Raw genomic sequence first — 55836 nt, forward strand, 5'->3', positions numbered from 1 at the left:
AGATCACGCTCGGCCGCCCCTGAGATAGACGGTGGTGGTGTGAGTGAAGAACTCTCGCGCCGCGTCGCCTTGTTCCTTGGGTCCGTATCCACTCCTCTTCGCGCCGCCGAAAGGTACGTGGGGATCAGCGCCCGCCGATTCCGAATTGACGTGCAGGATCCCCACGTCCAGATCGTCGATACCGGCCAGTGCACTGGTCAGGTCTTGCGTGAACAATGCTGCGGACAAACCGAATTCGCCCTCGTTCGCCAAGCGGAATGCGTCTGCGGTTGTTGCTGCCCGCTGCACCGCCAGCACCGGGCCGAAGAGTTCCTCGAACCACAGTTCGGTGCTCGACGGTAGTTCCAGCACTGTCGGTTGGACGTAGTAGCCCGACTGCGGCGCTTCGGCGGTGGCCACAACCCTGGCGCCGCCGTCGACGGCTCGATTGATCCCCTCGATGATCGACTGCTGCGCGTATGCGCTGACCACGGGACCTGTCGTGACGTCGGGATCGAGTGGATCTCCGACTCTCAGTTGCTTGACTTCAACGGTCAGCCTGGCCAGGAATTCCTCGGCGATGGATTCATGGAGCACCAGACGTGAAGTGGCCGTGCATTTCTGGCCGGTTGACCGAAATGCGCCCAGCATCACCTGCTCGACCGCAAGCTCGAGATCTGCGTCGGCAAGTACGACGGCTGCGTTCTTTCCACCCATTTCCGCCTGTACCGGAATTCCGCGCGCCGCAGCAGATCCCGCGATCTTTCGGCCGACGCCGGTGGAACCGGTGAAGGTGACGGCGTCGAGGTCCGGGTGATCGACCAGCGCTTCACCGGCCGCGCTGTCGGCGAGGATCATGTTCAGGACTCCGTCGGGTAGGCCCGCTTCGGTCAGTGCCTGCGCGAGACGGAAGGCCAGAAGGGGCACCGCGGCAGCCGGTTTCCAGACGACGGTGTTTCCGTACACCAAGGCAGGCGCAATCTTCCATGCCGGGATCGCGATCGGGAAGTTGAACGGCGTGACGACGCCTACCACGCCGAGAGGTTTGCGAGTGACGAGAATCTGCTCGCTGCTACGTGGGGAGGAATACACCGTTCCGGTCTCGCGGTCGGCGGCGTTGCCGTAGTAACGCAGAATCTGCGCTGCGCGGCGCACCTCTCCGATACCCTCGGCCAGCGTTTTCCCTTCTTCGCGGGTGAGTTCTTCGCCCCAGGCCTCAGCGTTGGATTCTATGATTTCCGCTGCACGAGTGAGGTATGCGCCGCGTGCGGACATCGGCAGGCGGGCCCAGTCGTTCGCGGCGATGCGGGCGACGCGAACACCGGTCGCCATTTCGGAGGCACCGGCGCGGCCTCCGGTGGCGACAACCTCGTCGGGACGGGCCGGGTTGGTGTCCGTCAGTGTGCCGTCGCTGCCCGTGACCCAAGCTCCGCCGATCAAGCTGCGCACTGCGACGCTCATCGGACTGCGGCCACAGCGTCGCGAAGAATACCGAGTCCTTCGGTCAGCAACTCGTCGGAGATGCTCAGCGGTGGGAGGAAACGGACGACGTTTCCATAGGTGCCGGCGGTGAGCATAAGGAGACCGTGCGCGTGGGCGTAGCTGACGATCTGGGCGACGGCCTCGCGATTCGGAGCCTTGTCCTCGTCGTGGACGAGTTCGATTGCAATCATGGCGCCGCGTCCGCGAATGTCGCCGATTATGTCTGTGTCCGAAGCGATTTCGGACAAACCTGTGGTCAGAATGTCGCCGATGTCCTTGGCGCGGTCGAGGAGCCCTTCCATCTCGATCGTCTCGAAAACTGCCAGGGCGGCCTCGCAGGCAACGGGATTGCCGCTGTACGTACCGCCGATACCACCGGGATGCGCGGCGTCCATGACGTCGGCACGGCCGGTCACGGCGGCGAGTGGCATTCCGCCGGCGAGACCTTTTGCGGTTGTGATGATGTCGGGGACGAAGTCCTCACTCTCGCTGGCGAACCAGGATCCGGTTCGTGCGATACCGGTCTGGACCTCGTCCGCGACGACGAGAATGCCGCGCTCACGGCAGAATTCCGAGATTCGCTTCAGGAATCCCGGAGCGGGAACGATGAAACCGCCCTCACCCTGAATCGGTTCCACGACCACAGCGGCTACCGATTCGGCGCCGATCTGAGTGTCGATCGCAAGACGGAACTGGGCGAATGCTTCGTCGGCCGCGTTTTCGGGGCCGCTCGGCCAACGGTAGGGGTATGCCATCGGAACCCGGTAGACCTCTGGTGCGAACGGGCCGAATGTGGCCTTGTACGGCTGGTTCTTGGCTGTCATCGTCATGGTCATCAACGTGCGACCGTGGAATGCGTGGTCGAAGACGACAACTGCCGGGCGACCGGTGGCGGCACGTGCGTATTTCACGGCGTTCTCGAGCGCTTCGCTGCCGGTGTTGAACAGCGCTGTTCGCTTCTCGTGATCTCCCGGGGTCAGGCGGTTGAGCGCTTCGCAGACCTCGAGGTACCCCTCATAGGGGTTTGCGAGGAAACACGTATGGGTGAACTGACCGAGCTGGCGCGTGGTGCGTTCGACCACGCGCGGCGCACTGTTTCCGACGGTGGTCACGGCGATGCCGCTGCCGAAGTCGATGAACGAGTTGTCGTCGACGTCGACGACAACTCCTCCGCCCGCTGCGGCAACGTAAATGCTGGATCCGCTGGTCAGCCCGGCCGGTAGTGCGGCGCTCCGGCGCTTTGCCAAAGCGCGCGAGTTGGGGCCGGGCACTTCGGTGACGAGGCGTCGTATCTGGGGAAGGGTCGGTCCACCGATGCACGTTTCCGTGCCGTGCTCGAGAATGGTCATCGCAGTGCCTCCAGTCGTTTTCCGAACTGTAGGACGGCGATGAATGATCCGGACATGGCCGGATTGTCGAGTGGCTTCTATCTCATAGGACGCCGCGTCCAGCAGGTTGTCCAGCAGGTTACTGTGCGAAACTGCCGAGGAATCGTTGCAACAGTGGGTTGTACACCTCAGGGGCTTCCCAGAACGCTGCATGCCCCACACCGGGAATCACGTGATACGTGCCCTCCCAGAGATTCGCGAAGGTCAACGACGCGACATACGACGTGTTCACGAACGGGTCCTCGGCGCCGTCGATCACCGCGAGAGGCACAGACGCCGTTGCAACCAGAGCCTTCTGATCCGATTCGCGGCCGGCGCCGAATGCGTCGAACATGATCTTGCGAGCGCGTCCGTCCGTGCGTATCGCGGCGTCGAGGGCAGCCTGCTCGAAGGGAACGGCGGTCATTCGTGCGTAGAGTTCGGCTTCTTGCGCGGTGATGACCTCGGTGCCGCCGATGGACAATCCGTCGCCGGCATTGAAGGCGTCGCCGAGCGTCTCGGGATTTGCCGGCGGCGTACCGGTGATGACGATTCCGGTGAGCCCGGGGAATTTCGCGATCAACTCGAGAGCGATGTGTCCGCCGAGCGACCAGCCGACGACAACGGCTCTTTCGACGCCGAGTTCGGTCAGAACATCGACGATGGCGTCGGCGTAACCGTTCTGCGTGTATGCGGTTTCGGGATCGCTCGCGTCCTCGGAGTCGCCGTGGCCGAGTAGGTCCAGAGTGATCATGCGGTAGTCGCCGGCCCAGTCGGCGTCGACCTGATGACGGAAGATGGAGCGGCTGGCCGAGTTCCCGTGAATGAAGACAACCGGAAAACCGTCGGTGGCACTGTCGTCGACTGCCATGACGCCATGCCGGGTTTCGATCTTGGTGGTTGTCATCGGAATCCTCATCGTTCGAAGTGCACGGTCAGCGGGTATCCACGCTACCGGGCGTATGCGGCATAGAGTTCACCCGTGGACTTCGCATTGCGCTCGTGCAGTTGGCACGGTCACGAGACCTACGCTCCGGACGAACCGGAACTGCGGGATCGACTACATGTGGATACTGCGGTGGGTCAGGCGTGGCGATGCCTACGTTGCGGCAACTTCGTCCCGGGAGCGCCCCGAGCATCGGGACCGGCGGACGCCGCCCCCGAGGTTCCGCGGGGGAGGCTGCTTCGCGACCGGTTGATCATGCGACTTCTCGCCACCGAGAGAATGTTCCGCGCTCTGGGTTTGGTTCTTCTGGCGATCGGTGTGTTCGAACTGAGATCGTCGAAGGGTCGCGCCGAGGACGCCTTCGAGAACGAATTGCCGTTGATCAGGCCACTTGCCCGTCAATTGGGCTGGAACATCGACGATTCCAAACTGGTCCATCACATCGAGCAGGCGTTTTCGTTGTCCGCTACGACGCTCACCTGGATCGCAGTCGGGCTGTTGGTCTACGCCGGCCTTCAAGTGATCGAGGCAGTCGGCCTGTGGATGGTCGAACGCTGGGGCGAGTACTTCGCGGTGGTGGCGACCAGCTTGTTCCTGCCCCTCGAAATCTACGAATTGACCGAGAAGATCACGTGGTTGAGGGCCGGGTTGCTGCTGGTGAACATCGCTGCCGTCGTATGGCTGATCTGGAGCAAGCGACTCTTCGGTGTCCGCGGCGGCGGCGCGGCGTATCACGCCGAACATTCGGAGGAGAGCTTGCTGACGGTGGAGAGGGCCGCGGTCAAGCAGGCTTCGTGAGACCAGCTTTCGACGCGGCAGCACCCGCCAGCGTTGCTGCACCGATCGTGATCATGGCGGCGAGGAGGATGGCTGCGGGTTCACCGTCGCCCATCACCCCCAATTGAGTGCCCACCGTAACTGCGGCAACCGGTACTCCCAGTTGTGCGGCGGACAGCACGCCGAGAGGGAGCGGGAGACCGAGGGCGCGTATCGCGGCGTGAACCACGAGAGTTGCTCCGCCCAAGACCAATCCGAGCCAGATGGCGGACGGATGGGTGACGAGGTCGCGCAGATTGATCGCCGCTCCCAACCAGACGAAGAAGAGGGGAGCGAAGAAGCCGTCGGTGATGGCGAAGAGCTGTTTGGCGAGGCGGCGGGGTTCACCGATCGCGGCAAGAACGAGCCCGAAGGCGAAGCCCGCGAGCATGATCGACACGTGAGTGCTCGACGCCAGCGCTGCCAGAGAAAAGAGGATCACCAGATTGATCCGGAGTTCGAGTGCAAACTTTCGTTTCTCCGAGAATTTGTGGAGCCTTCGCCAATGGCCGGACCGGTGGAAGGCTCGCAGTACGAAGAACAAGGCAACCGCACACGCCGCCACAGCCAGTGCGCCGACACCGGCACGAGGGGCATTGTCCGGATCGATCACCAAAGGCAGCGCAACAATGCAGACGGTGTCCGCGATCGCGACCTGGGCAGTCATCTGCAGAACCGAGGTTCCACCGAGCCCCAGCGAATCGACGATGGGGAGAATCAACGCCGCGGACGACGACGCGATCAGGACCGCGTACAGCGCGGCGTGACCGGTGCCGAATGCCGTCGCCGCACCGTAGCCGGCAACAACCGACAGAAGTCCGACGACAACCGAGCGAACGGCACCCTTGCCGATTGCCGCACGGACTGCCGGATCGCGGACCGGGACGTGTGAGCCGGCCACCATCATCGTGAGCGCGAATCCGATATCGGCCAGGAACGTGAAAGTCTGGTCCGAAGAGTCGAGCAGCCCGAAACCGGTGACACCGAAGACGACGCCCGCGGCAAGTTCGCCGACCACCACGGGGACATGCCAGCTGACGCGAGCGCCGAGCAGCGGGCCGAGAATGCCGGCCAGCGCGACGAGGGCAAGGATGCCGAAGGTCATCGACGACCTACGAGTTAACTGTCGAGGGTGCGATCTTCGCGGGGATGGCGGTGTTCTCGTCCACGTGGTAGCTCGCACAGACACGGTGGTAGCCGTCGGCGATCTGCGCCGGTACTCCGGCGCGGAAGTCTCCCTGCACCAGCAGGATCGGCGACAGCGCGATCCCCTTGCGGATCTTCAACAGGTCGGCAGCAACGTGTGGGTTGTCGACAGGCAGCAGGGGTAGCCCGGCAGCCCGCAGGATGTCTTTGGCCTTCTTCGAGACCAGCGTCGCCGTCTTGAGGGCGTACACGAGAGCTTGGACCTGAACCGGCGTCGCGCCCAACTGGAGGTAATCGCGGGCTGCCGGGTAGTCGTGCTCGTCCGGCAGGTCCTTCCAGAGAACGGCGGGAGCCTTCTCGGCTACCTTCGGCTCTGCTGTCTTGGGAGCCTTGGGCTGCGCTGCCTTCGACGCCTTCGGCTGGGCTGCCTTCGACGTTTTGCTCTTGGCCATCTGTGCTGTTTCCTTCAGTGTCGGTCCGCGAGTGGAGCTGGTGCAGAAATCGTGCACTATCAGCGCCGCAGGCACCACATCGGAGCTGTTTGGCCCCCTAGGCGGCGGGTAATCAGCAGACTGCGGGGGAACGAGCAGGAGGCGAAGCAATGAAGCGGATTCTCGCAGTGCTCGCAGCGCTGATCCTGGCGGTGTTCGCACTGACCGCGTGCAGTGACAACAACGATTCGTCGGACAACGATTCGGCCGATCACGACGGCATGGGGATGACCAGTATGCCGATGACCAGCATGCCGACCAGTATGTCGATGCCGAGCATGCCTCTGGGTATGTCGACGCCGGGAGCGTCGTCGATGGGAATCGTGATCAGCGGTTTCGAATATTCGACGCCGGAGTCGGTGATGCCCGGACAGGTACTGACCATTCAGAACAACGACACCGTCGAGCACTCGGTCACGTCCGATACCGCGGGGTTGTTCAACGAGGACATCGAAGCGGGTGAGACGGAAACCATCACGGTGCCGAACGAGCCTGGAACGTACACGTTCCACTGCACCTACCACCCGAGCATGCACGGCACCTTGACGGTCAAGTAGAGGTCGGCTCGGTCTGGCGTGACTTTCGCGAGAAAACGTTGGCGGCACGCGCCGGATTGAGCTGGTGGAGAACAGATCCGGGTGTACGGTTTTCAGGTGCGCCGGAGAACAGCGATCAGTGTCGTCACGCTCGTGGTTTGCGCCCTCGGCTTTTCGCCGCCGGCGCTCGCGGATTCACCGAACGGCTCGTATTCGTCACAGCTGCTGTACTTCTCGGTCGATGTCGGGCCTGAACTCTCGACGCCGTGCACCGTCGTCGGTGAACTCTTTGTTCCCGATGGCGTCGACGCTGACAACCCAGCTCCCGCGATCCTGACCACCAACGGGTTCGGCGGTTCGTACAAGGACCAGATTCCTGCCCTGCAGAACTTCGCCGAGAACGGGTATGTCGGACTGACGTATTCGGGATTGGGTTTCGGCGGCACGAGTTGCAAGATCACACTCGACTCGCCCGCATACGACGGTATCGCCGCTTCCCAGTTGGTCAGCTTCCTCGGCGGCCAAGAAGGGATTGCCTTCACGGATCAGGCTCTGACGCAGCCCTATCCGGCGCTCACCACGGTCGTTCAGGACTCCGTCGATCACACCGGTGCACCGTCGACGAACGACCCGCGGGTCGGAATGACGGGTGGCTCTTACGGCGGCGGGATTCAATTCGCCGCCGCGAGTGTCGATCCCCGTATCGACACGATCATCCCCATGATCACCTGGAACGATCTCTCGTATTCTCTGGCGCCCAACAGCACCGGGATCATCTCCGGAGTGTCGACTGCGGAGCCGGGAGCCGCGAAGGTGCTCTTTGCATCGCTGCTCTTCGGCGCGGGCATCGCGAATCCCGGTGTGGACGGTTACATCGCAGATCCCGCACGGCTACCCGGCTGCCCGAACTACGTCCCTTACATGTGCAACGCGATCGCCGAGGCGGTGGTGACCGGCGACATCGGACCGCAAGTAGTGAGTGAGCTCCGAGCGTCGTCGGTCTCGTCGTTCGTCGACCGGATCAACATTCCGGTACTGCTTGCTCAGGGGCAACAGGACACCCTGTTCGATCTGAACGAGGCAACCGCGACTTACGACGCGCTGAAGGATCGTGGCGTCGAAGCCAAGATGATCTGGCATTCGTGGGGGCACAGCCACTTGGCCGCTGCGCCGGGCGAGTTCAGCTTCTCCGCACCCGACGAGGATACCCAGTACGAGACCGGTCGCTTCATGGACTGGTTCGATCACTACCTCAAGGACGAGAACACGGAGACCGGCCCGGAATTCGCGTATTTCCGCAACTGGATCGACTACGAGGGAAACGCGGCACCGGCCTACGCGACGTCCGACACCGTCGATGTCGGGACCGCTCGCGCCTTCCATCTGTCCGCTGACGGGGGACTGCTACCGGACGGCACGCCGGTGATACCGGGTTCGAAGACGATCGTCACCGCACCGGCTGGGCTGCCGACGGGCGTAGAGCCACTCAATATCAATCCGGCCGGAAACATTCCGAATGCACAGATTCCGGGAACCGAGGCGCTCTGGACCACTGCGCCGATGACCGAGGCGATGGACGTGGTGGGAGCCCCCACTGTGACGCTGCGTGTTGCGGCGCCCGGACAGCCGGTGGTGTTCGCGAAACTCTACGACGTGGCTCCGGACGGAACTTCCTCGCTGATCAACGGACTCATCGCACCCATACGCATCAGTGATCCGTCGCAGCCGGTGCCTGTGACGATGCCGGCGATAGTGCATCGATTCGAGCCAGGGCATTCCGTGCGTCTCGCGATCACCGGTGGCGACATCAGTTTCCGTGGGGGACTGCAAGGTATGCCGGTGACGATCTTTGCCGACGGTTCCGGCCCCCTCGAACTTCCCGTCGTGGGCTGATACACCGTGGGCTGAATTTCAGCGGGTGATGGTTCGACTGTCGCCGCGGAACTCGGCCACGACGGCGTCGCCATTGCGAACGGTCACGTCGTAGATCCCACTTCGGCCGCCTCGAGCCTTCTCGGTGGCGACCGCGGTCAAGGTGTCGCCCAGACGGGTCGGACGCAGAAATCTGATGTCCGCGCGCACTGCAACGGCTGAATCCTCGTAGCCGTTGCAGGCGAGCGCAAACGCGGTGTCCGCGAGCAGGAAAACATAACCGCCGTGTGTGATTCCGTGACCGTTCACCATGGTTTCGCCCACGGTGACGGTCACGGTTGCGCTACCGGGCGCCAGCTCGGAAATCTCGATACCGAGTGCCTGCGATGCCTGGTCCGCGTCGAACATCTCTCTGGCGGTGATGCTTCCTGTACTCACGAGACAACTCCTGTGTGATCGGGAAATTGCAGGGGTCTAGAGGACCGAGACAACTTCCTGGACATACATGTCGACCGTGCCGGTGGCAAAGTTTGCGACATCTTTTCCAGCGGCGCCCATCTCCGGGGACTTCAGGCCGCTCTGCATAGTCTCGAGATCGGGAAACTCGAGGTTGGCGACGGCATAGAAGACTGGATCGGAGCCGTCCAGCGTCGAGCACTTGCTGAACGTGAAGTCCGAGAGCCCTGGCACTGCGCTGGCGAGCGGGACGTGGATCTCGTTGTAGTACTTGTCGAAAGCCTCCGGATCGGTGGGGCGTCCGTAACACACTGCTACTCGATAGGTCATGTGCTTTCAATTCCCTTCGGGGCGAGTCTTGGCTACCAGAGTCAGGACGTCGTATGTCGCGACCGGATCGTTGTCCTGGTTCGTCACCACGGCGTCCCAACGAACCTCACCGTAGTCGGCGCTGCTGCGAGGTGTGATGGTCTTGGCTGTGAGGGTGACCGTCAGGCTGTCTTCGGCTTTGACCGGAGTCAGGAACCTGAGGCTGTCCACGCCGAAGTTCGCGAGAACCGGGCCGGGAGCCGGGTCGACGAACAGGCCCGCAGCGAGTGAGACAACAAGATAGCCGTGCGCGACGATGCCGCCGAAGAGTGGATTCGCCGCAGCGGCCACCGGATCGGTGTGAGCGTAGAAGGTGTCACCGGTGAACTCTGCAAAATGATCGATGTCTGCGAGTGTGACCTGGCGCGGACCGCCGACAACAGTGTCACCGATCTTCAACTCGGCGAGACTCTTTCGGAATGGATGTTCGGATCCGGTCGTGCGCTGCGATCCGGTGAACCAGCGCTCGCCGACTGCGGTGAGGACGTCGGGTGTGCCCTGTACGGCGGTCCGCTGCATGTGGTGCAGAACTCCGCGGATGCCACCCAGCTCCTCACCGCCGCCGGCACGGCCGGGACCGCCGTGTACGAGGACTGGAAGGGGAGAGCCGTGGCCGGTGGATTCCTTGGCGTCGTCGCGGTTCAGCACGAGCACTCTGCCGTGAAAAGCTGCGAGACCCAGCACCAGTCGACGTGCGATGTCGGTGTCGGCAGTGACCACCGAGGCGACGAGGCTTCCCTCGCCACGGGCCGCGAGTTCGATCGCATGATCGATGCCGTCGTATCCGATGACGGTGCTGACGGGTCCGAAGGCCTCCAGTTCGTGTACCTCGTGCGCATTCTCTTCCGCCCGGAGAAGGACTGGGGAAAGGAAGGCTCCTGACTGGCCGTCGGCACCGACCACGTCGACGTTGTCCGGGTCTCCGAATACGATGGTTGCCGACTTCGTCAGACCGCGAATGGATTTCAAGACCTCGTCACGCTGTTCGATGCTGGCGAGAGCTCCCATAGTGACGCCATCAGCATCGGGGTGTCCCACGACCACTTTGTTCAGTCGCTCGGATGCGGCATCGACAACGGCGTCGACCAGCGAGACCGGGACCAGGGCGCGCCGGATCGCCGTGCACTTCTGACCAGCCTTGACTGTCATTTCGGTGACGAGTTGTTTGACGTACAAATCGAATTCGGGCGTTCCTGGTACGGCGTCCTCGCCAAGGATCGACGCGTTGAGTGAATCGGCCTCGGCATTGAAATGGACGCCCTTGCCGACGACGTTCGGGTGAGCACGCAGCGTTGCGGCGGTGTCGGCGGATCCGGTGAATGCCACTGAGTCCTGCCCGCCGAGGTGATCGAGGAGGCCCCGTGCACTACCGGAGAGCAGTTGGACGGAACCCTCCGGGAGCAAGCCTGATTCGATGATGCGCCGGAAGACGAGTTCGGTGAGATATGCCGTGGAACTGGCAGGTTTGACGATGGACGGCACCCCCGCGATGAATGCCGGTGCCAGCTTCTCCAGGAACCCCCACACCGGGAAATTGAAGGCGTTGATCTGCACGGCGACGCCGCGACGTGATGTATAGATGTGTTGCCCGAGGAAGGTTCCGCCTTTGCCGAGAGGCTCGACGTTTCCGTCCAGAAAGACTGTGCTGTCGGGCAATTCGCGCCGAGCCTTGCTCGCGTAGCTCAGCAGGGTCCCGAATCCGCCGTCGATGTCCACCCCGGAATCTCGCGTCGTCGCACCGGTGGCAGTGGAGAGTGTGTAGAACTCGGCTTTTCCTGCCATCAACGTGAGGGCGAGAGCCTTGAGCGCGCCGGCACGTTCGTGGAAGGTCATCGCGGACAGTGCAGGCCCGCCGACCTCGCGTGCGTACGTAACCATCTCGGCGAGGTCGACGCCGGTTGCGGAGATCCGGGCCACCTCCGATCCGTCCACTGCGCTCGGCAACGGGGTACCTGCGTCCGGTGCGGCGTACCACTGACCGGCCACATAGCTTTCCAACAGTCTGCTCACGACAACTCCATCTCACCGTACGTTCGGTCGGTAATTACGATCGCCCGGTAACGCCGCGTTGTCAAGGATTCGGCAGAACTGCCTGGAGTCAGGCCTTGCGAAGTCCGTCGAAAGTGACGGCGACGACCGCGTCGGCGATGTCGGAGACGGACTCACCCGCTCGGGGTTTGTACCACTCGATCAGTGAGTTGACGGTGCCGAACATCAGCTTGCTGGCGAGGGCTGGTTCGATGTCCGGGCGCAAGTCTCCCTCCGCTGCGGCGGACGCGACGAGACCTCCGACGAAGTTGTCGAATTCGCGTCGACGGGCGAGCGCGGCCCGCTCGACCGTCGTGTTGCCGCGGACGCGCAGGAGCAGGGTGACGTACGGAAGCTCTGCGACCAGCACCTCTACGCTGCGCCGGACCAGGTATTCGAGCCGGTCGATGTACGGACCGGTGGTGGCGCCTTCTTCGGTCGTGACCGCAAACAGGGCGTTGAGGGCACGCGAAAGTGCGAGTTCGAGAAGTTCCGACTTGCCGGACACGTGGTGGTAGATCGAGGACTTCGTGATGCCGAGTTTCTTGGCGAGCACCTCCATGCTTGCGCCGTCGTAGCCCTTGTCGTTGAACACCTTTACAGCCACGGCTAAGAGCGAATCGAGGTCGTAGCCGGGACGTCCGGGGAGGCCGGTGCGTCGAGTGGGGCGTGCCGTAGTCATGTCCCCATCTTCTCAGTTCGGGCAAAGCTGTGCACCATCCTCGTTCTCACCCTTGCCAAACGACCGAATGTTCGGTTACTAATGGAGAAGAGCGAGAAGGAGCGAATGTGAACACCCTGCACGTGGACGAGCGCGAGGATCGCGTCGTGGTCACCCTCGACAGGCCCGCGCAACGCAATGCGATCAACGCGGAAATGATCGACGAACTGCATCAGGTTTGTGGACGCCTCGAACGGGATCCGAAGCTGCTCCTGCTTGCGGGGCGCGGCGACCACTTCGCAGGCGGCGCTGACATCGCGGAGCTCCGAGAGCGCGGACGAGAGGAAGCGTTCGCGGGTATCAACCGCACGCTGTTCGACCGAATCGGAAAGCTCCCGCTTCCCACCGTGGCCGCCGTGAGCGGCTACGCGCTCGGCGGTGGGGCAGAGTTGACCTACGCCTGCGACATTCGCATCGCGACAACGACGGCGGTCTTCGGGAATCCGGAGCCCAATCTCGGCATAATGGCAGCCGCCGGCGCCAGCTATCGACTGCCGAAGCTCGTCGGCGTCTCGATCGCGAAGCAGGTGCTCCTCGGTGCCAGGAACCTCGACGCCGAGCAGGCGCTACGAGCGGGCCTGGTTGTCGAGGTAACCGAACCGAACTGCCACGTCGACGCAGCGCATCGGCTGCTCGACCGCATTTCCCGACTGTCCCCGCTGGCACTGCGATTGACCAAGATCATCGTCGATGCGCCGGGATCGCATCCGTTTGCCAACGACATCGCCCAGGCCGTCCTGTTCGAGAGTTCGGACAAGCGCGATCGCATGACGGCCTTCCTGGAGAAGAAATCATGACTGAAGCAGTTGCACCGAAGACCGTCGGAGTCATCGGCGGTGGACGCATGGGTGCGGGTATCGCCCAGGTGTTCGCCAGTCTCGGCGGGGCGGTCACCATCGCGGAGAGTGGCGACACCGCGGCCGCGTTGCAGCGTGTTTCCGCCGGCCTCGACAGAGCTCACGAGCGAGGGAAACTCGACGACCAGGACCCCGCGACGGTGCTGGCGCGCGTGAGCACCGTGGACGCAGTGACCTCGTTGCCACCGTCGCTCGACCTGATCGTCGAGGCGGTCCCGGAAATTGCGGCCCTCAAGGTCGAGGTGCTCGCCGCTGCGGAAACCGTTGCCGGAGAAAGCACCGTGATCGCCAGCAACACCAGTTCCATGTCGATCGCCGAACTCGGCGCAGCGCTGACGGATCCGGGCCGGTTCATCGGTATGCACTTCTTCAATCCAGTCCCGGCGTCGCTGTTGGTCGAGATCGTCCGGGCGCCTCAGACCCGCCCCGAGGTTGTCGACTCGGTACGAGCATGGGTGTCGATGCTCGGCAAAGCCGAGGTGCTCGTCAACGACTCACCTGGTTTTGCAACCAGCCGACTTGGTGTCGGTCTCGGGCTCGAAGCCATCCGCATGCTCGAAGAGGGTGTGGCGGACGCGGAATCGATCGACCGAGCAATGGAATTGGGGTATCGGCATCCGATGGGCCCGCTGCGTTCGACAGATCTGGTCGGGTTGGATGTGCGCCTGGCGATCGCCGAACACCTCGCGAGCACGCTCGGTGATCGATTTGCACCTCCAGCACTGCTGCGAGAGAAGGTGGCTCGCGGCGAGTTGGGGCGCAAGACGGGACAGGGTCTTCACACATGGAGCTGAACCGAACTGCCTGCGAAAGGAACATCGATGACTGACGTGATTCGCTTGGAGATCGAGCGAGGTTTGGCGACAATCACTCTCGACCGACCCAAGGCCGCCAATGCCGTCAACGGCGAAATGAAGTCTCAGCTGCTCGAAGCGTTGCTGCAGGTTCACGCGGACGCAGAGGTTCGAGCGGTGTTGATTCTCGCCGAAGGCAAGAACTTCTGCGTCGGTCAGGATCTGGGCGAGCACGCCGCAGCGTTGGATGCTGATCCGGCGCACGCGATGGATACCGTCGAGGCGCACTACAACCCCATCGTCACGGCGCTGTCGACGCTCTCTGTCCCGGTGGTGGTGGGTATCGGCGGAGCCTGCGTCGGGGCCGGGTTGGGAATCGCGTTGGCCGGAGACATCCGTGTCGTGGGGGCTCGCGCGAGCTTTGCGACGGCATTCACCGGCATCGGTCTGGCCAGTGACTCCGGGCTCAGTCATGCGCTCGTGCACGCGCTCGGACCTAGCCGCGCCAGTGGCCTGATGTTGCTCGGCGACAAGTTCGACGCGCAGAGCGCGCTGGAGTGGGGCTTGGTTCATCGCGTGGTGGCCGACGAGGACGTCGCAGCTGAGGCTCGGGTACTCGCGCGTCGGCTTGCCGACGGACCCACCGCGGCCTTCGCCCACGTGAAATCGCTGATCCGTGCCGTTGCTCCTGGGCTTTCCCAGACGCTGGCGGCCGAGGCGAACGCACAGGTGGAGCTGGGTTCCACGGCAGATCATCGAGGCGCAGTCACGGCTTTCCTGTCGAAGCAGAAGCCGGTTTTCGAGGGTCGCTGATTTCTGGTGCGGCGAAAGATTCTCTTGTGTGCTGGGACACCTCGGTGCATACTAGTTACCAACCGATCATTCGGTAATAAAAGGTAGGTACGATGACCAACGTGGAAGCTCCACAAGACCTGCAGAACCTGTTCGACGAGACGATCGCGGCAGACCAGCGCATCGAGCCTCGCGACTGGATGCCGGACGGCTACCGCAAGACTCTGATCCGCCAGGTCGCCCAGCATGCGCATTCCGAGATCATCGGAATGCAGCCCGAGGGAAACTGGCTCACCCGTGCGCCTTCGTTGCGACGCAAGGCGATCCTGATGGCGAAGGTCCAGGACGAAGCCGGGCACGGTCTGTATCTCTACTCCGCGGCCGAGACGCTCGGTGCCGATCGTGGCGATCTGACCACCAAGCTGATCGAGGGAAAGCAGAAGTACTCCTCGATCTTCAACTATCCGACGCTGACATACGCCGACGTGGGTGTGATCGGCTGGCTGGTCGACGGAGCTGCCATCTGCAATCAGGTTCCGCTGTGCCGCAGCTCCTTCGGGCCGTATGCGCGCGCGATGATCCGTGTGTGCAAGGAGGAATCGTTCCATCAGCGGCAAGGCTTCGAGCTGTTGGCGACGATGATGCGCGGCACGGAAGCTCAACGGGCAATGGTGCAGGAAGCCGTCGACCGATGGTGGTGGCCCGCTCTGATGATGTTCGGACCGCCGGACGACGAATCGCCGAACACCGAGCAGTCGATGAAGTGGCGCATCAAGCGGCACACGAACGACGAACTGCGGCAACGATTCGTGGACATGTCGATACCGCAGGCCGAGATACTCGGTGTGACCTTCCCTGATCCCGACCTGCGCTGGAACCCCGAGCGTGGCGCACACGATTTCGGCGAGCCGGACTGGAGCGAATTCATGGACGTGGTCCGCGGCAACGGAGCGGCGAGCGTCGAGCGGATCACCAATCGGAAAGCCGCACACGACAACGGGGCCTGGGTTCGCGACGCCGCGTACGCCTTTGCACAGCGCGAGAGACTCGCGCACGATCGCACGACTGGGGAAACATCATGAGCGAGAACGATCAGGTACAGGGCGATCAGGTGCGGGGCGAATGGCCTTTGTACGAGGTATTTCTGAGGGGAAAGCGCGGACTGAACCACGTGCATGTCGGATCCCTGCGCGCGGCAGACGACCAGATGGCGTTACGCCACGCGCGCGACGTCTACACCAGACGTAACGAAGGCGTGAGTATCTGGGTCGTGCCATCCGCGAAAATCGTGGCTTCGAGTCCGGCAGAAAAGGATCCGTTCTTCGCGCCGAGCGGCGACAAGGTCTACCGGCACCCGACTTTCTACGACATCCCGGACTCCGTTCCGCACATGTGAGAATCACTTCGACTTCGAGGACCAACAGATGAACGATCACGACAGTGCCTACGACGGCCTGGTCGACGGCGACGGCCACGGTCAGTGGGCGTTCGGAACCAGCTTCGACGACCCCCTCGCCGGAGTCGACACCACGGTGCCGGATGACGTCGATCTCGGTGCGCTGGCGCGCTACTGCCTCATGCTCGGCGACGACGCGCTCGTCAGTTCGCAGCGCCTCGCCGAATGGTCGACGCGGGCACCGGAACTCGAAGAAGAGGTAGCTCTCGCGAATGTCGGTCTGGATCTGATCGGGCAGGCCAGGCTGCTGCTGGCTCGCGCGGCAGCAGCCGATTCCACTGTGGTTCCGTTCATCTCCGATACGTCACCGGTGCCGGCCGAAGATGCGCTCGCCTTCTTTCGTGATCAGTTCGGTTTCCGCAACGTGAGACTGGTGGAGCTCGCCAACGGCGACTTCGCGCACACGGTCGTTCGGCTACTCGTGTTCTCGACCTGGCGGCTGGCGCTGTTCGATCGGCTGCGCATGTCGCGCGATCCGGTTCTCGCAGCTGTGGCGAACAAGGGCGTCAAAGAACTGACCTACCACCGCGACTACGCGGCAAGATGGGTCGTCACGTTGGGCGCCGGCACGGCAAAATCCAAGCGTCGGACTGCCGAGGCCCTGCTCGAGATCTTCCCGTTCGTGGACGAACTCTTTGTTCCCACCCAGGACGAACTCGTTTTGGCAGAAGTTGGCGTCGGAGTGGATCCGCGTACTGTTCGGCCGGAGTTCGACGCTGTTCTTGCCCAGGTCCTCCATGCAGCCGAAATGGAAGAGCCCCCTTCGCGTTTCTCCGGTTTCGTCGGCGGCCGCGGCGGGCGTGCCGGACTGCACACCGGGGCACTGGGGCTACTTCTCGCCGAAATGCAGAGCGTCGCTCGGGAGCATCCGGAAGGGGTGTGGTGACCGTGACTGCCGCTACCGTCTCTTCCGCGCAGGAGATCGTCGCCTCGGTGATGGATCCGGAGATGCCACTGTTGACCTTGGCCGATCTCGGCGTCATCCGATCGGTCGACGTCGAAGCGAACTTGGTCTGTGTGACAATCACTCCCACCTATTCCGGGTGTCCGGCGATGGCGACGATGCGAGACGACATCGAGCACAAGCTGACCGACGCGGGGTACGGCAGCGTCCAGATCAAGACTCAACTGTCGCCGCCTTGGAGTTCGGATTGGATCAGCGAAGAGGGGCTCGCGAAACTTCGGACGGCCGGGTACTCGGTGCCGGGGGCCGCGCCGCGTCGCACCTCCGGCCCGATCGCCTTGACCTTGACGGCCAAGCCGCGCGACATCCTGTGCCCCCAGTGCGGTTCGGCAAACACCAGACTGAGTTCGGAATTCGGTCCGACCCTGTGCAAAGCGCTCTATCGCTGCCTCGACTGCCTCGAGCCGTTCGATCACGTGAAGGAGATCTGAACAGATGAGTACCGCAACGACGAACCGGAACAAACCATTTCACCCGTTGACGGTCGCCGGTGTCGAATCACTGTGCGACGACGCAGTTGCCGTCACCTTCGACGTGCCTGCCGATATCGCCGATCAATTCGACTTCGGCGCCGGGCAGTCACTGACACTGCGGCGGATGATCGACGGCGTCGAACACCGTCGCTCCTACTCGATCTGTGCACCGGTAGGGGCGTCTCCACGGGTGGGGGTTCGCGAAGTGGCAGACGGACTCTTCTCCTCCTGGTTGGTGCGAGACGTCAAGGCCGGGGATCGAATCGACGTCCAGGGCCCATCTGGCAATTTTGTCGCCGATCCGGCATTGGGTGGACGGCACGTTCTGATCGCGGCGGGCTCCGGAATCACGCCCATGTTGTCCATCGCTGCAACACTGCTGGTGAACCCCGAGGCCGATGTCACCCTGCTGTACGGGAACAGGCGCACCCGTTCGGTCATGTTCGCCGAAGAAATCGCCGACCTGAAGGACCGGTACGGTGCACGCCTGGACGTTATTCATGTTCTCTCTCGCGAGCCGCGCGAGGTCGAGTTGTTCTCGGGCCGTCTCGACGCCGACCGGTTGCGCGAGATCTTCATCTCTCTCGTTCCGTGCGACCAGGTCGACGGCTTCTGGTTGTGTGGTCCGTTCGGGATGGTCAACGACGCCCAGGAAGTACTGGCCGGCTTGGGAATTGCCAAGGATCGCATCCATCACGAGCTGTTCTACGTCGACGACGTCGCGCCGCCGGTCGCGGTGCATCGTGAGCCCGGAATTGTGGGACCAGGCAGCGAGGTCACCATCACGCTCGACGGTCGATCGACCACCGCGACACTTCCGCGAGACCAGTCGATTCTCGATGCAGCGGAACAGTACCGATCGGATCTGCCCTTCGCGTGCAAGGGCGGGGTCTGTGGAACGTGTCGCGCCAAGGTCACCTGCGGTGACGTCGAGATGCGCAGGAACTACGCACTCGAAGATTACGAAGTCGACGCGGGTTTTGTACTGACCTGCCAGACCTTCCCTGTCGGTGAACAGATAACAGTCGATTTCGACGCCTGACCGCCCGCACAGCGCCCTCACTGAGCCCACCGGAGACAATCATGACCGAACTCGTCACTGCTACATCGCAAGACATCGAATTTGCCAGTCGGGAACGCATTTCGACGCTCCAACTCGAGCGGATGCGATGGTCCCTGATGCACGCGTACACCAATGTTCCGCACTACCGCAAAGCTTTCGACGACGCCGGCGTCCACCCGAGCGACTTGAAGGATCTGAGCGATCTCGCGAAGTTTCCCTTCACCACCAAAGCGGATCTACGTGAGAACTATCCGTTCAAGATGTTTGCAGTGCCCCAGGACCGGGTCTCGCGAATTCACGCGTCTTCGGGGACCACCGGTCGCCCGACGGTGGTGGGGTACACGAGCAACGACCTGAACAACTGGGCCGATCTCATCGCGCGCAGTCTCTCGGCCGGCGGCGTGCGGTCTTCGGACAAGGTTCACGTGGCTTACGGGTACGGTCTGTTCACCGGTGGGTTGGGAGCACACTACGGTGCGGAGCGCTTGGGCTGCACGGTCATTCCCATGTCCGGTGGCATGACCGAGCGGCAGATTCAACTGATCGAGGACTTCGAGCCCGACGCCATCATGGTGACTCCGTCGTACATGTTGACCATCGTGGATGCGATGATCAAGAAAGGCATCGATCCCTCGAAGACCTCACTGAGGGTGGGAGTTTTCGGAGCGGAGCCGTGGACCGAACAGATGCGTACCGAGCTGGAACAGCAACTCGACATGCATGCGGTCGACATCTACGGACTCTCCGAGATCATGGGCCCGGGTGTGGCAATGGAATGTGTGGAAACCAAAGACGGGCTGCATATCTGGGAAGACCACTTCTACCCGGAGATCATCGATCCGGTCACGGGCGAAGTGCTGCCGGACGGTGAAGAAGGTGAGCTGGTTTTCACCTCTCTCACCAAGGAAGCGCTGCCCATCATTCGCTACCGAACCAGGGACCTGACCCGACTGTTGCCGGGTACGGCGCGCTCGATGCGTCGGATGCAGAAGGTCACCGGCCGGACCGACGACATGATCATCCTGCGTGGGGTCAATCTGTTCCCCACACAGATCGAAGAGCTGATCTTGACCGTCCCCGCCCTGGCACCCCAATTCCAGTGTGTGCTGGAGCGTCCGGACCGGATGGATACTCTGACAGTGCGCGTCGAGGCTCGCCCTGACGCGGCAATTTCCGATCATGCGGCAGCGTCTTCGGCGTTGCAGAAGCTGGTGAAGAACAAGATCGGTGTCACGGTCGAGGTGAGCGTTCTCGAACCCGGCGGACTCGAACGCTCGATCGGCAAAGCGCGTCGTCTGATCGACCAACGTCCGAAGGACTGAAACTACTCCAGGGCCATGCGGGTGGCGAAGATTCCGAGAATGCCACCAGCTAGCCATTTCTGAGCCCGCATCCACACCGGACGCGCCATGAGGAAGGTCGACACGGCTGCCGCACAGCACACGATCAACGCGTTGACGGTGACTGCGACCAGGATCTGCACGCCGCCGAGTACGAGTGCCTGTTGCCAGACCGGACCCGCAGTGGGATCGACGAACTGGGGGATCAGGGCCGCGTACATCAGCGCAATCTTGGGATTGAGCAGATTGGTGGTCAACCCCATCCCGAACAGACGGCCGCTACCGTGGCGGTCGACCTCGCCCACCTCGAAGGCGGACTTCCCACCTGGTCGGAGTGTCGACCAGGCGAGATAGGCCAGGTACAGGGCACCACCGATTTTCACCGCGGTGAACACCGTTGGTACGGCGAAGAGAACCGCCGTCAGCCCTGCACACGTGGCGGTGAGGTAGACCAGGAAACCGGTTGCGACTCCGCCGAGCGAGATCAAACCCGCCCGGCGGCCCTGGCTGATGCTGCGGGACACCAGATAGATCATGTTGGGGCCCGGTGTCAGAACCATCGCCAGGGCGATCAGCGCGACTCCCGTCATCGACGCTGACGTGATCATGTCGGTCTCCCACTACTCGATGCGTATGTTTCGTCGAGTACACAAGGGTTTGCAGTCGCGCGCCAAGGTCCAGTTCGCAGGCAGTGGTCCGCTCAGGTGTTGGCCCAGCTGTCGGGCCCGAAGACCTCGTAGTGGATATTCTGTGCCGGGACGTCCCTTTCGAGCAACGATGCGCGCATCGCCAACATGAACGGCATCGGCCCGCAAAGGAAGGCTTGGGTATCGGGCTCCACTGCAATACCTTGCAAATCCGCCCGTCCTTCGTGAACCGATCCGAACGCAACGTGCGTGCCGAGATCCTCGTACCAACGGTGCAGGGTTGCGGCGGGAATCTGGTCGACGAGTGTGCTGAGTTCTGCGCGGTGCGCGTGATCCGCAATGGATCGATCCGCATGGATGACAGATACCGAACGGTCAGCGCCGGTGTCCACGAGATGATTGAGCATCCCGATCATCGGTGTGCAACCGATTCCGGCCGACGCGAGCAGGAGCGGCGAGTTGTCGTCCGGCATGGTGAGATCACCGAAAGGTGTGGTGACGGAGAGTTCTTGACCTTCGAATACGTTGTTGTAGAGGAAGTTCGACACTTCGCCATCGGGAGTTCCGGAGATTCGCTTGACGCTGATCCGCCAGTCTGCGCTGCTCGGTATCGAACACAGGCTGTATTGGCGGATCTGGCGGGCGCCGTCGGGCAGCGTAACCCCGACCGAAAGATACTGTCCGGGAGCGAAGGTGGGGAGTGCACTGCCGTCGAGCGACGTGAGCGTCAGTGAGACGGTGTCGGCGGACTGAAGAACTCGTTCACTGATCCTGACTGTGCGCCAGACGTCACCGGCCTCCACGCCGGCGAGTTGGTAGAGGCCACGCTCCATCGTGATGAGGGTTTCCGCCATCAGCCAGTAGACCTCGTCCCAGGCTGCTGCGACGTCGGGAGTGACTGCATCGCCGAGTATTTCGACGATCGCGGCAAAGAGGTGTTCGTGCACGATTGCGTACTGGTCGGGCGTGATTCCCAGCGACGCATGCTTGTGGGCGATACGTGAAAGTATGAGATCGACCTTGGCGCTGTCCGGCTCGAGCTGAAGCGTCGCGAATGCCGCGATGGCACCGGCGAGAGCTTTCTGCTGTTCGCCCTGCTTCTGATTGCCGCGATTGAACAAATCGCGTTCGAGTTCAGGATGCGCGTCGAACATCCTGCGGTAGAACAGGGTTGTGATATCGCCGATGGCAGCGCCGACCACGGGAAGGGTGGCGCGAATGACCTCGGTTGACTGTGGGGAAAGCATGAGCTGCTCCGTTCGGTCGAAATTCGATTGATCAGCCTGCTTCGTCGCTCCGAGTGGTGAGGCGTAGCAGGACAGTTTTGGACGGCTGCCGGATGACGTCTTCGATCGTGACCGCGTCGAGTGAAACGAAGAACGCTTCCTGTGCTTCGCGCAAAGCGCTCCGAAGGAGGCAACCTCCGCGCAGTGGGCACGGTTTGTCCCCTTCGCAGTCGACGACTTCACCCGGGCCTTCGAGGCGTCTGGCCAGCCAGCCGATGGTGGCGGTGCGGCCGAGTTCGGTGATGGAAAGCCCACCGCCGCGGCCGCGCCTGGTTGTCACGATGCCGAGCTCACCGAGCCGTGTAACCACCTTGGTGGCATGGGAATACGACACGTTGAGCTGCTGCGCAACATCCCGAGTGCTGGGGGAGGCATCCGCGTCGAGTACGGCCAACCGCATGACGACGCGCAATCCCAGATCGGTGAACTGCGTCAGTTGCATGATCTGAACCTACATAATTCGCATCTGAGATGACTATTTATGTGAGGGGGATCTCGAGGTGCCCCAACCAGGGCGAACGGTACGTTCGGCACCTCCAGTGCGCTGAACGTGCCGTTCGCTCAGAGACGAGCGGCCGAACCCCCGGCAACGACGCCGAGAAAGTGTGGTGCTCGCCAACCTCGCGCCGCAAAGTCGCGGCTCACCGATGCGATGACCTCCGCTCCGCTTCCTTCCGGAACCAGCGCGATGGCTGAGCCTCCGAATCCGCCGCCGGTCATCCGCGCACCGATCGCGCCGCCGCGTCGTGCTGCGGCAACGGCGACGTCGAGTTCATCGCACGAGACCTCGAAGTCGTCGCGCAACGAGGCGTGCGAGTTGTCGAACAGCTCGCCGACGTCACTGAATCTGCTGCTGCGCAGAAGTTCTGCGGTCTTCCGCGTCCTCTCGATCTCGGTCACGACGTGCCGTGCCCGCGCCCGGAGGATCGGGTCTCGCACTGTCTCGGCCTGGTCTGCTGTAGCCTCTCGCAAGCTGCCGACGCCGAGAGCTGCTGCTGCAGCGACGCATTGAGAGCGCCGCATTCCGTACTGTCCGTCTGCGAGCGAGTGTTTGACCCGGGTGTCGATGACGATCAGTTCGTACCCTGCACCGTGGAGTTCGAAAGGTATGGGTTCGGTGGATCCGCCCTGGCAGTCCAGCAGGAGCGCAGTCGAGGGCTGAGCAAAGAGGGCAATGGTTTGATCCATCCCTCCGGTCGGTGCGCCGACGCCGTCGTTCTCGGCCTGGATGCACACCTGTACCAGCTCATCGCGGGGGAAGGGTGAATCATGAAGTTCGTTGACGGCCAACGCAACCGAACAGGTGAGGGCAGCGGAGCTCGACAGCCCGGCCCCGACCGGTACCGACGAGTCGACGGCAAGATCGATTCCTTCGATCGGGAGGCCTCTGCGCGCAAGAGACCACAGAACGGCTGTGGGGTAGGCGGCCCACCCTGTGGCGATGTCGCCGAGGGGCCCGGTGTACGTCTCGGCGGATTGCCGACTGTGCACGCGGACGACCCCGTCGCTGCGCAGTGCGACGGCAACCAGTGTTCGCTGCTCGAGAGCGACCGGTAGGCACAATCCACCGTTGTAGTCCGTGTGTTCACCGATCAGGTTGACTCGACCGGGTGCCGCCCACACTCCGGTTGCCGGATAGCCGTAGGTGGCGTGAAACTGTTGGAGCACAGAATTGTTCGAGACCGTATCCACTATTTCAACTCCCGTAGGCGGGCCGCGACTGCCTCGGGAACGGTGTCGTTCACCCAGGCGCCCATGGCGGACTCGGACCCGGCGAGGTATTTGAGTTTGCCCGGTGCGCGCAAGATCGAGAACAGCTGAAGATGCAGTCGGCCCAGAGGTCGGTTGATGCGGACGGGAGCTTGGTGCCAGGCCGCGATGTACGGTACCCGGTCGACGCCCGGATAGAAGCGATCGATACGGCGTAGGAGATCTTGGTAGACGACCGCAAGCTCGTCGCGCTCTTGGTCGTTCAGCGAGGGAAGGTCCGGGACGTCTCGGTGCGGTGCCAGGTGAATCTCGATGGGCCATCGTGCGGCGGTCGGGACGTAGGCGCTCCAGTGATCGCCGTCGTAGATCAACCGGGCCTTGTCCTCGCGCTCGAACGCCAGAACATCGGCGAGTAGTGAGCGACCGGTGCGCTCGAAGTGTTTGTGCGCCTGCGTCAGCATCGATCGGGTGCGTGGCGTGACATACGGGTATGCGTAGATCTGTCCGTGTGGATGGGTGAGTGTCACCCCGATTGCTTCGCCGCGGTTCTCGAAGCAGAACACTTGTTCCACAAGCGGATCCGCCGACAACTCTTCGGTCCGAGAAATCCAGGCGCCCACAATCGTGCGCATGCGTTCGAGTGGAAGCTCGGCGACGGACGCCGTGTGATCGCTCGAGAAGCACATCACTTCGCAGTGACCGGCCGCTGGGCGATCGCCCGCACCGTCTCCGGGACTGTCAATGGCTTCCTCAGGCGCCGCGGCAAAGCTCGGAAACCGATTCTCGAACACCGCGACGTCGTAGTCTCCGTCGGGTATCTCTGTGGGCGTGCGTGTTTCGTCGGTCGGGCACAATGGACATTCGGCGGCGGAGGGGAGATGTGTCCGTGTCATGCGATGCGAAGCCATGGTGATCCACTCCCCGGTGAGAACGTCGAATCTCATCCGAGACGAGTGGTCGAGAGCCGGCAATTCGCGGGAATCTCGCGCAGAGTGGGCGCGGGCACTGCCGGCATCGTCGAAGTAGAAGATCTGACGCCCGTCGGCGAGGGTGCGACGGGTCGGATCCTGCTTGGGTGTCATGCGTCGACTTCCCATTCCAGAACACCCTTGCTGACAACGGGTTTCCACACTCCGATCGTTGATCCTGTTTCCAGCGCTACGGCATGGGCGGCCAGCATTACCGAGATGGACGCCCAGATCGGACCGCCGTTGTCAGTGGCGTCCGAGGCATACTCGGTCACACAATGGTGGAGTGCGCCGCTACGGGTGTCCACGAAGTAGTGGTACTCGTCCAGTCCGGCAAAGGGAACGAACGAGGGGATGAACATGGTTGCGGCAGTGCCTGCGTCGCGTTGATCGTGTCGATCCATCTCGTCCTCGGCGTAGAGGTCTGGATTCTCGTAGATCGTCTCGTCCCACGTTTCGAGCAGAGTGAGACGAACTTCGGTTGCGACGTCTATGGGGTAGAAGAACTTGTCCGGGAGCACGCTGCCGAGAAAGAGGCCGGTCCGGTCGTCGTGGGTCAGGCTGCCGTTGTGGACCCGATACAGGTCGCGAAGTTCCTGGGGCCACGTGACGCCGGTCGAGGCTTCGAATTCCTCGATAACGGCGTCACCGAGTCCTGGTTGAAACGCTGCAGCCGTCACCGGTGCGTTTGTACGGCACCACGCTTCGATTCGGCTCCATTCGTTTGCAACGCTCATGGGCTTTACGATACGTCCGAGTCAGGACCCGTGAATCAGGTACTGCAGTGTGTCCACGAGCTTTCGGTCCGAAGCCTCGGACTTTCGGCCGGTGATTCCCGATCGGAGAATTGCGGAACCCTCGAGCAGGCTCACGATGGTCTGCGCTGTCGCGCCAAGTTCCGCCGCATCCAGCTCCGGTTGTGCACACGCGACTGCGCGCTCTACGTGTGCGATGTACTGGGCGTAGAAGTCTCGAAGCACGACCGCGACTTCTTGGTCCGCCGCTGCAATGGCCCATACTTCGACGTACAGACGCACCGTGGCCTGGTCGTCCTGTTCTCCGAGCAGGACTCCGATGAAGTGTTCGGATTCCTCGCGGGAGAGGCTCTGATCCGTATCGGGGACGACGGCAAGGCGATCCAGTGAGCGGGTCAATGCACGTGACATCACTGCGCGTATCAGATCTGCACGGGTGGGGTAGTAGTGCTGCAGATGTCCTACCCGCACTCCGGCCGCGGCTGCGAAATCGCGCATTGCCGAGTTGGCATTGCCCTGAGTAGTGAGGACCTGTTCTGCTGCGTCGAGAAGTGCTGCCGCACGGGCGGCGCCCTTGGAGAGGGTCATGGTCGCAATACTGCCACCCCGAAGCTCTCCAACTCGGAGACGGTGCGGCGAGGGTTCGGAAGCGATTCGGGGAAAGTGACTCCAGGCCGGGCATCGTCGGCCAAGGCTCGTCTGACGGCCAACGCGCCGCCCACCGCGGTGAGGTGAGCCTGGCCCTGCCGGTCGACGATTGTCGCGCTTGTCGTGCCGCTCGGGCCGGTGACATCGATGCGTACTTGCGCGCTCCCGCCCTTGCCCGGCGAGTACAGGAGTCCGCGTCGTAGCGGTGTGAAGCGGTCGCCGCGACCCCAACGGAACAGACCCACCTTCTTGGCGGCGAGCAGCGCAGTTGTGGATGCATTCGAACTGAAACCTATTCGAGTGCTGGCAGTTTCGGCGCCCAAGGTCATGGGGAACGTGAATTGTTCCGGAGTGTCGATTCTTCCGACCTTGGTGCGCGATCCGGGGAAGTCGACCCAGCGTGTATCCGTCAACGGGCTGACGGTGATCGGGTTTCCTTGCTGCATCACCTCGAAATCCTGCCCGAGCCGATCGATGAAGTCGACGGAGTCCAGCCCGGCAATGTCGTTGACGTCGTAGCGAATCGAGACGTCGATCGTGCTCGCGCCACCCAGTTCCTCGGCCAGCGCTGCGGCGACGATATTGGTGACTCCGCCCATCCATCCGGACGACAGGTACACCGGTGCGCTCGGCGACTTCTGACCCGCCAGAGTGGCGGCGCGAGCGACGCGGGTTGTCCAGCGGGTGATGTCCACGTACGGAATGCCGGCCTCGACGGCGGCGGACAAGACACGATCGTGGGGATCGTTGACCGTCGACACGACCGCGCGTACGGACGCGTCGAAGGGTGTCGGGTCGAGGAGGTCCCAGCGGCGGACGGAAGCGCCGTGACGGCCGGCCAGTTCGTTGCCTCGCTCGGGGGTGCGTCCGGTGAGGAGTAGTGGGAAGTCGGGGGCGAGCAACGCAGTCAGGGCGCTGCCCACGGTTCCGTATCCGCCGGCCACGAGGATCGGGCCGTCGGCTGAATACTGCAATGAATCGGTCATGCACGTAACTCTAGGTCAAATGACCTAAAACGTCGAATGGGGTTCTTTCCGCTGCTCAGTCCCGGTGTCGCACGATGTTGACGACGTTGCCATCGGGTGCCCGGACGAGGAATCGGCGAACACCCCACTCTTCGGTCGTTATGGGGTGCACGATTTCGTAGCCGAGCCTGCGGGCCTCTTCGTAGGCGCCGTCGATGTCGTCCGTGTGGACTGAGATGACGGAGTCCTCGGCCGCAGTGGCGTCGTGCGTGACGAGCTGTACGTTCGCGCCGGTGTCGGGAGAGGTGTAGCGAGCGACCCACCCCATGTTGAACTCTTCGGTGCTCAGGCCGAGAAAGTCGGAGTAGAAGCTCTTGGCGGTTCCGATATCGGCGACTTTGAGATTGGCGGTGATGCGTCGAGCGCGCATGTGGTTCTCCTACCTTCGGCAACAGATGCGCTCGATGATCGTCCGAAAGCGGATCCATGTCGACTGTGCCGTCCGAAGATGCAGGCCGCCTGGTTGATTCGATCTGTCACTGCGGATCGAACGAGCTCACAGTTCCCCACCGTGAGAAGGGAAGGACGATCAATTGAACCTTGCCGATGACATTGTCGATCGGCACCGTTCCACTGTGTTCGTCATCGAGATGGAAACGTGAATCCTTCGAATGGGCGCGGTTGTCGCCCATCACCCACAGGTTCCCGTCGGGAACCGTGACCGGCCCGAAATACCTTCCTTGGCAAGAGGTACCGTTGCCCGGAATGCGCTTGTCGATGTACGGCTCGGTCAGCGGCTTGCCGTTCACTCGAAGCCCCTCTTCCTCGGACAGGCACTGTACGGTTTGGCCACCGACCGCGACTACCCGCTTCACGAGGTCGTTTTCGTCCGGCGGGACCAAGCCGACGATGGACCCGAGTCCCTGAAATGCGCGAACAATCGAATTGTCGGATCGAATGGATTTGTACTCGTCGTTCCAGGACTCGGGTCCCTTGAACACGACCACATCCCCAGGTTGCGGATCCCCGAATCGATAGCTGATTCTGTCGACGAGGATCTTGTCTCCCGTGCAGCCGGTGCATCCGTGAAGTGTCGGTTCCATGGACTCCGACGGGATCAGAAAGATGCGTCCGACGAAGTTCTGAATGACAACACTCAGGACAAGTGCGACGACAACGAGGATCAGAATCTCACGCCACAGTGGACGTTTTCTCGGGTGATCGGCCACTGCCGATTCAGTGGAGTCGGTCGAGTCCTCGTGGGCGTCGGATTCCGTCACACTCCCGACAATAGATGGCGCAACCAGTCGTCGGCCCGATACGAATCTTCTCGGTTCGTGGGTCTGTCTGTCGGCTGACATGCTTCGGAATTGGATCACATCACGCGCGAAGATCCGGTCGAGATCGGCAATCCGCGCAGTCCTGACCCAAACATCGTGCCGACGAATACCTTTCGCAGAAGCAGGTTGAACAACTCTCCGAGATTCAAGCGTGCAGCACGCCGGCGCCTCTGTTGATCGATTGGCACAATCTTTTGCGAGAGATGGGCATTCTCCCACTGAAGCGTCGGTGCGAGACAGCGCCTCGTAAGGACGACTGTACTTCCGGGCAATTTCTCTCGAACTTGGATTGACCGCACGAAAACCTGATGTTTGGGGGACAATCATCTGGGGCGATCACCTGGGGCGACAAGTCGAGGAGATGCAAATGTCCGAGGCCAAATCCGAAAGCACTGAGTCTTTTTCTGAGACGACACCGCCGGCGGAGCCGTCGAAACAATCGGTGCTCAGGCGGTACTACCCGGCTGCGGTGCCCGTCATCCTCGGCCTGATCATCTATTTCATGCCTGTTCCGGACGGTGTGGATCCCAAGGGCATGCACATGCTCGGAATCTTCGTCGGCACCATCGTGGCGTTGATCTTGCAGCCTCTGCCGACGGGTTCTGTGGCGCTGGTAGGCCTGTCGATCGCCATGATCACCCAGACCGAGACGCCGACGGAAGCGTTGTCCGGCTTCAGTAACACCACGATCTGGCTGATCGTCGCATCGTTCTTCATTGCCGAGGGCTTCCTGGTCACCGGACTCGGCAAACGGGTTGCACTCATGTTCGTGACCAAGCTCGGCAAGTCGAGCCTCGGTTTGTCCTACGGAATGGCGTTGACGGACTTGATACTTGCTCCGGCGACGCCGTCGAACACCGCCCGCGCTGGTGGCGTCGTCTATCCGATCATCGTCTCGCTGAGCAAGTTGGAGGACTCCAATCCCGAGCCCGAGGACTCTCGCAAGAAGCTCGGAGCATATCTGCTGCTCACGTCGCTGCAAGTCAACGTCGTGACCTCCGCGATGTTCATCACCGCCATGGCGGGTAACCCCGTCGCCGTCGATGCGGCTGCCAAGATCGGCATCGACATCTCGTGGGGCAAATGGGCGCTGGCAGCATCGGTTCCGGGAATTGCGAGTCTCATCGCGATCCCGTGGGTGATGTCGAAGATCTTCCCGCCCACGATGTTGAAGACTCCGAAAGCACCCGAGCAAGCCAGGGAGGAACTGCGCAAGGCAGGTCCGATCAGCCGCAACGAGAAGATCATGGCCGCCACCTTCGTTCTGCTGCTGGTGCTCTGGTGCCTGGGCTCGCAGCTCAACGTCAACGCCACTACAACAGCGTTTGTCGGAATCGGCATCCTGTTGGTGACCAAGGTGCTGACGTGGAACAACCTGGTCCACGATACCGGGGCGTGGCAGACGCTCGTGTTCTTTGCCGTTCTGGTCGGTATGGCAAGCCATCTCGAAGAACTCGGCGTGATCTCGTGGATCGGAACCCAGGTCTCCTCGAGCGTCGACGGTTTGCCGTGGATCTGGGCTTTTGCGATCCTGACCTTGGTGTACTTCTACGCGCACTATCTGTTTGCGTCGAACACCGCGCAGATCGTCGCGATGTACGCGGTGTTTCTCGGCGCGGCGGTGGCAACCGGTGCACCGCCGCTGTTCTCAGCCCTGGTGTTCGGCTTCATCGGCAGCCTGTTCGGCGGTATCTCGCACTACGCGTCCGGTCCGGCCGGAGTGATCTACGGTTCCGGATACATCAAGACCTCGGAATGGTTCCGAATCGGTTTCGTGATGAGCGTCGTGATCATCCTGATCTGGACGATCATCGGCGGCGCGTGGATGAAGCTGATCGGCGCCTGGTGACGATCAGTTGTCCTTGCGCCGCAATCCGAATCGCATCGATTCCTTGTTGACAGCGGCAATCGCGGTCAGCGGTATCTCCGCGGGACACACCTGCGCACATTCACCGTAGGTCGAGCACGGCCCGAAATCGGCCTCCATCTGGTGCGACATCGCTCGGGCCCGCTTGCCACGTTCGTTGCGGCCCTGCGTGACGAGAGACAGGTGGGTCAGTTTGGACCCGGTGAAGAGGTGCGCGGCACCGTTCGGGCAGGCTGCCACGCAAGCGCCGCAGCCGATGCACGCGGCGAAGTCCAGTGCAGCTTCGGCACTTTGATGCGAGAGCGGCTGACTGTCTGCGTCCGGCGCGGTTCCTGCATTGACCGAAACGTATCCACCGGCTTCGAGCACCCGGTCGAGCGCAGAGCGATCGACGACGAGGTCGCGGACCACTGGAAAGGCTGCGGAGCGGAATGGCTCCAGTTTGATTCGGTCACCGTCGGAGAAGCTGCGCAGGTGCTGACGGCACGTGGGAGTGTTCGCAACCGGCCCATGGGGAACGTCATCGACGGTGATGCCACAGGACCCGCAGATCCCTTCTCGGCAGTCGGAATCGAAGGCGATGGGTTCGTTGCCGCTTTCCACGAGTTGGTCGTTGAGTCGGTCGAGGAGCTCCAGCAGCGACATCTCCACCGTCGCGTCGTCTATTTGGTAGGTGTCGAATGCGCCGGACGACTCAGGTCCGGATTGGCGCCACACGTCCACGGTGATTTTCATACGTAGTTCCTCGTCTGCAGTGGAACAGCGGTGAAGGACAACGGCTCGTCGTGTCGAACGTGTCTGCCGTCCTGGGCGGTTTCCCACGCGGAGACGAAGCACCAGTCCTGATCGTTTCGCTGCGCTTCGCCGTCGGGAGTCTGATGTTCGGCACGAAAGTGCGCTCCACAGGACTCGTCACGATCGAGAGCATCGACGCACATCAGTTCGGCGAGCTCGAGGAAATCGGCTACCCTGCCGGCCCTTTCCAACTCCTGGTTGAACTGGTTTCCGCTGCCGGCAACTCGCAGGTTCGACCAGAAATCGGTTCGCAGTGCGCGGATTTCGGCGATCGCCTTGGTCAAGCCCTCGGCCGTTCGGGTGACACCGCAACCCGCATAGAGGATCTCGCCCAGTTGTCGATGGAACCTGTCGGGGCCGTGTGTTCCGCCGACCGAGAGCAGCAGGTCCACCCGACCCCTCACGTCAGTGAGCGTCGACGTCACAGCGGGATCGGACAGTTCGAGTGGAGTGGATCCGAGTAGCGGTGCAAGATAATTCGGAATCGCGTACGGGAGGGTGAACCAGCCGTCGACGCATGCCGAGAGCAACGAATTGGCGCCGAGGCGGTTGGCCCCGTGGTATCCCCAGCCTGCCTCACCACCGACGAACAAGCCGGGGATGGAGGTCATCTGGTCGTAGTCGTTCCACAGTCCTCCCATGGTGAAGTGGGCTCCGGGGGCGATGCGCATCGGCACCGTATAGGGGTCTTCGCTGGTGGCGTCGCGATACATCGAGAACAGATTTCCGTATCGCTCCTCGATGGTCTTGCGGCCGAGCCGTGCCAACGCATCGCGGAAATCCAGGTACACACTGTTTTTCAGAGGGCCGACGCCGTGACCGGAGTCGATTTGCTCGCGGGCGGCCCGTGAAGAGACGTCGCGGGGAGAGAGGTTCCCGAACGCCGGATATTTGCGCTCGAGGTAGTAGTCGCGTTCGTTTTCGGGAATGTCGCCGGGCTCACGATCGTCTCCGGGCTTGGCCGGTACCCAGATCCGGCCGTCGTTGCGCAGGGATTCGCTCATCAGAATGGTTTTCGACTGCCACTCGGAGTTGACGGGAAGTGCCGTCGGATGGAATTGGATGAACGAGGGTGAAGCCATCAACGCACCGCGTCGGTGCGCTCGCCAGGCGGCCGTGGCGTTGGAATTCTTCGCAAGTGTGGACTTGTGGAATACGGTTCCGTAGCCGCCGGATGCCAGTACGACGGCATGGCCTGTGGTGGCGCCGATCTCACCGGTCACGAGATCGCGTGTGACTATCCCTTGTGCTCGCCCGTCCGAAACGATGAGATCGAGCATCTCGGTTCGGGTGTGTAGGTTGACCGTTCCGGCTGCGATCTGACGTTGCAGTGCCTGCGACGACGCTATCTGCAACTGCTGGCCTGTCTGCCCGCGCGTGTAGTACGTGCGCGACACCTGAACGCCGCCGAAGGATCGGGTGGCCAGAGTGCCGCCGTACTCGCGAGCAAACGGTGCCCCGATGGCATTCATGTGATCGATGACGCGTACGGATTCTTCGGCGAGACGGAAACAGTCGGCCTCACGGCCCCGGAAATCACCGCCCTTGACGGTGTCCTTCACGAAGCGGGCGAGACTGTCGTTGTCCACTTTTCGAGCGCGAGCAGCGTTGATGCCTCCTTGCGCGGCGACACTGTGTGCACGGCGGGGTGCATCGTGGAAGGTGAAGGACTCGACGTGGTAGCCCAGTTCACCGAGGGAGGCGGCGCAGGCCGCGCCGGCGAGGCCGGTACCGACGACGATGACCGTGAACTTGCGCCGGTTGAGTGGGCTGACGAGCTTGTAGTCGAGTTTGCGAGTGGGCCAGGCCGTCGCCGGATCGCCGGCCGGGACCTTACCGTCCACCGGTGTCCCGATGCTGCGCAGATCGTCGAGTTCGAAGCTGTTCACTTATGACGCTCCTGTCTTCGAGATGGCGCCGGTCATGACCGCGATGGGGATCGACATGTTTCCGACCATCACGACGAGCGCAAAGATTCCGGAGAGTGCAACGCCAATCTGGCGCAGTCGTTGGCCGGTCACGCCGAGATCGTTGACCGCGCTCCAGAGTCCGTGCGCGAGGTGCATTGCCAGCAGAGCCATCGCGACGATGTAGAACGCTGCCACCAGCGGACGCTCGAAGCTGGCAATCAGATTGTCGTATGCGTAACTCTGTGTGCGCGTGGCCGCTTCGTACTCGCTGCTGCCGATAGGTCGGGTTCCGGTCGTGAGGTCGAGTATGTGGAAAAAGACGAACAGCAGCAGCACAGCTCCGGTGACGGGCATCGTGCGCGCTGTAAAGGACTTGATTCCCAGACCTTTACGTCGAAATTTTCCTCGAGCTCGGCGTCCGCGGACGGTGAGCAGCCAGGCACACCAGACGTGTGCGACCAATGACGCGAGCAAGACGATGCGAAGAATCCACAGAAGTCCCTCGTAGGGCAGGAAGGGTTCGAACACCGTTCGTAGCCAGTGTGCGTAGTCGTCGAAGTGATCGGCACCGGTGTAGACCTTCAGGTTTCCGATCATGTGGACGAGAACGAAAGCGGCGAAGATCAGTCCTGTCACGGCCATCAGAATCTTGCACGTGATGTTGGACGGCCGCGGTCGAGCTTGGAGTGAATCGCCGGTAGCTCGCGATACACGGGTCGGAGCACTCACAGACAAACCTCCCACGCCAGACTTGCCGGACAGGTGCCGTCAGCCTAAGCCCGATCGAGGTTTTCGGCCAACGGATGGGTGCCCGACTTGTCTGTTAATGCAGGTGAATGGGAGTGTAGGGGTGCTCATTACCCGAAAGTAAGGAACTCGTGAACGATGTTTGACTCGACGTGGCGACGGTGGTCATGGCGCGCCGGAACGGCATCGGCCCTGGCAGTGGCCTTGTTTGCGGTGGGGTCGCCGGCTGGTGCGCAGGAGACCGTCGAGTTGGCCGACGTGTTCAACCCGTTGGTCGTGAAGGCACTCCAAGGCGCTGACATTTCCACCGAATTGACTCCACTCGGGCTCTCGTCCGATGATCCGTGGTTCGACGAACCTGAAATCGAGCCGGGTACCGCCCCCGGCACACTTCTCAAAGCGCGTCCGGTCAGCGTGCAGGTCTACCAGGTCCGTCCCGACGTGGTCTCGGCTCACCAACTCATGTACACCACCACTGATCACTTCGGTCGGCAGGTGATCAGCACCGGAATTCTGATGATTCCCGAGGACGGAACTGCGCCAGGTGATCGCAAGATCATCGGATACGCCGAGGCGAACGACAGCCTCGGCGCGAACTGCGCACCAAGTCACCAGTGGACCGGCGGCAATCAGAGCGACCCGGCGATGTTCTCGGCGCTCGGCCCGGTGGCTCAGATGTTCGGCCACGGCTGGGCAGTGATGATGAGCGACGTCGGCAACGACGGCGACACTGCTCCCCATCCGTTCTCGATCGGACAGTTCTCAGGGAAGGCAACGCTCGACGGCGTTCGGGCAGCACTCGCGCTTCCGGAAGGCGGCCTCGAATCAGACACCCCTGTCGGCATCTACGGTGTCGCCGGAGGCGGTGTCGCAGCGGGCTTTGCCGCGGAACAAGCCCATGATTATGCGCCGGAACTGAACGTCCAGGCCAGTGCCATTCAGGCGATGATGATCGACCCCGCAACGTTCGAGGAAACAGCGGCCGGTGGGATCGGTTCCGGATTCGTCTTCTCGAGCATTCTCGGATTCGACGCGGGCTACCCCGACGTTCGGCTCGACGATCATCTGACTCCGATCGGTCACAACGTCGCCGCAGCCTTCCGCGCGTCCTGCCAGGCGCTCTACCTCGGACTCCCATTCGTTCCATTCGACGTCCTACTCACCAACCCTTCGCCCCGAACGATCCCTGCGCTGGCCGCGGCGTACGCGGACAACACGTTGGGAAAGCAGGCGCCGGCTTCCAAGCTTCTGATTTCTTCCTGTGAGGACGACTTTCTCGTTCCCTTCAGTGAGGCAGAGCAATTGGCGCAGACATATCGAGCAGACGGCGGCAACGTGGACCTGCTCCCGTCGCAGTGCGGGCCGCTCGATTACGTGACCAACCTGTACAAGACGGTGACCGATCAGCTGGGTATGCAGGACATCGCCTGGCTGGCAAAGACGTTCGACGAAGCCGAGGGGCGATGAGCTTGCGGAAGTCTCTGACGCGCAGGGATTTTGCGCGCACGGTTCTCGTTGCTTCGGCAAGTATCGGCGGTGCCGTCGTACTGGGAGGCAGGGCGTCCGCGGGTACTGGTGAGCTCGACAGGTACCTCGACCTGGAAGCAGTGAACGCAAACGCCGAAGCCACGGGCGGTCTGCATCCTTCTCTGCCATCGGATTCCGCGACCCTGCGGTCTTTGGTGGATACCGCCCGAGCCTCGGGAGTGGATCCGCATCGCTATCAGACACTGCTCAAGCAGTACTGGCTCGCGGTCGGGACGGAGTCGGCAGGTATCGATCTCGCTACGTGGACTCCGTTCGACGGTGTGCACGCGAATCTCGGAAACCTCACCAACACTTTCCAGTTCTACGAGCGACTCCAGCTCGAGCATCGAGAACTGCAGTGGGCAGGTATGGGAGGAATGGTCGGGCCCGCTTTCGCCGGTGGACTCCTCGACTTGGACTACGGGCGAGTTGTGCTGGAAGTCCAAGCGATCAGCGAGGCGATGGCACTGGTGTGGCGAGAGATCGACCGCATCGGGGCGCCGGTTGCATCGTCGATGGGAGCCCCCGAGGACATTGCGGCACTTCTCAAGGTAGGCCACGAGATTCGCCCCGAGGACGTGATGTGGTTCCAGGGGAAAGTGATTGCGATGAGCAAACACATCTTCTCGGACCTGATTCCCATGCACATGGCGTGGGTTCACGACGGTGTCGACGGCATCGCCGAACTCGATCGCGCAGGGCTGCTCGACGAGAACGCCCGTATCGCGTGGAACAACATTGCCTCGGGGACACCGGAATCGGTCTTCGACGGCAATGTGCGTCTGCTGCGAAGGGAGCAGTACCAGTCGGTGGGTGATCAGTGGGACGAGGCGAAGGCCTACCGCGGCAGTGTTGGTCGCTCGTTGACCTACCTGACCACCTTCGCCGCATCACCGTCGATGCCTGGCGTCGTGCCGCCACGCGAGTCGAACCCGCTCTCGTTCGAGGTGGGCAATGCTGTTGTGCAAACGCCGCTTCCGGACTTCAACTGGGCGGACCGGGACGGTCGTTGGACCTACATCAACGGTCAGCTGCTCCCGGTCTACAACAACCTGATGAACAATCAACCGGAACTGTGGCGAGCGACGCTGGCCGCGCCCGTCTCCGTTCGGATAACCGAGCAGCGAATGATCGCTCGCTTGCCGGACATGTTGCGGTCCATGTTGTCGACTCTGGCGATTACGGTCAACTGAACTCGGCGGTGGCGGGGCCTCAGGGTCCCGCCACCGCCCGTGAACTTGTCGGTCAGGCCTGGCTCAGCTCCGCTTGCATGCGCGCGGAGTCCTTGCCGACAGTGCGGGTAGCCAGGTAGATGAATACCGCGGTGAGTGCCAACATGATCGGCACGAGATACATGGCCGAGTTCAACCCGTCGCCGGCGTACTGAGCCAACTTCCCGGTACCTGCATCTGCAAGTGCACGCTTGGCGAACCAGTCCGAGATCGCTCCAACGGCAACCGGTCCGGAGAATCCGCCGAGAAGGTACATGGCAGCGAAGAACAGCGCCGTCGCAGTGCCGCGGAGCCTGGGAACCACGACGTCGTGAATGGCGGGGTAGACGCTGATGTAGAAGCCGTAGGCCAGAAGCCACCCGGCCGAGAACAAGAGCGTGAACATCACGACGTTCCCGCCGTGTTGCAACAGTGCCAGCGCCGTCAAAGGTGCCGCCAATGCCGAGGTTCCGACACCGATCATCAACCGTGCGCGCGGTGAGCGTGCGCTGGCCTTGTCAGCGTAGCGAGCGCCGAGAAGCAATCCGATCAGGCCCGTGATTCCGACGATGATGCCGGTGACCGATGCCGCAGCAGTCAGTTTCAGGTGGTACTGGCGCATCAGAAGCGGGACGACAAACGAATTCACTGCGTAGGCGGCGAAGTTGAACGTCAGTCCGGCAAGGATGAGCCAACGAAGCGTGGGAATTGCGAGCAGACGACGGATCGGACGGGTGATCGGTGCCTGTGAAACAGCGGCTGCGCGGGCCTCCGGACTTTCGGAACCACCACGAACCGGATCTGCCATGCGGTAGAGCACGACTGCCAGCAGGACACCGGGAATCGCCGCGAGGAAGAACGGTGCACGCCAGCTGTCGAATGCCTCGGCGATCTTGCCGACGGTGAAGTAGGCGAGCATGAGGCCAATCGGCAAACCGAGCATGAAGACACCAAGTGCGCGTGAGCGTCGTTCTGCCGGGTAGATATCGCCGATCATCGAGTTGGCTGCAGGTGTGAAGGTCGCTTCGCCCACACCGACGCCTAGACGCGCGAGGATGAACAGCACATAGCTGCCGGCGGCACCGGTTGCTGCCGTCAGTCCGCTCCACACCAGGAGTCCGATCCCGATGATCTTGGGACGGTTCTTCGTGTCGGCCAACCGGCCCAGAGGCAGTCCTGCGACTGCGTAGACGAGGGTGAATGCAGAGGTGATCAATCCCAATTGCAAGTCGCTGAGCGAAAACTCGTTCTTGATCGGCTCGGCAACGACCGAGGGGATCGCCCGGTCGAAGAAGTTGAGCATGTTTGCGAGAAATAGTGCGACGAGTGTGCCGCCGAGAAGTTTGTCGCGTGTTCCGACAGGGGCGCCGTCGACGGACGGCAGCGGCGGAGCGTCTCGTTGAATTGACATGATTGTTCCACCCTTTTCGCGAGTGCTGAATGAATTGTGTTGGGGGAGAAGCTCAGGACAGAGCGTCGGCGACGGTTTTGCCGATCGCCTGCATCCCGGCCGCAGTGGGATGCAGTGGAACCGCCGGCTGGCTAGGGACGATTCCCGTGTAGTAAGCAGTGGCAGAGTCCGTGCAGATGTCATGTCCGGCAGTGGTTTCGGTGATGTCGATGTACTCGACGCCGTGACGGGCCGCAGTTGCTGCCATGACCGTGTTGCCGTAGTCGATCACACTCTGGAGATAGTCGGCGTCGCGCGGCCAGAACGGCTGAGTGCCGGGGCAGCCGCCACCACGGATGTATGTTCCGTATCCGACCACGACGATGCGCGCCGAAGGTGCTCGATCCTGCGCGACTTCGATCATAGAACTCCAACCTGTGGACGCATTTTCGATCATTTGTCGCTGTTGATCGACGCCACCGGAGGTGAACTTGTCACGGCAGGACGTTCCGGCGGGTTCGGGGAGTGGATTGACGCAACTCAGAACTGTCGGGAACAACGAGATGTCGTTGGCACCGATGGTGATGGTGACGAGGTCGGTATCAGGCCCCAATGCTGTTGCCTGCGGTGATACTTGACCGGAGAACGTCGATTGTGCGGTGTCCGTGACGTTGGCGGATCGCGCCGACGAGCAGGTCATATCCGTGAGTTGAGCGCCGAGTTCTCGCGCCACCACGGACGGGTAGTTGTCGAGTGATCGTAGACAGCCCGGTGACGACGAGTCCTGCGCGGTGACCAGTGGGCCGGCCGCCGCGGAATCGCCGAGTGCGACGTACTGGATAGTGCTGACCGGTGTCTCGGCACTCGACACACCGGTCCCGAGAGCCGCGATCGAACCGGCAGCCACGACGCCTGCCAGAATGGCTGCGCTGCGCGTTTTCCACGTCACTCGAGGCTCCTCTTGGTCGAAGGTGGGACTTCCAGTTACGCCGCTGATTGTGAATTCGTGAGTGGCGTGGGTTACATAGTGATAGGAAAAAGGCAGGTCGGCCTTGTGGTGGCAATTCAATTCTGTGGAGGGTTTTGTGTCAGGAAACAAAAATCTGCCGTTCGAGCCGATCCTGGTTGGTGGCAGATCTCTGGCCGACCGACTGGCGCAACGCACCCATCCACTGGTCATTGAGACAGTCGATCTGGTCCACCGCGACGTCACCTTCTACCGGTTGCTCCCTGACGAGGCATTGCGTAACGACGTCACCACCATCGTGAGGCGCAATCTGGAACTGTTCATTTCGATGCTGCGGACCGGCGCCGATCTGACGCCCGAGTTGCTCGCCGACATCAGCGAATCGGCTCGCCAACGGGCTCAGGAATTGGTTCCGCTCGGTGAGGTGCTGCGGGCATATCACCTGGCTGCCGGGCTGTGGTGGGAGACCATCAGCGAATGGGCGGTCCCGGAAGACGGTGTCGCACTTGCCCGCACCGGACGACTCTTGAATGCATACACCGCGGCCTCCGCGTCGGCGGTTCTTGCCGGCTACGGTTCCGACCACGCCACCCAGACGGACGAGGATTCTGCGCGAAGGTCATTGTTCGTAGCACTTTCGACGGGTGTCGATGTTGATCGGGTCTCCGACGATGTGGGCATCAGGTTGGCGCGCCTGTACTGGGTGGTGGCGCTGCACGTCGAACGGAATGACGACGAGTCCTCGACCGAGGTGGACACTGCCGTCGCCGAGCGGAGAAAGGTGCGCCACCTGCAACGAGAGCTCGATCAGGTGGGGCGTGACAAAGCGCTCGGGGTGCTCGGGAGCAATGGCGGAGCCGTACTGATTCCTATTGTGGAATCGGAACCCGTTGAGGGGAACTGGGCGTCAAGTCCGCAGTATCTTTCATTGTGTCGACGATTGGGTGATCTCGAGAAGGTCATCGGTGCATCGACGGTTGCCGCCGTACATGTCGCGGCACCGCCGGCAATTCCCGCAGCGGTGTCGCAGGCGCGCGAGGTGCTGAACGTTGCCCGAAAGTACGGCCGTACAAGTGGGGTCGTGCGTCTCGAGGATCTTGCAGTCGAGTATCAACTGACCCGCCCGAGCGCTGCGCTGCCGATCCTCGCAGATGTGTTGTCGCCGTTGGAGTCCGATCCTGCCGTGCTCGAGACGCTCGAATCTTTCATCGACTCCGGATTCGATCGAGCTACCACCGCTCGGCAGTTGCACGTACACCCGAACACGGTCGTGTACCGCCTGCGTAAAGCGAGTTCCCTGACGGGACTTGACCTGTCGTCACCGAAAGATCTTGTACAGGTCACCATGGCGCTGGGAGCGCGTCGCGCGCTCGGAATGGAGGCGGACTCTTCCCAAACGTGATGGGTCTGTGGTTCTCTGTGAACGTGCCTGATTCTCGGATTGGCAATCCGGCCGGGAGACATGGCCAGACTGGGTCAGCTGATGGTGCAACGAGGCGCGTGGCGTGATCAGACGTTGATCGACTCCGCCTACCTCGACGAGTTGTCCGCGCCCTCTCCGTCCAATGGGGGGTACGGCTTCTTGACCTGGGTGAACGCGGGCGAGGACTTCTACTCCGTGAATGCGCCGGTGAGCAAGTATGTTTCGCATCCGGTGTGGCAGAACGCGCCTCGGGATCTCTATCTCCAGGAGTTCTTGCGGCTTGTCGTCGCTTCGATCGTGGACGTTCCACCGCCGCCGTACGTCGGGCCTCCCGTGCATGGGTCGGGTGGTCCGCTCATCGACGATCCGTCACAGCTCGTCGGCTTCGCGAACCCCGAATTGATCTTCGACACGATGGTCGGGACGGGGCGAGCAGGAACACCCGGATGCAACATCGTGATCTGCAACAACGAATTGTTGCCGTTCAGTGTCGCCGACCTGCTCGGGGATGCTGCAGCTCAGATCGGTAACGCGGCAGGCGCGTCGATTCGAGATGCTGGTAGATGACGGTTTCGAACCCGAATTGTTGCCCAATATTTATGTTTAATCTGTGTGACGGTCAGTGAACAGTAAATTTGAGTCAAATGATGCAATCGCGACGAAATGTTCGTTACCGTGGGCTGGACAATCGACAATCTGGGGGTTCGGCTACATGGCAAATGTTCGTAGGTCTCTGACGAAGGGATTGATTGCTGCTTCGGTAATCGCCGCAGCCGGAGTGGGATTGACGCCGGCGACAGCGAGTGCCGACATCACTCCGACGACGGTCGTCAACGGCATCCTGTCGACGGTGGGCGGCTGCCAAACACCGGTGCGGTCTCTCATTCTCGCGTGCACGAGTGCTGAGACGCTGACACGCCAGTCGCCCGTGCTGCTCGACCTCAACCCCGTGGGCACGAACATCGTCGTCTTGGGTGCCGGCCTCTTCGACGACGGCACGATGCGTCCGATGTTGGTCGACCGGCTTCAGGCGGCGCTCCAGCTGGCCCGTCAGTACCCGCAGTCTCCGATCATCACAAGCGGTGGGGCTCCGAAGGCCGGAGTAACGGAAGCCAGGGCGATGCGCGAATGGCTCGTTGCCAACGGCGTCAACCCGGGCCGGATCACCGAAGAGGGAACTTCGTGGTCGACGGTCGAGAATGCGATCAACTCTGCGCGGATTCTCGCCGATCGAGGCGCGACCGGCGTGGTTGTGGTCTCGAGCGCCAATCACGTGGAGCGCGCGATGGTGGACTTCCGCGTTGCAGTTCTCGGCCGGATCCCGGTCGCAGGCGTAATCGCTGCGACCTGACGTCAGTGATTGTGGGAGTTGGACTTTCGCCAGTTCAACGGCGAGGCGTCGAATCGTCGACGGAAGGCGCGGCTGAACGCGGCATCGGATTCGTAGCCGACAGTTATCGCAATGGTTCCGACCGGCTCGGTGGTTTGCACGAGTAGTTCGGCGGCACGGTCGAGTCGGCGCTCGGTGATGTAAGCGCCGGGCGTCTGGCCGACCAGTCGCGAGAAGCGCTCCGCAAAAGACGATCTCGACAGGGTGGACAGCGTCGCCAGTTCGTCGATGGTCCAGTTGCGTGACGGGTCGTTGTGGACGGCCTCGAGGGCTTGCCCGATTCGTGGATCCATTGCTGCGGTCAACCATCCGCCGTTCGATCCGTCCGCTCGAGCCCACGCTCTGAGGATCTGGACGAAGAGAAGGTCGAGAATCCGGGAAACCATCACGGAGGAACCAGGTTTCGGATCGTCCACCTCGGCGCCCAACAGTCGGCTGCTCACCTCGAGCCACTCGACCGGGGTTCCTTGTGTCGCGCGCAGTTCGACGAAGTCCGGCAGAACGGACAGCAGTCGCTGCGCTGCGACGTCGTCGAGTGTGAAAGTACCGAAAAGCCAACATGTTTCGTTTTTCGTGTGCATCGGCATCGCATTCTCGATCGTATGAGCAAGCCCATGGGGTAACAGTACGAGTTCCCCGGGGCCGAGTTCGATCGGGGCTTTGCCCTGCGTTCTGATCACGATGTCACCGTGCTCGGCAATGTGAAGTGCTCGCACCCCCGTGGGTACCTCCACGGTGAAGTTCTCGCCGTGGACGCAGCGATGAATCTGATCACCGCGAAGGTGGACGACTTCGAGAACGTGCGAGAGGGTGTCCCGGGTTCGAGTCTCGTCGGTGGTGGGTACGTACCGCTGTGATGATGTTGTCCTCATGGATCGATCACTCCGATGTCTCGAGCATTCGGCGTTTCTGCACAAAAACTTGGCAATCTGGTCATGGTTATTGATCCAGGATCCCCTTAACGTGGGTAACAGGCAAGGTCTGGGTTTCGAAGGCTTGCCGATCGTCGGAGTATTCGTCGCACTGCGTATCTGGAGGAGTTGGTCATGACCGAGAAGGTAAACATCGTTCTGGTGCATGGAGCCTGGGGAGACGGTTCTCATTGGCGTCACGTCATACCCACCCTGCACAACGCCGGGCATCGAGTGGTTGCGGTCCAGAATCCACTTACTTCGCTCGCCGACGACGTGGACCGGACCAGGAAGTTGGCCGAATCGATGGACGGCCCGACCCTGCTGGTCGGACACTCGTACGGCGGCGCGGTGATCACAGGCGCGGGTCATGCGGAAAACGTTGTGGGACTGGTATATATCGCTGCCTTTGCGCCGGACGAGGGTGACAGCCTGGGAAGTATCTTCGCCCGCACGGATCAGCCGGCGGGCGCGGCGAACATCGCGCCGGACGCCGAGGGCTTCTTGTGGATCGCCCCGGACAAGTTTCAGGAGAGTTTCAGTCAGGATCTCGACGACACCGAAGCATTGGTCATGGCGCTGACGCAGAAACCCATTGCGGGTCAGTGCTTCTCGGACCCATCAGGGCCGCCGGCATGGCGTGGGAAGCCCAGTTGGTATCAGGTTTCAGGGCAGGACCGAATGATTCCGCCGGAAACCGAGCGATGGATGGCAGAGCGTATCGGTGCCCGCGAGATCGAGGAACTCGACGCAGGCCATGCATCCTTGGCGTCCCACCCGCACGAGGTCACCCAGTTGATCCTGCGTGCTGCTGCAGAATTGTCGTGACGGCGTAAATCGTCCGGCTGTTCGAGTGGGCTGCCCATCACGACTAATTTGTCGTCAGTCCTCGGAACTGCCCAGTCGGTGAAGCAGCGCTGTCAGCGTGGTGATGTCGTCCGTATCCCATTTCGCGAGTCGGGCGCGCCAGCGATCTATTTGGTGATTGCGGATGGTCGTGAGCTTCGTTCGCGCCTCAGGGGTCAGAGCTACCAACTTGGCGCGAGCGTCGTCGGGATCGGGGATTCGTTCCACCAGGCCGAGTCGAGCTGCGGCGTCGATTTGCCTGGTCAAGGTGGACTTCTCGATATCGAGGGTGCAGATCAGGTCGGACATCCGCACCGCATCCGAACGGTTCAGGATGACCAGAACCGGGTAGAGCGCCGGATCGAGTTTGGGATGAATTGCGCGCGCATAGGTGCGCGCCTGGGCGCGTCCTCGTTGCCACATGTCGGCAAGTTCCATCTCCAGGCCCGTGATCGGATCTGAAACCACTGTCGTTTCCCCTTTGGTGCGATTCGTTCGGTGTTCATCAAACCAGAAGGGGGGCCGAAGTGATTTGGGTGAAGTCACGCTGAGCGAAAGGTACGTTCGGCGTACTGAAGGCGCCGGGCGTACCTTTCGCTCGCAAAAGTGCGTGGGTCAAGCCACCGCATACGCCCGCACACACGTGTTCAGGTCGCGGGTGAGATCGGCCGCGGTACTGGTCGGAGAACCGAATTTCACGACGGACCCGTCGCTCCCGTGGAACAACAGCGTCGGAAACGAAGTGGCGCCGAGCCTGCGTGCTCGGACGAAATCAGCGCGGGCAGCATCCTTCGAGGCGGCGGTGAACAGGGAAGACACCGCGGCAGATGGGTCGAGTTGGAGGGATTCCGCGATGGATCGGTACGTCTCGGGATCGGAAAGGCTGCGACCGTCTCGGTAGAACGCGATCTGCATGGCCTCCGCGATGTCGAGGGCGCGTGTCGGATCTTGCGCGCGCAGTGCGGCGAGTCCGATCGCTGCATCCGTCGAATCCATGACGAACCGCCCATCAGTCACCAGTTGTGAATATCCGTCACCGAAGACAGCGCCGGTCTGGGCGGCGATGGTCGCGTTGGCTGATTTCAGGTACGGAGCCGAAGACATGGGCGCGACGCGCTCACCGGTGAACAGTCCGCCGCTGACCACGGACAAGTCGATGGAATCGGCATTTTGACGGACGAACTCCGTCAACGCAGGGCCGAAGCCGAAACACCACCCGCAATAGGCGTCGAAGACGTAGGTGAGTTGCGTCTTGCCTGCTGTTTCCGAGCGTGATGTCTGCACTGGAAGATTCCTATCCGAGCGTGAACTGATTGATACTCTGACGGTATGTCGCATTCGGGTATTCGGTCACGGTGAAGATGAGTCCCGAACTAGTGAAAAACAGACAAGTACCCGTCCGGGACGTCGGGTACGCATCGTCGGTGGCAGATGCGACCGAGATCGAAGTACTCAGCCTGGACACCATTCGCATCAACGGGGGAAGCGCAGAGTTCGTCGGCCCCCAACGTCCGCAATTTCACTTGCTCGCTCTGGTGACCGAGGGCTCGGCGCTACACACCATCGACTTCGTGAACTACGCGGTGAGCCCGGGGACCGTGTTCTGGGTCAGACCGGGGCAGGTGCAACAGTGGGGGCGAATCCAGGATTTCGAGGCGACGGTTGTTCTGTTCACGCCCTCGTCGCTCGATGCCGTCAGTCAGCAGTTGTTGGACGGGAACGCTCGCAGTCGGCAGGCAGCGTGGCAGTTGTCCGGTGAGAACCTCGAGACCATCAGCACGGGTATGAAACACCTGAACCTGAACTACGGCTGCCCGGATACTTCCGCGCCGGTCGTTCGCGCGGCCATTCTGCGGCACACGCTGACAGCAATTCTGTTGAAACTGACCCATCTCGGTGGACAGGAACAGAGTTCCGTGCTGGCGCACAATGACGTGTTCGAAAGGTTTCATGCCGTTGTCGAACGTGACTTCGCCACGGTCCGTTCGGTTTCGGAGTACGCCAACAAGATCGGGTACTCCGAGAAGACTGTGCTGCGGGCTACCCGAGCCGCTGCTGGGATGACGGCAAAGCAGTACATCGATCAGCGTGTGGTTCTCGAAGCGAAACGTCTGCTGTCTTTCGGCACGGACACGGTCACCCAGGTGGCGTCGAAGTTGGGGTTCGACGATTCTGCGAACTTCACGAAGTTCTTCGCCACCCGGGTGGGTGTTTCTCCGCTGACCTTCCGTCAGGACGTCAGAGCGCGCTGAATGCCGCCCATCGCGCGTCGGCGCTGTCGAGGGTTCCGATACTGTTCTGCCCCTTGCCATGTGCGATGCCGTCCAGATCCTGGATGATCCAGTAGATGGCAAAAGGATGGCTGCCGAACCAGAGATCACCGCTGACGTCCAGAGCGTGCGCCGGATCGGGTGTCAGGTTGTCGAACAGTGGAGTGTTTCGCACGATGGATGCGTCGTACTGCTGCCCGGAAAGTACGGCGACGGTCTGCGCCGCATGCTCGGGTAGGAGTTCCGGCGAGACGGGGGAAATCGTGCCGGTGACTTGATTGTTGGTCGCGTTGACTTCCGATGCCGGCCTGGTGAATCCGGCCTCGGTGACCAGTGTGGAGATGGGAGTGGTCGGTGGCACGGTGAACAGGTTTCCGCTGTAGCCGAGAAGGATCGCAAGGCTCTGGCCGGCAGCCGCGGACTTGACGCCTTCGAGGCCGGATTCCAGCTTTCCGATCATGGCGGTAGCTTCGCTGCCTCGATCGAGCTGTGCCCCAGCTTGTTCGAGCACGTCACGCCACGGCGCCGAGTACGGGAGGACCAAGGTTGGCGCCACGGCGTTGATCTGAGCGAACAGGCTCGGTAATGGACCGGCATTGCTCATCAAGATTTCATCGGGTTCGACGGACGCGATCTCCTCGACGGCGGGGTTGGCGAAGAAGGTCGGCTTGTCGAGAACTTCGACGCCCTGCTCGCGCAGGATCGACTTGGCGACGTCCGATCGCAGGGTGCTGTAGACGACGGTGGGCTTCACGCCGAGTGCGAGTGCACTCAACCCCGCGTACTCGTCGAGCGCGAGAATGCGCTGCGGTGAGGCCGGAACTTCGACGGTGCCGAGTTCGTGGGTGACGGAGCGAGTTGCAGAGGCGGTGTCGGACTCGGCGGAGCTGCTGCACGCGCTTGCGCCGGCGACGGTCAGGAGAAGCGCCGAGACGATGCCGAATGCGGTTCGGGTGGTGAACATCTGAGGTCAACGATCCATTCGTGGGAAGAAGAAGGACAGGAGGGTACCGGCCAGCAGTAGGCCGGAGCAGACGAAGAGGGCTTGGGAGTATCCGGAAACCAGTGCTTCGGTCGGCGCGCTGTCCGAACGTGCCGTCGAGGAAGCGGCGACGCTCACGAGAACGGCTAGTCCGAGTGAACCGCCGATCTGACGCGATGTACTCAGTAGCCCGGATGCCATGCCGACTTCTTCGGGGGGAGCGTCGGCGGTGGCGACGTTACTGAGCGGCATGAACGACAGACCGATGCCGATGCTCGCCAGAAGCGAAGGCACCAGGATGACGGCCCAGAAGGGACTGTCGAGGTTCATGGTCGAAAACATGAAAGTTCCGATTGCGGCGACCGCTGTTCCGACTACGAGCAGCGGTCGAACTCCGTAGCGCGGAAGGAGTTTGGTGGACGCGAGGATGCCGATCACCAGGCCGAAGCAGAAGGGCAGGAAAGCCAGACCGGTGGTGGTCGGTGAATAGCTCAGCCCGCGTTGCAGGAAGAGTGAGACGAAGAAGAACGCGCTGAACTGTGCCGCGCACACCAGGCACATGATGGCGTTGGCCAGTCCGATTCGGGGTCGAAGCAGGGTGGACAGTCTTACCAGTGGTGTGGCGCAGCGGCTTTCGACCACAACGAACGCAGTGAGCAGCGCGATCGTGAGCGCGAATCCACCCAGCACGTAACCCGAAGTCCAGGAATGTGATTCCGTGGCGATCACTGTGCCGACAAGGGCGGTGATTCCGGCCGTCGCCAAGATGGCTCCGGGGAGATCGAGGGAGCCGCCTCTGGCGGCTTGGCCGGCCGGCAGGCCACGGGCACCGGCAACTGCGGCGATCAGGGCCACTGGTGCGCCGGCGAACATCACCCATCGCCAACTGAGCCCTTCGGTCAAAATGCCGCTCAGGACGACACCGAGTGCGCCGCCCAGTGCTGACGACATTGCGCCGATGCCGAATGCCTTGGCCCTGGCGCGTCCGGTGGGAAAGGCCTGACTGAGTGCGGCGAGCCCGGCAGGCGCGATCAGTGCAGCGCCGACGCCTTGAAGCGCCCGCGCTCCGACAAGCATTTCGGCGGACACGGAGAAGGTGCCGACGATGCTGACGAGGGCGAACAGCAGAAGCCCGGAAACCAGAACTCGACGAGTGCCCATCACGTCGCACAGACGACCGCCGAGAAGCAGCAGTCCGCCGAAGGCGAGGGCGTACGCGTTGACGACCCAGGACAACCCGGCGTCGGAAAAGTTCAGCGATTCCTGGATGTCTGGCAGCGCGACGTTGATGACCGACATGTCGAAGGCCACCAGGAACTGCGCTGCCGCGGCGGCTGTGAGGACCAGAGCCGGTGCGGCTACCGCTCGAGTTGTTGTTGTCATTGCAGGTACCTAATTTGTATACGCGTTCTCATAAGTAGTTAGGTTTACCTTGCTGGCGACTGAGATGCAAGGGGTTCCCCGGGCGAGAGCGTCGTAGCAGGGGCGCGCACAATCGACGGATGGCCGAAAAGATGGAACCGAGATCACCGCGGCTCGGACGTCCCCCGACGATCACGTCGGAGCAGATAGTCGACGAGGCGAAACGGCAGCTACAGACCGGCGGCGCCGACGCGTTGAGCATGCGAGCGTTGGCGAAGTCGCTCGGCACCACGCCGATGGCGCTGTACCGGCACGTGGGCGACAAGGAACAGCTGATCAGCGCGGTGCTCGATGTGTACTCACAAGATCTCGGCGCGCTGGTCCTGCCGCAGGATCAGGTCGAACGGCTTCGCACGATCTTCACCGCGATCTTCGAAACGCTGGCGTCGGAGCGCTGGATCATCGAGTTGCTTCAGCGCGGTGGCCGTGGTGGGAGCGGCGCTGTGGTCTTGGTCGATCGGGCGATGGCCGCGTGTGTCGAACTCGGTATGTCACCTCGTCGCGCACTGTTGGTCTATCGAGCGCTGTGGAACTACACACTCGGCGCATTGCTCAACATCTACGACACCACTACGCGACCGGAAGGCAGCGTGTCACCTCTCACGGTCAAGATCCGAGAAATCGGGCCCGAGAAACTGCCGGTGCTCAGTGAGGTGCTCGAGGACTGGCCGGGAGGGACGACGACTGAGAGCTACTTGGAAGGACTGGAAGTCTTGATCAGCGGATATATGAACTCCGACTGAGTGTGTTCACAGCAGTCCGTGCCGCGGTGGGATTGTCCCGGACAGTGTCCACCGGCCGATGTGCTGGACCTTCCACCTCGTCGGATCGTGCAGGGTGTGCGTGCGCGCGTCACGCCAGAATCGGGAGAGGTTCGCCGATTCGCCCGCGCTTCTGGTGCCACCGATCTCGAACAAAGTGCTCGTGGCCGCCAATGACGCCCTGGCGCCGACCACTTTGGCAGTTGCAGCGTCGATGGATGCTCGGGCCGTGGAGTCCTCGGTGGGATCACGACGCGCCACGTCGATCGATCGCGCTGCTTCCGCCAAGAGGGATCTGGCAGCGCGAACCTCGATTGCCGCTTCGCCGGTGAGTTGAACGAGCAGTGGATCCTCCACCGCTGTATCGACTTTCGCCTCGAAGAAGGGACGCGCCTTTGCCGCGAGTTTCACGGATTCACGCAGTGCAGCCGACGCGATGCCGGTGTCGATCGCGGCGTGCAGGATCTGGGCCTGTGCTCCGTAGGTGGTCGGGTGAGTGAAGAGCGACGTGAAGGGTACGACATTGAACTGCGGTACCGAAACGGATTCCAGGGTCACGGTTCCGCTTGCAGTTGTCTTCTGTCCCATGCCGTCCCAGTCGTCGACGATCGACAGTCCGGGAGTATTCCGGGGTAGGTAGACCGCGGATTTCACCTGTGCGCCGGTCTCGGTGAATTGATCCGCATTGGCGGCACGCACCACGATCCAATCTGCGAAAAGCGCTCCGGTGCAATAGAATTTTCGACCTTCGAGCACAAAGTCTTCCCCGTCGGGGGTGAGAGTGGTGCCGTCGATGTCGATGGTCTGGTTGCCGCGCTCGCTCTGGGCGTTGGCGAACTGCTTGCCCGACAATGCTTCGGCGTAGAAGAACTGCTTCTGCTCATTAGACCCCTGGTACCGGAGCGCTTCCAGGAAAGTGAAGTGGCTGTGCGGAATCTGCGCGATGCTGGGATCGCCCTCGGCGAGTAGGCGGAAGACCTCGGCCAACGTCTCGGTGCTTGCGTCGATGCCACCGAACTCCTTCGGCACCGAGAGTCCGAGCAAGCCGGACCGCGCCAGGGTGCGAACCTCGTCGTGGGGAAGGAGGCGCTGCGCATCGCGGACTCCGGCACCTGCCGCGAACTCGTCGGACAGCTGTGACGCCACCGAGAGCGCCTCGTCCTCGCTGGTGATGCGGTGCGCGATCTCCTGAATGTCCACAGCAGTCATGCTGCCACCGTTTCACAGTCGCAGCACCCACCCAACACTTACAACCTGTGTGATCGCTACCCTGGAAACCACTGGGAACTGCATGTTTGCTGGGTTTCATGTCTACTGAACGTATCGCCGACGAGATCAAGTTCGCCTACTGGGTGCCCAATGTCAGTGGTGGTCTGGTCACCTCCGACATCGAGCAGCGGACCAGCTGGGACTACGAGTACAACAAGAAGCTGGCACAGACCGCCGAGAACAACGGCTTCGAGTACGCCCTGAGCCAGGTACGTTACGAGGCGAGCTACGGGGCCGAATTCCAGCACGAATCCACGAGCTTCAGCCTTGCGCTTCTCCTGGCCACCGAGAAGCTCAAGGTGATCGCCGCGGTGCATCCGGGACTCTGGCAGCCGGCAGTGTTGGCGAAACTGGGCGCTACCGCCGATCACCTGTCGAACGGTCGATTTGCCGTCAACGTCGTCAGTGGTTGGTTCAAGGACGAGTTCACACATCTAGGCGAGCCGTGGCTCGAGCACGACGAGCGCTATCGGCGGAGCGCCGAGTTCCTTCAGGTTCTTCGTAAGATCTGGACGGAGGACGACGTCGATTTCCGTGGCGACTTCTACCGCATCCACGACTTCACGTTGAAGCCGAAGCCTCTCAACACTCCGGAGCGCCCCAATCCCGAACTGTTCCAAGGTGGTAACTCGGCGGCAGCCCGTGAGAACGCTGGCCGGTATTCGGATTGGTACTTCAGTAACGGCAAGGACTACGACGGCGTCACCGAACAGTTGGTCGACGTTCGCCGTGTTGCTCGTGAGAACGATCGGGAGGTCAAGTTCGGGCTCAACGGATTCATCATCGCCCGCGACACCGAGGCGGAAGCAAAGGACACACTGCGCGAGATCATCGCCAAGGCCAACCGCCCTGCGGTCGAGGGATTCAAGAATGCAGTCCAACAGGCCGGCGCGTCGACCGCGTCCAAGGACGGGATGTGGGCGGATTCGACGTTCGAGGACTTGGTTCAGTACAACGACGGTTTCCGCTCGCAACTGATCGGCACGCCGGAACAAATCGCGCATCGGATCGTCGAATATCGCCGTCGCGGTGTCGATCTGATTCTCGGCGGATTCCTGCATTTCCAGGAGGAGATCGAATACTTCGGGGCCAAGGTGCTTCCGCTGGTTCGTGAACTCGAAGCAGCCGACAGCGACGAGCAGGTGCTCGTCACCGCCGGCTGATCGCCTGATCTCTCAGGACTTCGCGTGGCGTTTCGCCAGCATCCAACGTGAGATCTTCATGTCCCTGGCTTTTCGCTCGATGGTCAGCAGGTCCAGCGGAGCGTTGAACTTCTGAACGGCCAGTGATTTCACACTGCTGAACTCACGCAGCCCATCGGCTCCGTGGATACGGCCGAATCCGGAATCGCCGACCCCGCCGAACGGCAGGGCGGCGATTCCGGCGAATCCGAGAACCGAATTGACCGTTACGACACCGCATTCGAGCTTTTCGGCAATCGCTCGGCCCTTCGACGAACTCTTGGTGAACACCGAGGCGCCCAAGCCGTACTTCGATGCATTGGCGCGCTCGATCCCCTCGTTCATGTCGGCGACCTTGTTCACCACGACGCTCGGGCCGAACGTCTCCTCGGTGATCGCCGTGGAATCCTCCGGAACATCCGTCAGGATGATCGGATCGATGAACGGACCGTTGAACGAATCAAGTCCGCCGAGTACAGCTTTCGCGCCGCGACTGAGAGCGTCTTCGATCTGGCCCCGGACTATCCCAGTCTGCTTTCCCAGCGTCATCGGCCCGTAGGTCGAGCTGTCGGTGGCGCCGGCGTGGGCGTCTCGTAGCGCGGCGGTGAGCTTGGACAGGAAGGCGTCGTACACGGGCGCTGCGACGTAGATTCGTTCGACGCCGGCACAGGTTTGTCCGCCGTTGCCCACTGCCCCGAATGCCGCGAAGCTCACGGCCGCATCGAGGTTGGCGTCGGAGTCCACCAGCATGGCGTCCTTGCCGCCGCATTCGGCGACCAGGGGGGTGAGGGTGTCCGCGCAGGCGGCCATTACGCGCTTTGCGGTAGCGGTCGAACCGGTGAATGCGATCTTGTCGACACCGGACGAACACAGAAGTGCACCGGTTTTTCCGTCACCGGTAATGGTCTGCAGGACAGGGTGTCCGGGTGCGGCGATGTTCCACAGCCGGGCCAATTCGACGCCGACGCCTGGTGAGAGTTCGCTCGGTTTGAAGACTACGGCGTTGCCGGCGGCCAGTGCGTAGCCGATCGACCCCATCGGTGTGTACAGCGGATAGTTCCAGGGGCCGATCACGCCGACGACGCCCATCGGCCGGTAGCCAACGGATGCAGACTGGTTGGCGCTGATCAGTCCTGCACCGACGCGTCTGCGGCGCAACACTTTCTGTGCGTTGCGTGCCGCCCAGTCGAGATGTTCGACGGCCAGCATGACTTCGAGTAGTGCGTCGTCGCTGGGTTTTCCGGTCTCGGCGGAAATGATCGCCGCCATCGATTCGGCGTGAGTGGCGATCGCGGCGCGGAAATTGCCGAGCACCTTCCGGCGGCCTTGGAATCCGAGTTGATCCCACCACTTCGACGCCGTGCGTGCTGCGGCGACCGCTTTCTCGATCTCCTGCTGGTCTGCAATGGGGTGCTGCGCGACCACGGAATCATTGCGAGGGTCGAGGCTCGCGAAAGTGTGATCGTCCGATCTCGGATCTGTCGACGTGGACGTGCTCTGGCGGCCGAGCTGTTCTGTCATGTTCTTCAGATCCTCCACATGTCGGTGCATCACATATATGTGATGTGATTTACTGTGCTGGTAGTCACAGTATGCGTCGGACCGAGCTCCGACAAGCCTCCAGCCTCATCTCACTCGGGAGTTTTCGATGTACATGGATTTCACGCAGGAGCAGTCTGATTTCGCCAAGTCGGTAGCGTCGTTCTGCAAGAAGGAAAGTGGTACCCGTGAGCAGCGAGACCTGCTGACCGATCATGGCGCCCATAACCACAACCAGGCGTTCTACGAGAAGATGGCGGAATTGGGATGGCTCGGGCTGACTGTCCCGGAGGAATACGGCGGATCCGCCGGAAGCACGGTCGACCTGTGCATCTTTCTGGAGGAAGCCGCCAAGGGCATGGCGCCGATCGGTGGACTCGGCCCGACCGTCATCACCGGGGCTGCATACGAGAAGTTCGGCAGTCCGGCCCAGAAGGAGGCAGTGCTCGGCGGGATCGTCCGTGGCGCGTCTCAGTCGATCTCGATGTCCGAACCCGAAGCGGGCTCCGACGTGGGAAATCTGAGTTGCCGCGCCGAGAAGGTCGACGGTGGGTGGCTGATCAACGGCCAGAAGACGTGGTGTTCCAACGCGCACTTCGCCGAGAACATCCTTCTGGTGGCTCGCACATCCCGAGGTGAAGGCAAGCATGAGGGCCTGACGATGTTCCATGTCCCGGCCGACATCTCCGGATTGAAGATCAGTGGAATCGACACCATGGGCGGCAAGGAGGTCAACGATCTCTACTTCACCGACACATTCCTGCCCGAGGACGCGGTGGTTGGCGAAGTCGGCAACGGCTGGCGTCAACTCATGGCCGGACTCAACATCGAACGCCTCATCCTCGCGGCGATGATGCTCGGGACCGCGCAGCGCGCTTTCGACGACACCCTCGAATTCGTCACCACGCGTAAGCAGTTCGGCCGTCCGGTCGGATCGTTTCAGGCGCTTCGCCACCGGATCGCGGATCTCGCCACGGAGATCGAATGCGGCCGTCTGCTGGTCTACAGCGTGGCCAGGATGGTCGACGCCAACCCGACCAAGATGTTCCCGCGGGAAGCGTCGATGGCCAAGCTCAAGCTGACCGAGACCGCCAAGAAGGTCGCGCTCGAGGGGATGCAGATGATGGGTGGGTACGGTTACGCGACTGAGTTCGACATGGAGCACCATGTGCGAAAGACTCTTGTGTCCTCCATTTATGGTGGTACCAACGAGATTCAGCGAGACATCATCGGCAAAACGTACGGACTGTGAGGATCGGTTGTGGCAACGTCTGCACGCACTCGGAGAGCGACATCTGAGCTGAGGAGACGGCCACAGTTGTCGGAGGACGTGGCCAACCACGTTCGCAACCTGATCATGTCCGGCTCGGTCCGTCCGGGCGAGTTCGTCAGGCTGGACGAAACCGCGGCCGACCTCGGGGTCAGCGTCACGCCGGTGCGAGAAGCCCTCGTCGCATTACGCGGCGAGGGGATGGTCGAGTTGGTTCCGCATCGCGGCTATCTCGTCTCGCCCCTCAGTCGCCAGGACATCGAAGACATCTTCTGGTTGCAGGGGCAGATCGCGGTCAAGCTGGCGTTGCGGGCGATGGACAGCATCACCGCTGATCAACTCGCGGAACTCGCGGAACTCAATGCCGATTTGCGAGCGGCGGTCGACGCTTCGGATGCAGCTGCGATCGAGCAGTGCGAATTCGAGTTCCATCGCCTGATCAATCGCGCTGCGGGTGGTGCGAAGTTGGCATGGTTCCTGTTCGGCGCGATTCGGTACACCCCTGCTCGTCTCTACGCGACGGATCCAGGCTGGGGTGAGCTTGCGGTATCGAGCCACGATGCTTTGATCGCGGCGTTCGAGAAGCACGATCGAGAACAGGTGGACGCGCAGATGAGTCTGCAGTTCTCCGACGGCGCTGCTCGACTTCTCGCTCACCTCGACAACATCGGGATCTGGGACTGAATGCAGGAGCTCAAGACGGCGGCAGGGCGGGTGCGAGCAGGATCGCCGCACATTCGGCGACCAGTTCTTCTTCCGTCACGTCGATGTACCCGTCGAGCCATGCACTGAGGGTCTGCGCCAGGCCGCCGACCAGGAACGTGGCCGTCAGGGTCAGATGACCGCTGTCGTTCAATCGGTAGAAGGTCTTCGCGTTGGCGGCCAGGAGACCGATGAATATCGTCGTCGACGCTTGGCGTTTCTCGGCCAGGACAGGGCTCGTCAGGGCGCTGGAGAACAGTAGACGTCCGCGACGGGGATCGTTCGCGATAGAGCGGACGATGTTCGCGATTCCAGCGAGCGCCTTGCCGCGTTCGGTCACGGCGGCGTCCACTGCAGCCTGGGTTGAAACGGCGATGTCCGTGATGACGGTGTCGTAGACGGCCGACATCAGAGCATCACGATCGGTGAAGCTCTCGTAGAAGTACCGCGCCGCGACACCGGCCTTCTTGCACACTCCGCGGACCGTCAGTTCGGGCTCGGCGGAGCCCATGAGTTCCAGACCGGCCTCGATCAGCGCCTCCCGTCGTTGGGCTATGCGGAGCGCGCCGTCGACGCCACCGTACGAACGCGGTTGGTCATTCATGAAGACCATCTTTGCATCCCGAGATTGCTTGACATCTCGGCATTTCGGCGTTTCACTCATCTGAGAACATGCGTTCGCAGATATCGACTCGAAGGGGTTCTGCCATGACGGTGAGTAGGGATTCGATGGACGGGCGCGAGGAAGCGGTGGTAGGCGGCATCGGAGCGGTCGGCGTCCAGGCGGTCGACATCGACGCCGAGGTTGAAAAGGCGATGTCCGGGCTCGGACTGTTGGCCGCAGGCGCCAACGTCATCATGCAGTTGGCGCGCCCGGCGGTGGGGTACGGCGTGTACGAGAGCAAGGTCGAGACGGGTCGGTTGGATCGGCATCCGGTGAAGCGAACCCGGACGACGCTGACGTATCTCGCGGTGGCGAGCCTGGCGACGGACGAAGAAAAGAAGCTGTACCGACGCGCAGTCAACGGCTCTCACAAGCACGTTCGCTCCGATGAGAACAGCGCGGTCGAATACAACGCGTTCGATCCCGAACTGCAGTTGTGGGTAGCCGCCTGCCTGTACCGAGGCTTCGAGGACGTCTACAAAATCTTGTACGGGGATCTCGATCCGGTAACCCGGGATGCGTTCT

General features: G+C 62.1%; 58 protein-coding genes (2 of these 58 running past the window's edge). 26 read left to right on the plus strand and 32 right to left on the minus strand.

Going from position 1 to position 55836, the window contains the following annotated elements:
* Positions 1-28: the end of a PucR family transcriptional regulator gene (locus tag ATN37_RS23825; protein WP_256933476.1), read on the plus strand. 1505 nt of this gene lie to the left of the window's left edge; the window shows 28 of its 1533 coding nt (coding positions 1506-1533); the start codon falls outside the window, past its left edge; its stop codon occupies positions 26-28.
* Here the strand turns inward: ATN37_RS23825 and ATN37_RS23830 are convergent.
* The 3 genes from ATN37_RS23830 to ATN37_RS23840 form a co-directional block, all read right to left on the minus strand.
* Positions 4-1440, minus strand: coding sequence for an aldehyde dehydrogenase family protein (locus ATN37_RS23830; protein ID WP_058038347.1), 1437 nt, complete (start codon positions 1438-1440; stop codon positions 4-6). The two genes, ATN37_RS23825 and ATN37_RS23830, sit on opposite strands and share 25 nt — an antisense overlap.
* Positions 1437-2810 carry a 4-aminobutyrate--2-oxoglutarate transaminase gene (gene gabT, locus ATN37_RS23835; RefSeq protein ID WP_058038346.1) on the minus strand — a complete coding sequence of 458 codons (1374 nt, stop codon included), beginning with the start codon at positions 2808-2810 and terminating at the stop codon, positions 1437-1439. The genes ATN37_RS23830 and gabT overlap by 4 nt, the downstream gene beginning before the upstream one ends.
* A gap of 118 nt (positions 2811-2928) precedes the next feature.
* The gene (locus ATN37_RS23840) at positions 2929-3735 is read right to left on the minus strand and encodes an alpha/beta fold hydrolase (RefSeq protein WP_058038345.1); all 807 of its coding nucleotides are present in this window, start codon (positions 3733-3735) and stop codon (positions 2929-2931) included.
* A 75-nt stretch (positions 3736-3810) separates the two neighbouring features.
* Here ATN37_RS23840 and ATN37_RS23845 point away from each other — a divergent pair, with 75 nt between their 5' ends.
* Complete coding sequence (locus tag ATN37_RS23845; RefSeq protein WP_003943067.1) at positions 3811-4572, plus strand: DUF2127 domain-containing protein; 762 nt, start codon at positions 3811-3813, stop codon at positions 4570-4572.
* Here the strand turns inward: ATN37_RS23845 and ATN37_RS23850 are convergent.
* Positions 4556-5695, minus strand: coding sequence for a cation:proton antiporter (locus tag ATN37_RS23850; RefSeq protein WP_030536077.1), 1140 nt, complete (start codon positions 5693-5695; stop codon positions 4556-4558). The two genes, ATN37_RS23845 and ATN37_RS23850, sit on opposite strands and share 17 nt — an antisense overlap.
* A gap of 7 nt (positions 5696-5702) precedes the next feature.
* Positions 5703-6065: a hypothetical protein gene (locus ATN37_RS23855; RefSeq protein WP_042446474.1), complete on the minus strand. Its 363-nt coding sequence runs from the start codon at positions 6063-6065 to the stop codon at positions 5703-5705.
* A gap of 272 nt (positions 6066-6337) precedes the next feature.
* Between ATN37_RS23855 and ATN37_RS23860 the strand changes: the two genes are divergently transcribed.
* Positions 6338-6784 (plus strand): cupredoxin domain-containing protein, encoded by a 447-nt coding sequence (locus ATN37_RS23860; protein ID WP_042446430.1) that lies wholly within the window; start codon positions 6338-6340, stop codon positions 6782-6784.
* Positions 6785-6865: 81 nt separating this feature from the next.
* Positions 6866-8656, plus strand: coding sequence for a CocE/NonD family hydrolase (locus tag ATN37_RS23865; RefSeq protein WP_099697159.1), 1791 nt, complete (start codon positions 6866-6868; stop codon positions 8654-8656).
* An 18-nt stretch (positions 8657-8674) separates the two neighbouring features.
* Here the strand turns inward: ATN37_RS23865 and paaI are convergent, their stop codons facing one another.
* From paaI to ATN37_RS23885, 4 genes are all read right to left on the minus strand, one after another.
* Entirely contained in the window at positions 8675-9043 is a 369-nt protein-coding gene (gene paaI / locus ATN37_RS23870) for a hydroxyphenylacetyl-CoA thioesterase PaaI (RefSeq protein ID WP_064444193.1), read from the minus strand.
* Positions 9044-9109: 66 nt separating this feature from the next.
* On the minus strand, positions 9110-9421 hold the full coding sequence (locus tag ATN37_RS23875; protein WP_007730606.1) for an EthD family reductase: 312 nt from the start codon (positions 9419-9421) through the stop codon (positions 9110-9112).
* A 6-nt stretch (positions 9422-9427) separates the two neighbouring features.
* Positions 9428-11470 carry a phenylacetic acid degradation bifunctional protein PaaZ gene (gene paaZ / locus ATN37_RS23880; protein WP_217017986.1) on the minus strand — a complete coding sequence of 681 codons (2043 nt, stop codon included), beginning with the start codon at positions 11468-11470 and terminating at the stop codon, positions 9428-9430.
* Positions 11471-11558: 88 nt separating this feature from the next.
* The gene (locus ATN37_RS23885; RefSeq protein ID WP_007730612.1) at positions 11559-12170 is read right to left on the minus strand and encodes a TetR/AcrR family transcriptional regulator; all 612 of its coding nucleotides are present in this window, start codon (positions 12168-12170) and stop codon (positions 11559-11561) included.
* Between the two features lie 107 nt (positions 12171-12277).
* Between ATN37_RS23885 and ATN37_RS23890 the strand changes: the two genes are divergently transcribed.
* The 9 genes from ATN37_RS23890 (at position 12278) to paaK (ending at position 19930) form a co-directional block, all read left to right on the plus strand.
* On the plus strand, positions 12278-13006 hold the full coding sequence (locus ATN37_RS23890) for an enoyl-CoA hydratase/isomerase family protein (protein ID WP_217017985.1): 729 nt from the start codon (positions 12278-12280) through the stop codon (positions 13004-13006).
* Complete coding sequence (locus tag ATN37_RS23895) at positions 13003-13860, plus strand: 3-hydroxyacyl-CoA dehydrogenase family protein (protein ID WP_217017983.1); 858 nt, start codon at positions 13003-13005, stop codon at positions 13858-13860. The genes ATN37_RS23890 and ATN37_RS23895 overlap by 4 nt, the downstream gene beginning before the upstream one ends.
* Before the next feature lie 27 nt (positions 13861-13887).
* A complete protein-coding gene (locus tag ATN37_RS23900) occupies positions 13888-14673 on the plus strand; it encodes an enoyl-CoA hydratase-related protein (RefSeq protein WP_029256503.1) in 786 nt (261 codons plus the stop codon).
* Positions 14674-14765: 92 nt separating this feature from the next.
* The gene (gene paaA, locus ATN37_RS23905; RefSeq protein ID WP_007730621.1) at positions 14766-15734 is read left to right on the plus strand and encodes a 1,2-phenylacetyl-CoA epoxidase subunit PaaA; all 969 of its coding nucleotides are present in this window, start codon (positions 14766-14768) and stop codon (positions 15732-15734) included.
* Entirely contained in the window at positions 15731-16048 is a 318-nt protein-coding gene (gene paaB / locus ATN37_RS23910) for a 1,2-phenylacetyl-CoA epoxidase subunit PaaB (RefSeq protein WP_020909477.1), read from the plus strand. The genes paaA and paaB overlap by 4 nt, the downstream gene beginning before the upstream one ends.
* A 28-nt stretch (positions 16049-16076) precedes the next feature.
* A complete protein-coding gene (gene paaC, locus ATN37_RS23915) occupies positions 16077-16994 on the plus strand; it encodes a 1,2-phenylacetyl-CoA epoxidase subunit PaaC (RefSeq protein WP_218695697.1) in 918 nt (305 codons plus the stop codon).
* A 2-nt stretch (positions 16995-16996) separates the two neighbouring features.
* Entirely contained in the window at positions 16997-17503 is a 507-nt protein-coding gene (gene paaD / locus ATN37_RS23920; protein WP_217018930.1) for a 1,2-phenylacetyl-CoA epoxidase subunit PaaD, read from the plus strand.
* Between the two features lie 4 nt (positions 17504-17507).
* On the plus strand, positions 17508-18587 hold the full coding sequence (paaE, locus tag ATN37_RS23925; RefSeq protein ID WP_064075006.1) for a 1,2-phenylacetyl-CoA epoxidase subunit PaaE: 1080 nt from the start codon (positions 17508-17510) through the stop codon (positions 18585-18587).
* 41 nt (positions 18588-18628) lie between these two features.
* A complete protein-coding gene (gene paaK, locus ATN37_RS23930) occupies positions 18629-19930 on the plus strand; it encodes a phenylacetate--CoA ligase PaaK (protein WP_064075005.1) in 1302 nt (433 codons plus the stop codon).
* 2 nt (positions 19931-19932) lie between these two features.
* Here paaK and ATN37_RS23935 read toward each other — a convergent pair whose 3' ends face one another.
* The 10 genes from ATN37_RS23935 to lepB form a co-directional block, all read right to left on the minus strand.
* Positions 19933-20556 carry a LysE family translocator gene (locus tag ATN37_RS23935; RefSeq protein ID WP_007730629.1) on the minus strand — a complete coding sequence of 208 codons (624 nt, stop codon included), beginning with the start codon at positions 20554-20556 and terminating at the stop codon, positions 19933-19935.
* Between the two features lie 92 nt (positions 20557-20648).
* Entirely contained in the window at positions 20649-21842 is a 1194-nt protein-coding gene (locus ATN37_RS23940; protein WP_217017980.1) for a globin domain-containing protein, read from the minus strand.
* Between the two features lie 31 nt (positions 21843-21873).
* A complete protein-coding gene (locus tag ATN37_RS23945) occupies positions 21874-22323 on the minus strand; it encodes an Rrf2 family transcriptional regulator (protein WP_003943059.1) in 450 nt (149 codons plus the stop codon).
* 119 nt (positions 22324-22442) lie between these two features.
* Positions 22443-23573, minus strand: coding sequence for a galactokinase (gene galK / locus ATN37_RS23950; RefSeq protein ID WP_058038338.1), 1131 nt, complete (start codon positions 23571-23573; stop codon positions 22443-22445).
* Positions 23573-24673, minus strand: a complete 1101-nt coding sequence (gene galT, locus ATN37_RS23955; RefSeq protein WP_217017979.1) for a galactose-1-phosphate uridylyltransferase — start codon at positions 24671-24673, stop codon at positions 23573-23575. The genes galK and galT overlap by 1 nt, the downstream gene beginning before the upstream one ends.
* The gene (locus tag ATN37_RS23960) at positions 24670-25296 is read right to left on the minus strand and encodes an SMI1/KNR4 family protein (RefSeq protein WP_054187516.1); all 627 of its coding nucleotides are present in this window, start codon (positions 25294-25296) and stop codon (positions 24670-24672) included. Before ATN37_RS23960 ends, galT begins: the two co-directional genes overlap by 4 nt.
* 21 nt (positions 25297-25317) lie before the next feature.
* Positions 25318-25902 carry a TetR/AcrR family transcriptional regulator gene (locus ATN37_RS23965; protein WP_003943180.1) on the minus strand — a complete coding sequence of 195 codons (585 nt, stop codon included), beginning with the start codon at positions 25900-25902 and terminating at the stop codon, positions 25318-25320.
* Positions 25899-26948: a saccharopine dehydrogenase family protein gene (locus tag ATN37_RS23970; RefSeq protein WP_058038337.1), complete on the minus strand. Its 1050-nt coding sequence runs from the start codon at positions 26946-26948 to the stop codon at positions 25899-25901. The genes ATN37_RS23965 and ATN37_RS23970 overlap by 4 nt, the downstream gene beginning before the upstream one ends.
* 55 nt (positions 26949-27003) lie before the next feature.
* Positions 27004-27357: a glyoxalase superfamily protein gene (locus ATN37_RS23975; RefSeq protein ID WP_030536066.1), complete on the minus strand. Its 354-nt coding sequence runs from the start codon at positions 27355-27357 to the stop codon at positions 27004-27006.
* Between the two features lie 106 nt (positions 27358-27463).
* Complete coding sequence (gene lepB, locus ATN37_RS23980; protein WP_003942848.1) at positions 27464-28207, minus strand: signal peptidase I; 744 nt, start codon at positions 28205-28207, stop codon at positions 27464-27466.
* 427 nt (positions 28208-28634) lie between these two features.
* On the opposite strand from lepB, the gene ATN37_RS23985 reads away from it, so the two are divergent.
* Positions 28635-30116, plus strand: a complete 1482-nt coding sequence (locus ATN37_RS23985; protein WP_030536065.1) for an anion permease — start codon at positions 28635-28637, stop codon at positions 30114-30116.
* Positions 30117-30119: 3 nt separating this feature from the next.
* Here ATN37_RS23985 and ATN37_RS23990 read toward each other — a convergent pair whose 3' ends face one another.
* Genes ATN37_RS23990 through ATN37_RS24000 form a run of 3 tightly spaced genes read right to left on the minus strand, consistent with a single transcriptional unit; the run spans position 30120 to position 33568 of the window.
* On the minus strand, positions 30120-30869 hold the full coding sequence (locus tag ATN37_RS23990; protein WP_042921559.1) for a succinate dehydrogenase/fumarate reductase iron-sulfur subunit: 750 nt from the start codon (positions 30867-30869) through the stop codon (positions 30120-30122).
* Positions 30866-32818 carry a fumarate reductase/succinate dehydrogenase flavoprotein subunit gene (locus ATN37_RS23995; protein ID WP_007730764.1) on the minus strand — a complete coding sequence of 651 codons (1953 nt, stop codon included), beginning with the start codon at positions 32816-32818 and terminating at the stop codon, positions 30866-30868. The genes ATN37_RS23990 and ATN37_RS23995 overlap by 4 nt, the downstream gene beginning before the upstream one ends.
* Positions 32819-33568, minus strand: a complete 750-nt coding sequence (locus ATN37_RS24000; RefSeq protein WP_166502754.1) for a succinate dehydrogenase cytochrome b subunit — start codon at positions 33566-33568, stop codon at positions 32819-32821.
* 156 nt (positions 33569-33724) lie between these two features.
* Between ATN37_RS24000 and ATN37_RS24005 the strand changes: the two genes are divergently transcribed.
* Together ATN37_RS24005 and ATN37_RS24010 are read left to right on the plus strand one after the other, a co-directional pair.
* Positions 33725-35053 carry a lipase family protein gene (locus ATN37_RS24005; protein ID WP_218695698.1) on the plus strand — a complete coding sequence of 443 codons (1329 nt, stop codon included), beginning with the start codon at positions 33725-33727 and terminating at the stop codon, positions 35051-35053.
* Positions 35050-36306 carry a Tat pathway signal protein gene (locus ATN37_RS24010; protein ID WP_218695699.1) on the plus strand — a complete coding sequence of 419 codons (1257 nt, stop codon included), beginning with the start codon at positions 35050-35052 and terminating at the stop codon, positions 36304-36306. Before ATN37_RS24005 ends, ATN37_RS24010 begins: the two co-directional genes overlap by 4 nt.
* Before the next feature lie 52 nt (positions 36307-36358).
* Here ATN37_RS24010 and ATN37_RS24015 read toward each other — a convergent pair whose 3' ends face one another.
* Complete coding sequence (locus ATN37_RS24015) at positions 36359-37735, minus strand: MFS transporter (protein ID WP_003942962.1); 1377 nt, start codon at positions 37733-37735, stop codon at positions 36359-36361.
* Positions 37736-37787: 52 nt separating this feature from the next.
* Entirely contained in the window at positions 37788-38663 is an 876-nt protein-coding gene (locus tag ATN37_RS24020; protein ID WP_218695700.1) for an SGNH/GDSL hydrolase family protein, read from the minus strand.
* Between the two features lie 136 nt (positions 38664-38799).
* On the opposite strand from ATN37_RS24020, the gene ATN37_RS24025 reads away from it, so the two are divergent.
* Genes ATN37_RS24025 through ATN37_RS24035 form a run of 3 tightly spaced genes read left to right on the plus strand, consistent with a single transcriptional unit; the run spans position 38800 to position 41455 of the window.
* On the plus strand, positions 38800-40083 hold the full coding sequence (locus ATN37_RS24025; RefSeq protein WP_218695701.1) for a CdaR family transcriptional regulator: 1284 nt from the start codon (positions 38800-38802) through the stop codon (positions 40081-40083).
* 60 nt (positions 40084-40143) lie between these two features.
* Positions 40144-40671, plus strand: coding sequence for a hypothetical protein (locus ATN37_RS24030; protein ID WP_054781016.1), 528 nt, complete (start codon positions 40144-40146; stop codon positions 40669-40671).
* Between the two features lie 55 nt (positions 40672-40726).
* Positions 40727-41455 (plus strand): YdcF family protein, encoded by a 729-nt coding sequence (locus ATN37_RS24035; RefSeq protein ID WP_054781017.1) that lies wholly within the window; start codon positions 40727-40729, stop codon positions 41453-41455.
* Positions 41456-41457: 2 nt separating this feature from the next.
* On the opposite strand, the gene ATN37_RS24040 is transcribed toward ATN37_RS24035, so the two are convergent.
* Entirely contained in the window at positions 41458-42366 is a 909-nt protein-coding gene (locus tag ATN37_RS24040; protein WP_007730783.1) for an AraC family transcriptional regulator, read from the minus strand.
* 174 nt (positions 42367-42540) lie between these two features.
* On the opposite strand from ATN37_RS24040, the gene ATN37_RS24045 reads away from it, so the two are divergent.
* Positions 42541-43233, plus strand: coding sequence for an alpha/beta hydrolase (locus tag ATN37_RS24045; RefSeq protein WP_007730784.1), 693 nt, complete (start codon positions 42541-42543; stop codon positions 43231-43233).
* Between the two features lie 54 nt (positions 43234-43287).
* Here the strand turns inward: ATN37_RS24045 and ATN37_RS24050 are convergent, their stop codons facing one another.
* A complete protein-coding gene (locus ATN37_RS24050; RefSeq protein ID WP_003942924.1) occupies positions 43288-43719 on the minus strand; it encodes a MarR family winged helix-turn-helix transcriptional regulator in 432 nt (143 codons plus the stop codon).
* Between the two features lie 147 nt (positions 43720-43866).
* Entirely contained in the window at positions 43867-44535 is a 669-nt protein-coding gene (locus tag ATN37_RS24055) for a DsbA family protein (RefSeq protein WP_007730785.1), read from the minus strand.
* A gap of 140 nt (positions 44536-44675) precedes the next feature.
* On the opposite strand from ATN37_RS24055, the gene ATN37_RS24060 reads away from it, so the two are divergent.
* Complete coding sequence (locus ATN37_RS24060; protein WP_030536057.1) at positions 44676-45503, plus strand: AraC family transcriptional regulator; 828 nt, start codon at positions 44676-44678, stop codon at positions 45501-45503.
* Here the strand turns inward: ATN37_RS24060 and ATN37_RS24065 are convergent.
* A complete protein-coding gene (locus ATN37_RS24065; RefSeq protein ID WP_054781018.1) occupies positions 45490-46485 on the minus strand; it encodes an ABC transporter substrate-binding protein in 996 nt (331 codons plus the stop codon). The two genes, ATN37_RS24060 and ATN37_RS24065, sit on opposite strands and share 14 nt — an antisense overlap.
* 6 nt (positions 46486-46491) lie before the next feature.
* Entirely contained in the window at positions 46492-47886 is a 1395-nt protein-coding gene (locus ATN37_RS24070; RefSeq protein WP_082845719.1) for an MFS transporter, read from the minus strand.
* Positions 47887-48005: 119 nt separating this feature from the next.
* On the opposite strand from ATN37_RS24070, the gene ATN37_RS24075 reads away from it, so the two are divergent.
* Complete coding sequence (locus tag ATN37_RS24075; RefSeq protein WP_054781113.1) at positions 48006-48668, plus strand: TetR/AcrR family transcriptional regulator; 663 nt, start codon at positions 48006-48008, stop codon at positions 48666-48668.
* Between the two features lie 6 nt (positions 48669-48674).
* On the opposite strand, the gene ATN37_RS24080 is transcribed toward ATN37_RS24075, so the two are convergent.
* Positions 48675-49895, minus strand: coding sequence for an SfnB family sulfur acquisition oxidoreductase (locus ATN37_RS24080; RefSeq protein WP_054781112.1), 1221 nt, complete (start codon positions 49893-49895; stop codon positions 48675-48677).
* Between the two features lie 98 nt (positions 49896-49993).
* Between ATN37_RS24080 and sfnG the strand changes: the two genes are divergently transcribed.
* A complete protein-coding gene (gene sfnG / locus ATN37_RS24085) occupies positions 49994-51118 on the plus strand; it encodes a dimethylsulfone monooxygenase SfnG (protein ID WP_007730790.1) in 1125 nt (374 codons plus the stop codon).
* Between the two features lie 12 nt (positions 51119-51130).
* Here the strand turns inward: sfnG and ATN37_RS24090 are convergent, their stop codons facing one another.
* Positions 51131-52657, minus strand: a complete 1527-nt coding sequence (locus tag ATN37_RS24090) for an aldehyde dehydrogenase family protein (protein ID WP_050656790.1) — start codon at positions 52655-52657, stop codon at positions 51131-51133.
* Positions 52658-52784: 127 nt separating this feature from the next.
* Between ATN37_RS24090 and ATN37_RS24095 the strand changes: the two genes are divergently transcribed.
* Both ATN37_RS24095 and ATN37_RS24100 read left to right on the plus strand, forming a co-directional pair.
* Positions 52785-53927, plus strand: a complete 1143-nt coding sequence (locus tag ATN37_RS24095; RefSeq protein WP_007730792.1) for an acyl-CoA dehydrogenase family protein — start codon at positions 52785-52787, stop codon at positions 53925-53927.
* Between the two features lie 9 nt (positions 53928-53936).
* A complete protein-coding gene (locus tag ATN37_RS24100) occupies positions 53937-54629 on the plus strand; it encodes a GntR family transcriptional regulator (RefSeq protein ID WP_054781111.1) in 693 nt (230 codons plus the stop codon).
* A 10-nt stretch (positions 54630-54639) separates the two neighbouring features.
* On the opposite strand, the gene ATN37_RS24105 is transcribed toward ATN37_RS24100, so the two are convergent.
* The gene (locus ATN37_RS24105; protein WP_256933479.1) at positions 54640-55260 is read right to left on the minus strand and encodes a TetR/AcrR family transcriptional regulator; all 621 of its coding nucleotides are present in this window, start codon (positions 55258-55260) and stop codon (positions 54640-54642) included.
* Between the two features lie 116 nt (positions 55261-55376).
* Between ATN37_RS24105 and ATN37_RS24110 the strand changes: the two genes are divergently transcribed.
* Positions 55377-55836 carry the 5' portion of an oxygenase MpaB family protein gene (locus ATN37_RS24110; protein WP_042446353.1) on the plus strand. 410 nt of this gene lie beyond the right edge of the window, so the window shows 460 of its 870 coding nt (coding positions 1-460); it begins with the start codon at positions 55377-55379; its stop codon lies beyond the right edge, outside the window.

Source organism: Rhodococcus sp. MH15, from assembly GCF_019266045.1.
Lineage (GTDB): Bacteria > Actinomycetota > Actinomycetes > Mycobacteriales > Mycobacteriaceae > Rhodococcus_F > Rhodococcus_F qingshengii.

What these genes read in the sequence shown, in the direction of transcription:
- ATN37_RS23945 (WP_003943059.1), bottom strand. Translation starts at nt 22,323, where the DNA reads ATGCAACTGACGCAGTTCACCGATCTGGGATTGCGCGTCGTCATGCGG.
- ATN37_RS23850 (WP_030536077.1), bottom strand. Translation starts at nt 5,695, where the DNA reads ATGACCTTCGGCATCCTTGCCCTCGTCGCGCTGGCCGGCATTCTCGGC.
- ATN37_RS24040 (WP_007730783.1), bottom strand. Translation starts at nt 42,366, where the DNA reads ATGAGGACAACATCATCACAGCGGTACGTACCCACCACCGACGAGACT.
- ATN37_RS23830 (WP_058038347.1), bottom strand. Translation starts at nt 1,440, where the DNA reads ATGAGCGTCGCAGTGCGCAGCTTGATCGGCGGAGCTTGGGTCACGGGC.
- ATN37_RS23965 (WP_003943180.1), bottom strand. Translation starts at nt 25,902, where the DNA reads ATGACCCTCTCCAAGGGCGCCGCCCGTGCGGCAGCACTTCTCGACGCA.
- ATN37_RS23970 (WP_058038337.1), bottom strand. Translation starts at nt 26,948, where the DNA reads ATGACCGATTCATTGCAGTATTCAGCCGACGGCCCGATCCTCGTGGCC.
- ATN37_RS23885 (WP_007730612.1), bottom strand. Translation starts at nt 12,170, where the DNA reads ATGACTACGGCACGCCCCACTCGACGCACCGGCCTCCCCGGACGTCCC.
- paaA (WP_007730621.1), top strand. Translation starts at nt 14,766, where the DNA reads ATGACCAACGTGGAAGCTCCACAAGACCTGCAGAACCTGTTCGACGAG.
- ATN37_RS23900 (WP_029256503.1), top strand. Translation starts at nt 13,888, where the DNA reads ATGACTGACGTGATTCGCTTGGAGATCGAGCGAGGTTTGGCGACAATC.
- gabT (WP_058038346.1), bottom strand. Translation starts at nt 2,810, where the DNA reads ATGACCATTCTCGAGCACGGCACGGAAACGTGCATCGGTGGACCGACC.
- ATN37_RS24105 (WP_256933479.1), bottom strand. Translation starts at nt 55,260, where the DNA reads ATGGTCTTCATGAATGACCAACCGCGTTCGTACGGTGGCGTCGACGGC.
- paaC (WP_218695697.1), top strand. Translation starts at nt 16,077, where the DNA reads ATGAACGATCACGACAGTGCCTACGACGGCCTGGTCGACGGCGACGGC.
- ATN37_RS24075 (WP_054781113.1), top strand. Translation starts at nt 48,006, where the DNA reads ATGGCCGAAAAGATGGAACCGAGATCACCGCGGCTCGGACGTCCCCCG.
- ATN37_RS23860 (WP_042446430.1), top strand. Translation starts at nt 6,338, where the DNA reads ATGAAGCGGATTCTCGCAGTGCTCGCAGCGCTGATCCTGGCGGTGTTC.
- ATN37_RS23940 (WP_217017980.1), bottom strand. Translation starts at nt 21,842, where the DNA reads ATGCTTTCCCCACAGTCAACCGAGGTCATTCGCGCCACCCTTCCCGTG.
- ATN37_RS24005 (WP_218695698.1), top strand. Translation starts at nt 33,725, where the DNA reads ATGTTTGACTCGACGTGGCGACGGTGGTCATGGCGCGCCGGAACGGCA.
- galT (WP_217017979.1), bottom strand. Translation starts at nt 24,673, where the DNA reads ATGACACCCAAGCAGGATCCGACCCGTCGCACCCTCGCCGACGGGCGT.
- ATN37_RS24030 (WP_054781016.1), top strand. Translation starts at nt 40,144, where the DNA reads ATGGCCAGACTGGGTCAGCTGATGGTGCAACGAGGCGCGTGGCGTGAT.
- ATN37_RS23895 (WP_217017983.1), top strand. Translation starts at nt 13,003, where the DNA reads ATGACTGAAGCAGTTGCACCGAAGACCGTCGGAGTCATCGGCGGTGGA.
- ATN37_RS24090 (WP_050656790.1), bottom strand. Translation starts at nt 52,657, where the DNA reads ATGACAGAACAGCTCGGCCGCCAGAGCACGTCCACGTCGACAGATCCG.
- ATN37_RS23990 (WP_042921559.1), bottom strand. Translation starts at nt 30,869, where the DNA reads ATGAAAATCACCGTGGACGTGTGGCGCCAATCCGGACCTGAGTCGTCC.
- ATN37_RS23935 (WP_007730629.1), bottom strand. Translation starts at nt 20,556, where the DNA reads ATGATCACGTCAGCGTCGATGACGGGAGTCGCGCTGATCGCCCTGGCG.
- ATN37_RS24015 (WP_003942962.1), bottom strand. Translation starts at nt 37,735, where the DNA reads ATGTCAATTCAACGAGACGCTCCGCCGCTGCCGTCCGTCGACGGCGCC.
- ATN37_RS23840 (WP_058038345.1), bottom strand. Translation starts at nt 3,735, where the DNA reads ATGACAACCACCAAGATCGAAACCCGGCATGGCGTCATGGCAGTCGAC.
- paaI (WP_064444193.1), bottom strand. Translation starts at nt 9,043, where the DNA reads ATGTTCGACGCGGACCAGGCATCGCAGGCACTCGGTATCGAGATTTCC.
- ATN37_RS24045 (WP_007730784.1), top strand. Translation starts at nt 42,541, where the DNA reads ATGACCGAGAAGGTAAACATCGTTCTGGTGCATGGAGCCTGGGGAGAC.
- ATN37_RS23975 (WP_030536066.1), bottom strand. Translation starts at nt 27,357, where the DNA reads ATGCGCGCTCGACGCATCACCGCCAATCTCAAAGTCGCCGATATCGGA.
- ATN37_RS23875 (WP_007730606.1), bottom strand. Translation starts at nt 9,421, where the DNA reads ATGACCTATCGAGTAGCAGTGTGTTACGGACGCCCCACCGATCCGGAG.
- ATN37_RS23985 (WP_030536065.1), top strand. Translation starts at nt 28,635, where the DNA reads ATGTCCGAGGCCAAATCCGAAAGCACTGAGTCTTTTTCTGAGACGACA.
- paaK (WP_064075005.1), top strand. Translation starts at nt 18,629, where the DNA reads ATGACCGAACTCGTCACTGCTACATCGCAAGACATCGAATTTGCCAGT.
- ATN37_RS24010 (WP_218695699.1), top strand. Translation starts at nt 35,050, where the DNA reads ATGAGCTTGCGGAAGTCTCTGACGCGCAGGGATTTTGCGCGCACGGTT.
- ATN37_RS24095 (WP_007730792.1), top strand. Translation starts at nt 52,785, where the DNA reads ATGTACATGGATTTCACGCAGGAGCAGTCTGATTTCGCCAAGTCGGTA.
- paaE (WP_064075006.1), top strand. Translation starts at nt 17,508, where the DNA reads ATGAGTACCGCAACGACGAACCGGAACAAACCATTTCACCCGTTGACG.
- ATN37_RS23960 (WP_054187516.1), bottom strand. Translation starts at nt 25,296, where the DNA reads ATGAGCGTTGCAAACGAATGGAGCCGAATCGAAGCGTGGTGCCGTACA.
- ATN37_RS24080 (WP_054781112.1), bottom strand. Translation starts at nt 49,895, where the DNA reads ATGACTGCTGTGGACATTCAGGAGATCGCGCACCGCATCACCAGCGAG.
- paaB (WP_020909477.1), top strand. Translation starts at nt 15,731, where the DNA reads ATGAGCGAGAACGATCAGGTACAGGGCGATCAGGTGCGGGGCGAATGG.
- ATN37_RS24070 (WP_082845719.1), bottom strand. Translation starts at nt 47,886, where the DNA reads ATGACAACAACAACTCGAGCGGTAGCCGCACCGGCTCTGGTCCTCACA.
- ATN37_RS24065 (WP_054781018.1), bottom strand. Translation starts at nt 46,485, where the DNA reads ATGTTCACCACCCGAACCGCATTCGGCATCGTCTCGGCGCTTCTCCTG.
- sfnG (WP_007730790.1), top strand. Translation starts at nt 49,994, where the DNA reads ATGTCTACTGAACGTATCGCCGACGAGATCAAGTTCGCCTACTGGGTG.